Genomic DNA, 57,671 nt, shown 5'->3' on the forward strand with positions numbered 1-57,671 from the left:
ATACCAAGCTGATAATGTTCGCGACTTTGCGTGGGCGAGTTCAAGAAAATTCATCTGGGATGCGCAAGCTGTAAAACTTCCCACCAACACTGTAATGGCCATGTCTTTCTACCCGAAAGAAGGGCTTCCTGTATGGCCGGAAGAATCGACCAAGGCAGTAAAGAACGCCTTGGAAATCTATTCTAAATATTCATTCGACTATCCTTATCCCGTAGCAATTTCGGTAAACACATCAAACATAGGAATGGAATTTCCGATGATCAGCTTTAATGGCGGAAGACCGAGAGACGGGAAGATGAGTGAGGGTGCTAAGAAAGGAATGATCGGCACCATTGTTCACGAAGTAGGTCACAACTATTTTCCAATGATCGTAAGCTCAGATGAACGTCAGTGGTTCTGGATGGATGAAGGTCTGAACACTTTCCTTCAATCGATGACAGAAGAGCAACGCTATGGCTGGGACTTTACCACTAAAGACATTGTACCCTACATGAAGGGCGACAAGAACTTTTTGAAACCTGTAATGAGTACTGCAGATAATGTTGAGCTATTCCAGATAGGTAACAATGCTTACAATAAACCTGCTACTGCGCTTTATATTCTCCGCGAAACAGTAATGGGTCCTGAGTTGTTTGATAAAGCATTTAAAGAATACGCACAACGTTGGATGTATAAACACCCTAAGCCTGCTGACTTCTTCAGAACTATGGAAGATGCCTCAGCGGTAGACCTCGACTGGTTCTGGCGCGGATGGTTCTACTCAACAGATCGCGTAGACATTGCGGTAGATGAAGTAAAGTGGTTTAAGCTGAAAACGGAGAAAACAGATCTTGAAAACAAGAACAAGAATGTAAAAGCCGGTGACCTGAACGCGTCATCCGCAAACAAGAACACAAATGATTTTAGCAACGGGCCAGAAGAATTTACACTGATCAATACACCCGATCAATTCTATGGCGAGTTTAAGAGTCGCGTAGATGACAATGCGATCAGACAGAAATTAGAAGGCAAAAACATTTATCAGATCAAGTTTAAAAACGTTGGTGGTCTGGTAATGCCATTGGTTATTGAATGGACTTACAAAGATGGTTCTAAAGAAATAGAGAGAATCCCTGCAGAGATCTGGAGAATAAATGAAAACGAGATAACGAAAGTATTTGTAAAGGAGAAAGAGGTTGTTAACATTGTTCTCGACCCTAACTTCGAACTGGCAGATACAGAGATGAGCAACAATGTATTCCCGAAGAAGCCCGTAGAATCCAGATTCGATCAATTTAAAAAGCAGAATTAATCATTGCAGTCGTAAAACTAAAAAGGCCACCACATAATGTGGTGGCCTTTATTGTTTTAACACATCAAATATATGTTAATCCATAGCAGTCTCTATTGTTTCTTTGGAAACCTTCTCCACCTCTACCATCTGAAAGACAAAAAGGCTTCCATCACTAGTTTGTATCTTTAAATGTTGAGAGGGAATCATTTCGGTTATAAGTCCTTTAATTCTACTGCCATTTTTAAGATACACAACATCAACAATTAGCTCAATAGGTTTCTTGGGTACTGGAGTAGGGCAGTTGGTATAATCAACAGTGTATTTGAAATTTTTGTAATTCAGTTTTGTTACGCCAAACTCCGTATTATCCGGTTTCCATACGGCTCCCGTGGCTAAATCGACCACACCACCGACGGGTATGGGAAATGGTGCTCCGGTGCTTGGCGAAAAAGACCAAAACAACAGACTGCAAATAAAAGCTCCAGTTCTAAACTTACGTGATACAAAGGAATATGATTGCGTTGGGCAACCGTCTTGTTTAACTTCAAATACAAAATTGTTTGCCTCAACCCTTTTCACTTTAAACTTGGCAACGCCTGTTCCCTGGAATTGGTCATTATAATAAATCTTAGCTTTAGGGTGGTCGTCGACTTCAACAGATGCTATATATCGGGAGCCGCCTACAATCGTACCACAATTGGACAGAGAAAACATGATCGTAACGATCAGGAGGAATCTTTTAAAATACATGGGGGTGGTTTAAAGGTTTATATAAAGATAAACCTTTAAACTCATTGTATAAAAAGCTTTGTTACTTTTTCAAGATCAACATTTCCTCCGGAGAATATTACTCCTACCTTTTTACCAGCGAATTCTTCTTTCGACTTTAAAACTGCGGCGAGGGGAACCGCCCCTGATGGTTCTACAATAAGTTTCATGCGCTCCCATATCAAACGCATGGCTTCAATTATCTCCTGGTCTGATACGGTTATCACTGCTTTTACATTTTCCTTAATGATGGGAAAGTTTTTTTCGCCTAGCGCAGTAAGTAAACCATCTGCTATTGAATTAGCTTGTGATTTTTCAATTTTACCACTTTGCATAGCGCGATAAGCATCATCAGCACCTTCAGGCTCTGCGGCATACACTAAAGTAGAAGGCGAGAAATATTTCGTAGCCATTGCAGTACCACTGAGTAGTCCGCCCCCACCAACAGGTGCAATAATCACGTCAAGGTTATTTTGTTCTTCAAACAATTCTTTTGCAGTAGTAGCCTGGCCAGTGATAACATCATAGTTGTTAAACGGATGTATTTCATGCGCGCCAGTTTTCTTAATAACATCTGCCAATGTTGATTCTCTAGCCTCAAGTGTTGGTTCACATTCAAAAATTTCACCACCATAACCTTGTACACCTTTTTTCTTAATGGCAGGTGCCGTCCGTGGCATTACTATATATGATTTAACACCCAACACCTTACCCGCCCTTGCTATAGCCTGCGCATGGTTGCCACTGGAGTGCGTTGCAATTCCCTTTTTTCTTTCTTCTTCTGATAATGATAACGCGGCATTCATTGCTCCTCTGGCTTTAAATGCTCCGACCTTCTGAAGGTTTTCGCACTTGAAGAAGATTTTACATCCTGCAATATCATCTATACTTTGGGATGTAATTACGGGTGTGCGATGCACATAAGGTCTTATCCTTTCATGTGCATCAATAATGGATTGCCTTGTTATCATTAGAAATAAATGTTGGATATTAATCTTTAAACATTAATGCGCATCTAACCAATTATCCCCAACACCCACTTCAACTTCCATCGGCACTTCCAGCTGAACCGCACCGCACATAAGCTGTCTTACATTCTCCTTTACAATATCAACTTCATCTTTATGTAAATCGAAAACAAGTTCGTCATGCACCTGCATGGTCATCTTCGTTTTTAATTTCGATTTACGCAGCCATTCGTGAATATTTACCATGGCAATTTTAATGATGTCTGCAGCACTACCTTGTATAGGTGCATTTATAGCGTTACGCTCTGCAAAACCTCTTGTAGAAACATTCCTTGAGTTGATATCCCTCAAATATCTGCGACGTCCGAAAATAGTTTGTACGTATTCTGTTTCACGTGCACCGTTAATTGACTCATCCATGTAACGCTTTATAGCAGGAAACTCCTGGAAATACGCTTTGATAATCTCTGAAGCTTCGCTGCGCGAAATGCCAAGATTCTGAGCCAAACCAAAAGCTGTGCTACCATACAGAATTCCAAAGTTAACTTCTTTGGCTTTTCTACGCATGTCTGAAGTAACCTGGTCTAACGGCACATTAAAAACTTTCGCTGCAGTGGTTGTATGAATATCTCTACCCGTACGAAAAGCTTCAATCATGGTTTCATCCTTCGCGAAAGAAGCTGCAATTCTTAATTCTATCTGAGAATAATCTGCCGACATGAAAAGGTAATCTTCATTGCGGGCAACAAATGCTTTTCTTATCTGTTTGCCCTTATCCGTTCTGATGGGAATATTCTGAAGGTTCGGATTGTTTGAGCTTAGTCTGCCTGTAGCTGCCACGGCCTGCCTGTAGTCCGTATGAATTCTTCCATCATATTGGCTGATCATTTTAGGCAACGCTTCAACATAGGTAGAGCGAAGCTTGTCATAGACCCTGTAATCTAAAATCTTCTTTGCTATTTCATGTTCACTGGCAAGATTAAGTAAGATATCTTCACCGGTAGCATATTGTCCAGACTTGGTTTTCTTAGGCTTGTCACCAAGCTTCATTTTATCAAACAGAACTTCTCCAAGTTGTTTTGGTGATCCGATATTAAATTCAACACCAGCAATCTCATAGATGGCACGTTGTACGATTTCAGTTTCAGCACGAAGTTCCTCTGACATCTTATTTAACGCCTTAATGTCTACCTTCACGCCCTCAAACTCCATTGCTGCAAGTACTTTAACCAGGGGCATCTCAATTTCATTCATCAGCTTGATATGCCCGCGTTGCTCAATTTCCTTTTGCAATGGCTCACGTAACTGAAAGATCTTGTCGAGTCGTTCGCATACCTGATTCTTCTGTTTTGAATCCGGATCAGACAACAATTCATAATTTAAATACTGAGAAGCCAGTATTTGCAAATCGTGAGAAGCTTCTGGCTCAATCAGGTAATGCGCGAGCATTGTATCAAAAACGTTTCCGCATACTTCAATACCAAACTTCTTTAGTATTAGCAATGTGCTTTTTATGTTGTGGCCTACTTTTAGAATATTCTCATTGCTAAAAAAGCCACTAAACTCTGCTGCAATTTTTTCGGCCTCCTCTGCATTGGTAACAGGAATAAAATGCGCTTCATTGGCCTGATAACAAAATGCTAGGCCTTTCAGTTGATAATCAAAATTGGAGGCGTTATCTGTTATTGCTTCAACCGCAACCACTTGTTGCGCACAAATTTTATCCAGTAACTCCTTACGCAACTCTGGTAGATCAACAAGGAAGTAATTAGTGTTCTCAGGATTAAAATTTTCTTTTGCTATTGCAGCAGACTCTGATGATGTTCTTCCAAACATTGAGAGCTGTGCATTTTGCTTTGCCTTAGGTGCAGCTGCAGCAGATCCTCCTTCTTCATTAAATGCCCGCGATGCAATACTCTTAAATTCCAATTCATCGAAGATAGGTCTCAATATATCGGTGATAGGTCCTGTATATAAAAGCGCTTCTTCGTCAAATTCGATAGGAACATCCGTAATAATGGTAGCAAGTTTCTTGGAGAGGATGGCTTGCTCGCCAAACTTTTCCAATAGCTCTTTTTGTTTTCCTTTCAACTCATGGGCATGTGCTACAGCGTTCTCAACAGTACCATATTGCTTGATTAATGTTGCTGCTGTTTTCGGTCCGATGCCTGGAATACCAGGGATGTTGTCAGAAGTATCGCCTTGAAGTCCCAGGATATCTTTTACCTGCGCAACATCTTCAATATCCCACTTCTCACAAACTTCTTTAGGCCCAAGCACATCCACGGCATTGCCCATGTATGCTGGCTTATATAGAAACACACACTCATTTACTAACTGACCGAAGTCTTTATCGGGAGTCATCATGTAAACTTCAAAATCACGTTTACATGCTTCAGAAGCCAACGTACCAATGATGTCATCTGCTTCGTAACCATCCAGTTCGAGAATAGGAATATTAAAACCTCTTATGATTTCCTTAACCTTTGGAATTCCATAGCGTATATCTTCCGGTGTTTCTTGCCGTGTGGCTTTATATTCTGTAAATATTTCATCACGAAAAGTTTTTGCAGCTGTATCGAAAGCTATACCTATATGGGTAGGCTTTTGCTTTTGTATTACTTCAAGTAGTGTATTTGTAAAGCCAAAAGGCACCGAAGTATTAATTCCTTTTGAATTAATTCGTGGTGTTTTAGTAAAAGCAAAGTGAGCCCTGTAGATAAGGGCATATGCATCCAGTAGAAAAAGTTTCTTTTTAGGCGTACTCATATTCTCTGCAACTTATGAATTGAAACCCAAGTTTCTAATTCAGAGTTATAAATTTGAAATAATTTTTATTCGAGGAAGACATCAGTTTATGTTGTAATAAATCTCACAACCTTTCAAAAAATAAGACCTTTACGGATGACTCCTTAAAGGTCTGTTTACTTGATGCTATAACTTAAAAATAACCGATGCAGCTTAAACAACTATTTTAGTCTTCCCCGGAAAAAGGCGACGGTGTGCTTCCAGGCATCTGCGGCGGCTTCTTTATCATAAATCTCGTTACTTGGATTAGCAAATCCATGTTCAGCGTTGTAATTCTTAACAGTCACATTTTTACCTGCAGCTTTCATGCTCTCTTCAAACTTTTGCACCACGTTAGGTGAAATGTATTTATCTTTTGTTGCAAATATTCCAAGCACGTCTGTATTCAATGTCTTTAGCTTTGCCACGTCATCAACAGGCATGCCGTAATAAATAACACAGGCTACTGCCTGCTTTCCCGCATTTAATGTTGCAAGTATAGACTGACCTCCGCCGAAACACCAGCCTAACGTACCAACCTTCGCACGTTTACCAGCAAATTGAAGCGCACCTTTTACAATGGCATCACCTCTATCCTGCTTAAATTCCTGCATGTAACGTGCTGCTGTTTCTCTGTCGGATCCAACTTTGCCGTCATACATGTCTAAGGCCAATACATTTACGTTTCCCAATTCCTTATACAGTTCTTCTGATTGTCTCTTGATGTTGTCATTTAAACCCCACCACTCCTGAAATACAAGTATCCAATTGTCTGTTTTGTTTTTCGCTTTCAGGTAGTAGCCATTCGCCTCCTTCCCATCAGGCGTCTGAAATTTGATCATCTTTCCGCCTTCTTCAGAAACGTGGCGATAAACGCGAGGTATTTGATGTTCAGCATTAAAATCTTTATTGGAAGCAAACATGGCAAACTTCTCTGTTGGAGACGTGTGACATACGGTAATAGCATCACTCTGCGCCATTGCGATATTTCCGACTATTATCGCAATAGAAAGTATAATTACTTTTTTCATGTTTATAATTGCTTTGGTGTTCACTAAATGTCTAGTCTTTCAATTGTCCTGTTATAACTCTATCATAAGTTATAAAATCAGTGTTTATTGGATCATATCCTTTTTGGCGAAGCAGCATCGCTATCTGTGCTCTGTGATAAGATGAGTGATTGACAAGATGGATCATAATGTTTTCTACATTATTAGTATAGGGTTCTTTAACATAGTTGTTATAAGTAAGCTCCCAGTCAAAGTTCTCAGTGCTTTCTACAAACTCAAGCCATTGTTGACCCGCATTTTCGGCCATTGAAACAAGTTGATCCAAAGTATAATCCCCCCACAGTTTAACATCCGGGGCAGGTAGCCCTTTAATTCGGTGGAGCCAGAGGAATTGTGCAGCTACAACATGGCCGAGTAATGAAAGAATTTTCTCATCATGAACCTGTTGTTTCACCAGTGCTGATATTACTCGTTTGTTTGCCCAGGCATTATATCGGTAAAGTTTTAAAAAATATTTTTTCATACCGGAGCAATTTACGTTTGAATCGCTGGTAAGGAAACACTTTTGCATATAAAGTGTAAAGTGATTTAATCTTTATCCTGCTGCAGCCGATTAAAGATGCTTTAACGCGATATACTGATCTAATATCCAGCCGGTGATACTATACCTTTCACGCGTAGCGGGTAAAACTTCATGCTCTATCTGATCACTTCTAAAGCATACTAAACGGCCTCCCACAGGTAAAATATCAGCGGTTTTTTCAGGTAAATACATCCTCAGCTGGCCTCCATGTTCTTCCTTCCATCCTTCATTTAAGTAGCATATTACCGAGAGCTTACGATGATCGTCTTTCTTGAATTGATCTAAATGTCTTTTGTAAAAGGTACCAATAGGGTAAACGGTCATGTGTACCTCAAAATCTTTTAGGCTCAGAAAAAGGGCCTGGTTCAGATACTGAACAAGACTTTCTAGCCTGGAAACGTAAACCTGAAGGGGTGCCGGCGAAGCTTCTTTATCAACCCACTTGATGTAATCGCCCCGGATAGCTTCGTTAATCTGAAGTCCCTGCTGCTTACCAATACCCGCCTTTTTAAAATGATTGGCTGTATTTTTGAAGTCGTCTAGGGTAAGAATATTGTTCAGTTCATCCTGGCTTAAAAATTTGTCGGCAACGGCAAAGCCGTGTTCAGCAATATTATCGGCAATAGAATCGAATAGGGCATCCATATAGCAAATTTACAGGGTAATTAACTATACTTACAGCAGTATTATGAAATCGTTAGTAATTAAAGCAATTAGCGGCCGTTTTATCCTCCTGGTTTTTGTGTTTACGTTTTCGTTGTTAAGTTGCGAGCGTCCAAAAGAGGAAATTATATTAAGGCAGATAAAGGATGTAGTTGCCGATGCAAGTTCTGACCCTATGCTAAAAGCTGAAGCTGTCTTCTATAATCCTAACAATATTAGTGGAAGACTCAAAAACATAAATGTTGAGATTTTTGTGAATGGGAGAAAAGCAGGGGTTGTAGATAAAGACTACAAAGTAAAGATTCCGGCGAATGGAGAATTTTCGGTTCCCCTGGAAGTAAAGCTAAACATGAAGGAGCTTGGCGGTTTACAAACCCTTCTCGGGGTGATAGGCGGAAAGAAATTTGATATTCAGTACGTAGGAAAGATTAAGCTTTCGTACCGCGGTGTACCATTTAAAGTGCCGGTTGACTACAAGAGTAAAGTACGATTAGGATTATAAAAAAACAAAGTTGAGCCAGGGCCATTAACAATGAGATTAGCAAATTCGAACTAATTGCCCTAGCTTTCAGTTATTTACAAAAAATCAATTTACGATGGGAAGACCTCCAGTATTACCTAAAAAGAAAAAAGACGGATTTTGGCTTGAAGTAAGAAATAAAGGCGCTGACAGCGGCACCATTCTTATTCGTGATACACATGAAGCAATGATGCAGGCGGCAAGAATGTATCAGAATACAAAAGACGTATATATTCTTGGTGAACACAAAAATGGTAAACCTGTAGAGAAACCTAAGTCTGCTGAAAAGAAAGCTAAAGGTTAAGCGCCAGGGCGATAGCTTTCAATTACTTCTGATAAAGGCTTTGCGGAATTATAAAATTCCAGGAAGCGGAGCATGACCCTGTCCACAAGTGTATCAGGACAAGAAGCACCGCTAGTGAGGATTATTTTTACTTCTTCTTCAGGAAGGAAGTTATGTGTAATCCTCTTTTGCTTCTGATGGTAGTCGTAATGATGTATCTCTGTTTGTGACTTTATCTCCTGCTCTGAATTAATGAAGTAAGTCGGAAATTTCCTTTCACACAACTCTACAATGTGGGAGGTGTTTGAACTGTTGTATCCGCCAACAACAACTGCTAAGTCAGCGTCGGTTTCCAGAAGCTGATAAGTACTATCCTGATTGTCATTGGTGGCGTAGCATAAAGTGTCCCTTGTATCAGCATAATGTTCTTTAAGATTTAATATGCCATACTTGTCTATCATCAATTGCCTGAAGTAATCAGCGATAGCTTGTGTTTCAGTTGCGAGCATAGTTGTTTGATTGACCACACCTACCTGACTAAGATGTATTTCTGGGTTAAAACCTGATGAATAGCGCGATTCGAATTCCTGATAGAATTCATGTACGGGTTTCTCACCAGTAATGTAGGCACCTAATCGTTTTGCTTCCTCCATGTCACGTACTACAACAGATGGAGCACCCTGTGAGCTGTGAGAAAATGTTGCACGGGTCTCCTCATGTTTTGGCTTACCGTGAATAATTACAGTGTAGTTCTCTTTCCCTAGCTTATCAGCTCTGTTCCAAACCTTTTCTACAAAAGGGCATGTGGTATTATACTTTTGAACTTCAACGCCTTGGTCGAGCAGCAAATGCTCTATTTCTACTGTGGTGCCAAAAGCCGGAATAATAACAACATCGTCACGCCCAATTGCGTCCCAGGGAATAAATTGCTTTCCATCAGTATCCATTATAAATTGAATGCCTCTGCTTTGCAGGTCGTTATTCACTTCCTGATTATGAATCATCTGGCTGAGGAGAAATACTTTTCTTGATGGATTTTCTTCCAATGCACGATAGCTTATTTCGATAGCGTTTTCAACACCATAACAAAAGCCGAAATGGCGAGCTAAGTAGAATTTTACCGGGCCAAAATCAAGTAATGTTGGGGTAAAGTCTTGCTTGCGAAGATCTTTAAGTCTTCTGGCTTCCTTTATTTTTCCGGTAATAGAGGACCGGTAATAGGCGGGTATCTCGAACTTTTTGATAACAGTAGGATTTTAACAAGACATTTTTCATGTCTTTAACCCCAAAGTTATAAGGTTTGTTCAAACCCTGAAAGAAAAAGAGAGACGCATGAACAACACGCGTCTCTCTTCAATACTATGCTGCTTTGGAAAGCTTATCTTCTTCTATTGTATTTGTTCTGGGTTCTTTCTTTTCAAGGTCAAACCACATTACCTCTACTAAATTCTTTTTGATGTACTTTAAAACTTCAACTACTTTTCCATCAATTTTACTGCGAACTCGGTCGCCTTTCCTAAACAGTCTTCTCATATCTTTATTCACAATTTACATTCTCAAAGCATAGTTATATTCTCTTGGAAAGTCTTCATATGTTCCTGAGAGAATTACTAACTCACCTGGCTTCTTTTTCTTTAGTATCTCATTAAACTCTTTAACGGATTTGACCGGGGTATCGTTAACTTTTGTAATGATAAAGCCTTCACGCATTTCGGTATACTTTGCAAGCTTACCATTACCTACATCTTTCACCCGAACACCGCTATTAATATCGAGTTTTTTTAGAACTTTTGCATCAATATCTTCTAATTCTATGCCAAGTGTTGCAAAACCCTCACGTTCTTCCGGTTTTACAGCATCCGTTTTTCCTTCCTTATTTTTCAGCACAACAGGTATTGTCATTTCTTTACCTTTCCTGTTTACTGTAACGTTTACCTTATCACCTGGTCTTCGTCTTCCAATATACTCAATTAAAGCTGTATTTGAACGAATAGGTGTTTCATCAATTTTTATTACAACATCCCCTTCTTTCAAGCCGGCTTCTTTAGCAGAACTTTGATCAGCGAAAGCTGATATATAAGCTCCTTCATTAACACTTAAGTCATATTCTTTTACAAGGTCGCTGTTAACACTTGCTATAGAAACACCCAGCCATCCGCGTTGTACTGTACCGAATTTCAGAAGGTCTTCAACTACCTTGCTCACAATATCTGAAGGAACTGCAAAACCATAACCTGAGTAAGACCCTGTAGGACTTGCAATAGCAGTATTAATACCAACCAGACCACCTTGAAGATCGACTAGCGCACCGCCACTGTTGCCCGGGTTGATAGCAGCATCTGTTTGAATGAATGATTCTATTGCTGTACTACCCTGTCCGTTGTTGCTATTGCGACTTAGTATATTTATACTTCTTCCTTTAGCACTAATGATACCGGCTGTAACGGTACTGTTCAAATTGAAGGGATTACCAATTGCTAAAACCCACTCTCCAACTTTGGTCTTATCTGAATCCACGAAAGACAAATAAGGTAAACCCTTTTGATTAATTTTTATCAAAGCAATATCCGTGTCTGGGTCTGTACCTATCACTTCTGCTTTGAAAGTTCTATTGTCGGTCAACGATACCTCTACTACATCAGCCCCTTCAACTACGTGGTTATTCGTCACGATGTATCCGCTCTCATTAATGATTACGCCAGAGCCAGTACTTTGACTTGGGCCCTGCTGTTGAAAACGCGGTCCGAAGAAATCACGAAAAGGATCAAATTGATATTCCTCTCTACCATTGCTTTTCCGTGAAGTGCCTTCTTGCGTTGAACGAATATGAACTACGGCCGGCATTACTTTTTCAGCGGCTACTGTAAAATCCAAAGGCACTGCTTTGCCATCTTCATCTACTGTATAAGCAACTTTAGAGGTTGGTATATTGGCGATATGCTCAACCTTCACATTTTCCTTTTCACCTTCCAACCATTGATATGAAGCAACCGTACAAACACTTCCTAATACGGCTGCGAGAAAAAGAGATCCAAATTTTCTCATAGGACTTACTTTCTTAATTATTTTTTACTTTTAAATAAACAAAAACCAGGCAGAAAAATTAAAGCGAAATTTTGTCAGTTTTTTATTCGTGATATAAGTACGAAAATCTTCGGAGTTTAGTTTATTCGAGGGCAGGTATTTTTTTAACGGTGTTAGTAAATTACACCAGCTGTAATGTTAACCTCCCGGACAGGAGCTGCAAGCTGGTTGAAGGAGTTTTATATTACAATTAAGATAGCCCTCACCCCACTTTAGGTATTTCTTAAAAAATTACAACTTTTGATTAGCTGCTCACGTCATAGTGGGTAATAGAACAGGTTTTCATATCATCCAATGGAAGATTTTTACGGTACATGGCAAATGCACCTTGCAGAAGAAGAGAAGAACGCTGACAAACGTCTTTTGAGGAAGTTAAAAATCGCTCTTTTTATCTGGGCTATTGTATTTATTCTTACCGTTATTTGGTTCTCGCTCTCATTCTAATCTATTCTCAAACACGAGGTACATTCTTTTTCAATACTTTTGCCCTCCAACAAGTGAGGTATGATAATTCACGCAAAAGTTTTTCTTAAGAAAGGGAAAGAAATTTCGATACAAAGGCTTCACCCATGGATATTTTCCGGTGCTATTCAACGCATAGAAAGTAACGCAATAGAGGGTGGATGGGTAGAGGTGTTGGATTTTAAAGGTACTACCCTCGGTTTTGGTCACTATCAAAATGGAAGCATCGCTGTGCGAATTCTTTCTTTTGAAATTCAACCTCCGGAAGATGATTTTTATGTTAAAAGATTTTATGCTGCGCTTTTGCTGAGAAACGCCAGTGGTCTCCCTTCCGATGTTACCAATGCCTATCGTTTTATTCACGCTGAAGGTGATGGGTTGCCCGGGCTAATCATAGACTATTACGACGGTGTTGTTGTAATACAGGCTCACTCTGCAGGAATGCATAATGATAGAGAAAAGATTTCTGAAGCCCTTCAGAAAGTTTTTGGATTCCATCTTAAAGCGATCTATTACAAAAGTCATGGTACGTTGCCAGGCAAAATGCGTGACGACAATACCGAAGGATACCTTCATGGAATGGCTGTAGTACCGCACATTATCTTTGAAAATAATGTCAAGTTTTATATTGACTGGGAACAGGGACAGAAAACAGGATTCTTCCTTGACCAGCGGGAAAACAGAAAATTGCTCGGCGGTTTCTCGAAGAACAAAAAAGTTTTGAACACTTTCTGTTATACCGGTGGGTTTTCAATATATGCCCTCCATGCAGAGGCATCTTTGGTTCACTCCGTTGATGCATCACAGAAGGCTATTGAGCTAACAGAGAAGAATCTTGAACTTAATGGCTTTGATAAAAGCATTCACCAATGTTTTGCGCAAGACACCTTTGATTATCTAAAAGATAAGCAAGATGAATATGACGTCATTGTTTTAGATCCTCCCGCCTTTGCAAAACACCGAGATGCCCGGCATCAGGCTGTAAGAGGTTATCAGAGACTGAACACAGAGGCTATGAAAAAAATAAAGCAGGGAGGAATCTTATTTACATTTTCATGTTCACAGGTTGTGGATCGCCAGCTCTTTTATGATACCATTGTTTCTGCCGCCATTCATGCAGGCCGACAAATAAAAGTTTTGCATCACCTTTCACAACCTGCCGACCATCCGGTCTCTATTTTTCATCCGGAGGGTGAATATTTGAAAGGACTTGTTCTTTACGTGGAGTAAGGACAAATCGTGCTTTGCAACTTGTCAACGTCTGCAGGTGTCTAAGAATTGTAACTATTTACTATGAAACTTCTTACGTTACTTTCACTTCTGGTTGCTGTTTCGTTTTCAAACTGCTCAGAGAACGCTGAAGCATCGTGTAAAACAAAAGCTACAGTTAGAGATCTGACGGGGCTCGACGGATGTGGTTATGTATTTGAACTGGAAGATGGATCTCGACTGGTGCCTGTCTTAAGTGCAACACACACTGAAGGCAAAGATAAAGATGCGCTCTCCGGTTTTGAATTTAAAGAAGGCAAAGTTGTACTTATTGATTACAAACTTACAGCATCAGTAACTACCTGCATGAGCGGTGCAACCGTGGAAATCACATGCATAAGCACCCTGGATGCTAAAACCAAGAATTAGTTTCGGTTAGATTTTGATATTAACCTCCAGTTGCCGGTGGTTCAATTATCTTTTTTGTCTTTCGCAAGATCGCTAAACATACTGTTAAAGATCGACAGTATTAGGCTAAACAGTAAAGCCCACCAAAAACCATTAAAGTAAAACCCAGAAACAAGATAATCTACAAACAAGATAATAATTGCGTTAATAGCTAACAAAAACAGCCCAAGCGTTAGCACTGTAATAGGAATAGTGAAAACGATAAGGATCGGTTTTACGATCACATTTGCAATAGAAAGTATCACCGCAACAATAAGTGCGGTGCCGTAATCCTCTACATCAACGCCCGGGAGCAAATAAGCCGTAAGCACAATAGCTAAACCATTGAGCAGAAAGCGGATAATGAAATTCATTACAATTAGAAAAATTTGTATCAATATCCGCTTTTATGTGAAAAGCACAAATTTTAAATTGGCAGCATGTATGCTATTGTTGATATTGAGACGACAGGAGGATATGCCGAGAACCATCGCATTACAGAAATAGCGATATATCATCATGATGGCATCAACATTACAGATTCTTACCATACCCTGATTAATCCGGGTAGAAATATTCCATACTACATTACCGGTTTAACAGGAATTACAAGCGAAATGGTTCTGACTGCGCCTTCTTTCGAAGATGTAGCACAGGATATTTACAATCGTCTTGAGGGAAAAGTTTTCGTAGCACACAATGCGCACTTTGACTATTCGTTTCTTAAAAAAGAATTTGAACAGGTAGGAATCAATTGGCAGAGCAAAAAGCTTTGCACCGTACGGTTATGCCGAAAGATTATTCCTGGTCTTCGTTCTTACAGCCTTGGTAGTCTTTCTGAAAGTTTAGGAGTAGAAATTCTGAACAGGCATCGTGCTGGTGGAGATGCTGCTGCTACGGCTAAAATCTTTGATCAACTTCTCCAACGTGACAGAGACGGATATATCCTTAAAACATTAAAGAAAAATTCAGGCGAAACGATTCTGCCGCCCAATCTTCCTAAAGAAGCATTTGATAGGCTGCCAGCGCAATGTGGCGTTTACTACTTCCACGATGCAAGAGGTAATGTAATTTATGTTGGAAAGGCCGTAAATATCAAAAAACGAATTGCAGGTCACTTCACGGGGGATGCACGGGAATGGAGCCGGTCGAAAATCAGAAATGAAATTCATCACATAAGCTATGAATTAACAGGAAATGAACTGATCGCATTAATTCTTGAATCGCAGGAAATAAGAAGACTATGGCCTAAGTATAATCAGGCTCAAAAGTTTCGTGTTGAAGAATGGGGCATTTACGATTACGAAGATAGAAGCGGATATCAACGTTTTTCTGTTAACCAGGTAACAAGAGGCGCCAAGCCCTTAATAAAGTTCACTTCAAAAGGTGATGCTTGGAATTTTCTCTGGGCTAAAGTTCGGGAATTTGACTTATGCCCCAAACTTTGCGGATTACAGGTAGCAAAAGGATTATGCTTCGACTATCAGACAGGAGAATGCTGCGGTGCGTGTATGGGAATGGAAACCGCAAAGAAATACAATAAGAAAATTCAAAAAGCTATACAATCATTTGCAGGAACAGGTAATACCGTTGCCATTATTGGCAAAGGACGAAGCTTAGATGAACAATCATTAGTATTGATTGAACAAGGTAACTATTTTGGATTTGGATTTTTCGACAGGCAAGCCTCAATTTCTGATTTGGAAAGTGCCCGTAACTTTGTTAAAAAAGGCGTTGAGACCCCAACCGTTCAAAACCTTATTAACTCATACCTAATGAATCCACGTGGGTCTCAGGTAGTAGTATTCTAATACTAATCTAATTGCCGTTCGTAATTTCACTTTAGCTTGTTATCAGATGCGTAAATTGTTAAAATAGTATTGATAATTTTCTTCTCTTTGCAAAGAAGAATTGTTTAGACCCCATGCTCTATGAAGCACTTTCTCTTAGTCGTCATATTATCGCTGTGTGGTATTAAAACCTACAGCCAACAAAAGGTTGGGCTAGTACTGAGCGGAGGTGCTGCCAAAGGAATTGCGCATGTTGGCGTACTTAAAGCACTTGAAGAGCATGAGGTTCCAATAGATTATGTAGTAGGTACCTCAATGGGGGGTATTATCGCTGGATGTTATGCTGCAGGAATGAGTCCTGATCAGATCGAAAACATTGTCTTGTCAGAACAATTTCTTCGTTGGGTAAATGGGCTTCCTGAAACAGGATACAACTACTATTACCATGAAGGGGAAGTAAACCCTAATTTTTTAAAAGTTAATCTCTCTCTTGATTCCATTCTTAACTTTCAACTTAATACAAGCATAGCAAGCGATGTATCGCTGAATTTCGCATTGACAGAACAAGTGGCACAGGCATCGGCTATCTCAAAGAAGGATTTTGATAATTTATTTGTGCCATTAAGAGTAGTGGCCGCAGATATTTTTACGCAAAACCAAGTCATTCTTGAAAAAGGGCTCTTAAGTGACGCGCTAAGAGCAACGCAGACCGTGCCTTTCTTTTATAACCCAATACGGGTTGAAGGAAAATATTTATTTGATGGAGGTGTGTATAATAACTTTCCTGTTGATGTTGCCCAGGATGTTTTTAAGCCCGATGTTATCATTGGATGCAATGTTTCCTCTAAGATATATAATGATTACCCCTACGACCTTGATGAGAAACTAATTGCAAACTCACTTCTCTTTCTGCTATTGGATAAATCAGATCCGGCCAGTGTACCAAAAAATGGAGTTTATATTCAGCCTGATCTTAGAGGTTATACATCCTTTGATTTTGCGCGTGCAAAGAGTTTGGTAGATAGTGGTTATGTTCAAACCCTTCGGCAAATTGAAGAGATCAAATCAAAGATAACAACAACAAGATCATGTGAAGAGGTTACGTCGCGCAGGAATGAGTTCAATAATAAAAATGCACCACTTATATTCAATGAGATAAAATTTAAAGGTTTTAACTCGAAACAAAGAAAATATCTTCAGCATATCTTTCATTACAATCCTGCTAAACCAGAGCCTTTATCATTCAGTAAAATAAAGAGAAGTTACTTTAAATTGGTATCTGAGCAGTATTTCAACAATGTATATCCCAACATTCTATTTGATTCCCTAAACAGAAGTTTCCAATTTCAACTTACACGGCGCCCACAGAAAAATTTCCAGGTAGAATTTGGTGGTGTTATAGCCTCAAGAGATATAAGTAATATTTTTCTGGGTCTGAATGTATACAACTTTAATAATCAACTACTCCATATCTACGGAGGTTTCCAGACCGGAAACTTTTACAAGGCTGCGGAAATAAAAACAAGATTGGATTTTCCTTTTCAGATGTATGTAGAACCCATTATTGGCTACCATACCTGGGACTATCTTGAAAGCGATGACCTGATACAAAAGGTAAGTTCTCCCACCGTGTTAAGAAGAGTAAACAGATTATTTGGTGTTCATGTTGGATGGCCCATGGGAAGCTTTTTTAAGAACTCCATTGGCATCGTAGGAATTAATAACCGAGATGATTATAGCAATAGAAATGTGTTTGTAAGTAGTGATACTTTAGACGCGTTGAAGTTGACTGGCTTTAAAACAGAATTTATTTTTTCAGCCAACACATTAAATCGCAAACAATATGCTTCATCAGGCAAAAACTATTGCCTTACTGCCCAATATTTTAACATAAATGAAGAACTTGAGCCGGGGAACACATCGGTAGAAGAAGGTACTGTAGAAGCAAATCACCAATGGTTTAGAGTTAAGGCATCACTTGAACAATATTTTAATGCAGGGTGGTTCAGGCCAGGGGTCTATCTTGAGGGAGTTTTATCTAATCAACCTTTCTTTCAAAATTATAAGGGAACACTCATTAACGCCCCTGCATTTTATCCTTTACAGGATAGCAGAACCCTATTACTCGAAAACTTCCGATCGTTCAACTTTCTCGCCGCAGGCTCAAGAAATGTATTTCGCATTAAAAACCGTTTAGACTTTCGCTTAGAAGGTTATGCTTTTAAACCGATTGAATACCTTAAAGAAACTAATAACCAGGAGACTGTCGCAGTAAAAGATCTTAAATCAATATACTTCTCTGGCACTGCAGGGCTAGTACTGCATTCTCCAATTGGCCCAATTTCATTAAGTGTTAATTATTATGACGACAAAGAGAACAAACTAGGCGTTCTTCTTCACGCAGGGTTCCTTTTATACAATAAGCATTCATTGGAATAGAGAACAGAAAGCAAAGCATACTCAGTTGGAATTATTTTTTATATTAATAATTCCTGCTTCTGGCATTTATAATTTTTAAGTAAGTTTAACGGTAATTTGAAATTCCAACCCTTCATGAAGAGACTTTTATTCCCCCTCTTGTTTTCAGTAGTAATTTCTTTTTCATCATCAGCACAAACAGTTCAGTGGGCATCTGAAGTACTCGATTTTTCTTCTGAACTGACATCAGTGCAATACGCTGCACGACAAGCATTGGGAAAACCTGATGTGCTTCCTGCGGGAGGCCAAAGTCCCAATGCGTGGACACCAGATAAGCCTAAACGTAAAGAGTTTTTAAAACTTGGATTCGCTAATCCTATTTCAATAAAGCAAATCGCAATTGCAGAGTCTTTTAATCCCAGTGCCCTGTATCGTGTTCTTGTTTATGATGAATCAGGAAAGGAACATGTAATTAATACACTTAACCCAATGGCCATTCCTTTAAAAGGAAGGATGTTAAATATCTTTACAGATCAAACGCCATACAAAGTTGCTGCCGTAAAACTTGAATTTGATGGTGCTGCCTTGCCTGATTATTTTGGTATTGATGCAGTAGCTATTTCGGATTCGAACTATCCCATTATTGCGGACATTCCAAAGCTTAAACTTTTAGCTTCAGGAATTGTAATTGAAGCATTGGATAAGAACGTTAACAGTGAATATGATGAGCTGAACCCATTGTTGTCTCCGGATGGCAAGACCTTATACTTTAGCAGAAAAGGACATCCTGGCAATATCGGTGGCGTAAAAGACAAAGAAGACATTTGGTTCTCCGAGCTTGACTCTGCAGGCCAATGGCAACTTGCAAAAAATATGGGTCCAAAGTTTAACAATGAAGGACCTAACTTTTTAAATACCATACAATCTGTAACGCCAGATGGAAAATCTGCCATTATGGTATTAGGGAACAAATACATTGGAAATGGGAAGATGGTAGCTGGTGTTTCTATCAGTTCAAATATTAATGGCCAATGGTCATCTCCTGTTGCGTTAAATATTAAGAACGATTACAATTTTAACGAGAAGGCAAACTATTTTCTTTCAAATAGCAGGAAGACCTTAATTATGTCTGTTGAACGTGAAGATTCTTATGGTGATAGAGACTTGTACGTAAGCTTTATGGGTCGTGACAGCATCTGGACGGAGCCATTAAACATAGGTGATATAGTTAATTCTGCAAGTGAAGAATCCGCTCCCTTCCTCGCTGGTGACGAGAAGACTCTATATTTTTCCTCTAAAGGATTTAGTGGTTACGGAGGCAACGATATTTACGTAACAAGAAGATTGGATGACACATGGACCCGTTGGTCAGAACCAGAGAACCTTGGCCCTGAAATTAACTCTCCTTTGGAAGACCTCTTTTTTAATATTCCCGCATCAAGTGAGTATGCTTACTACTCGAGAGGGGTAAGTGAAAAGAATACTGACATTTTCAGGGTAAAACTTCCGATTGTAAAGAATCCAGAACCCTGGATAACAGTACGTGGTAAAGTTATTGATGCCACAACAGGCGAACCTGTTACAGGGAAAATCGTATATGAAAGACTACCTGACGGAAAGGAAATGGGAATAGCGCAGGCAAATCCGCAAACAGGCGAGTATGAGATCAAGTTGCCAGGTGGGCACATGTATGCGGTAAGAGCAGAATCTAAAGACAGAATTTCCGGAAGCCAGAACCTGGATTTAAGAAATATTACTGCAGATAAAGTTATTGACCAGAAGGATTTTAATCTTGACCCGATCAAGGTTGTAGCTGTAAAGGAAGACGCAACAATTGCATTAAATAACGTCTTCTTTGATTTTAATAAAGCAACTCTTAAACCAGAGTCTTTTCTTGAGCTTAACCATATTGCAGAACTGTTAAAAGAAAAAGCTGGCATGCAGGTTGAGATAGCAGGACATACTGATGCAATTGGTTCAGACGCTTTTAATTTAACGCTGTCAGAAAAAAGAGCAAAATCAGTTATTCAATATCTTGTTAGTAAAGGTGTACAAAAGAACCGATTAAAGGCTCAATTCTATGGAGAAGCAAAACCTCTTGATTCTAATGATACAGAAGAAGGGCGCCAAAAAAACAGACGTGTAGAGTTTAAGATATTGAAGATATAGGATAAGAAAACCTCTAACCCCACTATGACTAGACATTCACTTTATTCAACTTTAGTGCTTAGCCTGGTTAGCTTCTGTAGTATAGCACAAAACCCGGATAATGTAATCTATGCAGAAGGAAAAATAGTTAATGCACTAACCAAAGAACCAGTAAATGCAAGAATAACGTATCAATCACTACCTTATGGCAGCAGAATTGGCGTTATTAACAACAGCACTTACTCTTTTCCAATGTTTGATAATGAGAAGTATGCAATTGTAGTTGAAGCTACCGGCTTCTCAACTGTCAAATATCTGCTTGATCCAAGCAGTGCTGACTCCGCCAATAAAGTAATTAAAGATGTGGAGTTAAGCAGCGAAGGAGAATCCAAACATGCAATCGGGCAAGTAATGCGATTGGACAATCTTATTTTTGAGGTCGGCAAATCCAAAATAGATCCTGAATCTTACAGTGAGCTCGACGTACTCGTTGACATGATGGTTGAAAACCCAAAGATGGTAATACAACTTGAAGGCCATACCGATTACCTGGGTGAAGCAAAGGTAAATTATAAATTGTCACAATCGAGGGTTGAATCTGTAAGGGACTACATTGCAAATAAAGGGATAACAAGGTCGAGAATTAAAACAAAAGCCTTTGGTGGTACACAACCTCTCTCCAGGGAAAATACACCAGAGGCACATCGATTGAACAGAAGGGTAGAGGTACGGATCCTTCAGAATTAATCGGCTAAGAAGGATGAGCTTGCAATAGCAGGAATACGTTGCTTTCTTAACAATTGAATTTTCTTTACGTACTCTTCCTTGGTAGAGGCATCCAGTTCACTCTGCATTACAGAGAGCAGCACAATTTTAGAAAACTCTTCTATTCTTGGTGAATTGTATACAGCTATCGCCTTATCCAAATGGTTAATAGCACCTGTCAGTTCTTGTGCGTTATATGCTTCAATAGCCATGTTATAGTGTAGCAACCCTGCCATTTGCTTTAGTGATACTGTATTAAAAAGCTTAAACTGATATTGATATAAGGTTTTTTCGTTGTCCTTTTCTTTCTGTTCAATTCTATTTTCTTTATAAAAAGAAATTCGTCTCACCATTTCTCTTTCATCACTTACGTAGCCGTGAGCAGGATCAGTAGCCTCGAAAAGAACTGCTCCATCATTTGTTTTTACCAGTAGAAAAATATGGTAATTCGTTTCAATTATTTTGTGTTCGATGTTAAAATGATCGAGCAGTAACGCATAAAGAGCGGTACCTGTCAAACAATTATACGTTCCATTTTCAGCGAGCTCACCAAAGCTTGCGTATTCTGTATAATTTTTAAGGTAACGACGATGCGTTTTTGAAAAGAGATATTCGAGAAACTGCTTTTCTGATTTAGAATTTCTTTTTCGTGCTAGCTGCTGAACGAACTTTTTAAGGTCATCATCTAAAGAGCTTGATGTATTATCCGTTTCGGAAAAAAGGTTTACATAATAAGAAATGCCTCTATCAACCTGAGCAGAAGCATATGTGCCTCGAAGAAATAAAATTGGCACCAATAAAAACAACACCTTCACCCTCATGTTACGCCAATGTTAATATTACGTTACCAAATTTAACATAACCTTAATATTTTACAAGGTTTATTAACATAGAAGTAATATTTACATGCCAATTGCACTTTTAGAAGAGAAAGCTCTTACCCCCTTCCGGAAAATAAACAAGATGGCTTGGTATCCGGTAAAGTCTGTTAAGGGTATAGCTGGGAAATATTTGGAGCGTAATTTGAAGGTTTTGCAAGATTTCTTACAATCAAAAAAATAGCCGATTAAAAATACACTAGGGTGTTTACTAAATTTACACCCGATTTTTTCGTTGAAAAAAATAATTATGAAGAAAATATTCAAATGGGTTTTTATAGTACTGGGCGGCCTCCTTGTACTTATACTTGCAGCAGCATTCATTCTGCCTATCGTATTTAAAGACGAAATAAAGGCAGCTATTGAAAAAGAAATAGCGAAATCAGTAAACGCTGACGTATTCTTCGAGGATTTTAATGTTACATTATTCAGAAGCTTCCCTAATGTAACGGCCGAATTAAAACAAGTTGGGGTAATCAACAGGGCTCCTTTTGAAGGTCAGGTGCTTTTTGCAACTCAGGAATTTACTGTTGACGTTAACATCATGGATTTACTGGGAGATCAGCTTAGGGTAAAAGGCATTTCTTTAGTGAAACCTGTTATTAACATTAAAGTTCTACCCGACGGCCGTGCTAACTATGATATTGCTTATCCAAGCACTGATACCACAACGACATCAACAACAGATACTACAGAATTCTCGTTTGGTATAGATCATTGGGAAATAGTTGATGCTGATGTTACTTATAATGATCAATCGCTGCCTTATGTACTGGTAGTAAAAGGACTTAACCATAGCGGTAGTGGTGATTTTACCCAGGATGTTTTTGATTTAAAAACCCGCACTACTGCAGATACTGTTACAACTTCGTTTGACGGTGTTGAATATTTAACGAATAAGAAGGCTGAGATAGACGCAACACTAACCATCAGTGAAGGATATACAAAATATACCTTTAAAGACAATACAGCCAAAATAAACGACTTCGCAGTGCATTTTGATGGTTGGTTTAAGATGAATGAGAATGACTTTGGAATGGATTTGACTTTTAATTCACCAGAAAGCTCTTTTAAAAGTCTTTTATCGCTTGTTCCTGGAATTTATTCAAAGGATTTTAAAGATATTAAAACAGAGGGAGAATTATCCTTTAAAGGCGCCGTAAAGGGAACATACAGCGAAAAGCAGATGCCTGCGTTTAACCTGAACCTTTTGGTTAATAACGCTATGTTCAAATATCCTGATCTTCCTACTGCCATCAGCAACATCAATGTTGATCTCTTGGTAGATAACAAGGATGGTATTATTGACAATACAGTAATTAACCTGAAAAAACTTCACCTCGATTTTGGATCGAATCCTGTAGATGCAAGTGCATTAGTAACAAAAATGTATCCTACCAACGTAGATGCCAGCCTTGCAGCCAAACTTAATCTTAACGAATTAAGTAAAATGTTCCCTATGGATGGCTTAGAGATGAAGGGTAACTATTCGGTTAATTTGAAAGCAAAAGGTATTTACGATAGTTTGAAGAAAACCATTCCTGCCATTGACGCAAATATGGCCCTTGCAGGTGGGTATGTTAAGTCCAAAGACTTCCCTATGCCGTTAGAGAATATGCGGTTCACGTCTACCATAAAAAATGCAACTGGTAAAATGGCGGAAACTGTTATCAACGTACAGGACTTCTCTCTCCTACTTGATAAGGAGCAGTTTAACGCAAACCTCTTGCTCCAGAACCTTGATGATTACAACTGGGATTTAAAAGCCAAAGGTGGTATAGACCTTGAGAAAATAACAAAAATCTTCCCGATTGAAGGAATGACACTAGCTGGAAAAATCAATGCAGATCTCCAGACTAAAGGAAAGTATTCTGATGTTCAGGCCGAACGGTACGATAAACTTCCTACCAGTGGTTCAGCGTCATTAAAAGACTTTAAATACATTACGAAAGATCTTCCCGAAGTAACGCTTAGCCAGGCTTCAATGCAGTTTGATCCGAAGAAGATTGAGTTAAAGAACCTGGATGGTAAAATAGGAAAGAGTGACTTCGTGGTTACGGGAGCTATCTCTAACTACATTGCTTATGTGTTTGGAAATGAAACCATAAAAGGTAAGGTAAACTTTAGTTCGAATCTTCTGGATTTAAATGAGTTTATGACTGACACTGAAGTGCCTGCTACTGCAACTACTGATACTGCTTCTTATGGTGTAATTCCAATTCCAAACAATATTGACTTCATTCTTACTTCTAATGTTAAATCTGTTAAAATGATGGATTACAACATTACGAATGCAGTTGGTGATATTATTGTAAAAGATGGTGTAGCTAACCTCAGTAACCTGAAGTTTAACATGCTGGGTGGTTCTTTTGTGGTTAATGGAGCTTATAACACAAAAGATGTTAATCATCCTAAATACGACTTTGCATTAAAAATAGATAACCTTGCAATTCAGCAGGCAGCATCGTCATTCTCTGTAGTTCAAACCTATGCTCCTATTGCAGGACTTGTAAATGGTAAATTCAATACCGATTTTAAAATAGCAGGGGAATTGAAACAAGATATGATGCCAAACCTGGCAACAGTGAATGGGGGAGGTCTTATAAAAATTGCGCAGGCCTCATTAAAGCAGTCGAAACTCGTTGCAGGAGTTACGTCATTAACAAAACTTAATGATTCAGATGAAGTAAACCTTAAAGATGTATTAATGTCTGCTTCTATAGAAGGAGGAAAATTGAGTGTAAAGCCTTTCGACGTTAACTTCGGATCATATAAAACTACCGTGGCAGGTTCAACTGCCTTAGACGGAACTATTGATTATACGTTGAAAATGAACATTCCTGCAAATAAATTAACAAGTCAGCTTAACAGCTTTGTAGGAAAGTATACTAACACCAAGACAGACCCTAATGCGCCTATACCGGTTACAATAGGACTTGGAGGTACATTTGCCGATCCTAAAACGAGTCTTATTGGAGATGAACAAAAAGAACAAGCTAAGGAGGCGGTGACAAATGCTGCCAAAGAAGAGGGAGCAAAGGCATTGGAGAAAGCTGTAAAGGGAACAGAAGCTGAAAAGATAATTGGAGGTATTTTGGGCAAGAGCAATAAGAAAGATTCTACTGCTACAAAAACCGATACTGCAAAAGCTACCAACCCTGCACCTACTGTTCAGGATGTAAAAAAACAGGTAGAAGACGAAGCGAAGAAAAAGATTCAGGGATTGCTGAAAAAGAAAAACTAAAATCGTGCAATCTCGAGATACATAAAAGCCTTCCATTTGGAAGGCTTTTATATTTCTGGTAACTACATTTTATCGTTGTAATTCTACGCTCATCGCGCTATATGATCGTTATTCGAAGGTTGAGAAATACTGCTTTTATATCAGCGTATTAACGTTCACTTTTACCCAGTGGTTATGAGAAAAACAATTCTTTGGATACTGTTCATACTTATTCCTTTCATGTACACAGTATTTATGTGTATATGACATTAAGTAATTAAAGTAATTGCTTTAAGGTTATAAGAGTGGCTTTGCTTATTGCTCCGTATTCAGCATAAAAAAAGCCAGTTTAAAACTGGCTTTTAACTATTTAGCTGTATTTCTTCTCCTTCTTTATTAAGGAACTTAAATTCTATGATTGCCATTGAAGTGTCCTTTTCAAGCGTAATCCAGCGCTTGTACTTTAAATACCACTTCATACGCTGCGAGATGAAACCCTGTGTAAAATACGCATAGAGGTATGGATGCACAGCGAGAACAAGGTTCTTCTCGTTTTGTTTTGTAACGAGATGCTCAATATTCTTCTCGATAAGATCGGAAACAAGTATTGATGCAGAGATCTTACCGGTACCATTACAAGTTGGGCAAACTTCTTTCGTAGCGATATTCATTTCAGGACGAACACGCTCGCGAGTTATTTGCATCAACCCAAACTTTGAAAGCGGGAGGACGGTAGACTTAGCTTTGTCGTCCATCATTTCCTCCTTCATCACTTTATAAATAAGCTTTTTATTATCCTGGCTCTTCATGTCAATGAAGTCCACCACGATAATACCGCCCATGTCTCTTAAACGAAGTTGCCGAGCAATTTCCTTAGCGGCCTCTACATTTACAGACAAGGCTGTTGTTTCCTGGTTCTCTTCGCGGTTAGACTTATTTCCGCTGTTTACATCTATTACGTGAAGTGCTTCAGTATGCTCGATTATTAAATAACCTCCTCCTTTTAAACTTACGGTTTGTCCGAAAGCAGACTTAATCTGTTTTTCGATTCCGTAATGTTCAAAGATCTTGGCTTTTCCATTATAGAGCTTAACAATCTTCTCTTTGTCAGGAGCGATGGTCTTGATATATGATCTAACTTCATCATACATCTTTTTATCATCGATATGAACGTTATCGAAGGATTCGTTGAGAAGATCCCTTAATAAGGAGGATGTTTTATCCAGCTCGCCGATGATTTTTTCTCTTGCATTGCCTGTAGGGAGGCGTAACATGCCATCTTCCCAGGTCTTTACCAGATTTCTTAAGTCTTTATCGAGCTCAGCTACCTCTTTGTTTTCCGCTACTGTGCGGATGATCACGCCGAAGTTTTCCGGTTTTATAGATTGAATGAGACGGAGCAGACGCTTTCGCTCCTCGCTGCTGGTAATTTTTTTAGATACGCTTACTGCATTAGAGAAAGGCACCAATACCAGGTATCTTCCGGCTAATGACAACTCACAGGATAATCGTGGCCCTTTTGTTGAAATTGGCTCCTTAACAATCTGAACAGGTATTAACTGATTCTTAGAAAGTTGTTGTGTAATCTTTCCATGCTTATCAATATCCGGTTCTGACTGAAATTTGTCGAGTCTTGCACCATTAATTTTTTTAGCCCTGACCAGTTTGGTAAACTTTTGAAGTGAACTAAACTGAGGGCCAAGATCTAAATAATGAAGAAAAGCATCTTTATCATAACCTACATCAATAAAGGCGGCATTTAAACCTGGCACTACTTTCTTAACCATGCCAAGGTAAATGTCACCTACGGTAAATTTGCTTTCCTCTGATTCCTGGTGAAACTCTACCAGCGTCTTGTCTTTAAGAAGGGCTATACGACATCCGTCTTGAGTGCTGCTAATGATTAGTTCATTACTCAAAACACAAAATGGTTAAGTTTAAATATGATGTGTATAGGAGCTCACAGATTTCTCACATCCGGAAACCTGTAAGCATCTAAAGAAGAAGATTATTTCTTCTTATGTCTGTTTTTTCTTAGACGCTTCTTACGCTTGTGCGTTGCCATTTTGTGCTTTTTTCTTTTCTTTCCGCTAGGCATAGTAATGTTTTAATTTTTTTCTGCCAACATAGGCAGGTTGTTAACTATTATTTTAAATCCTTTAAATAAGAATCTACTGTGGCCTGAACAGCTGGATCCTTATCCATTTGTTTTACTTTCTCGAACTGCTCTCTGGCCTTCTGTTTGTCACCGATATTCATCCATGCAATACCGAGTAACAACTGGCCCTGTATGTGAGAAGGATTTACAGAGATTAATTCTGATAACCTTTCCACCGCTCTATCATATTGACCTGATTGAATGGATAGCATACCCATGTTAAACAGCGCCAACTGATTTTTTGGATCTTTAGCAAGTACTTCTCTAAGCATCGTAATTCCCTGCATAGGACTTTTTGAGCTTAGGTAGGTCATGGCCATTTTTGTTTTTACATCCAGGTTACCAGGTTCATCTTCCAGCACCTTTTTGTAAAACTCCTGCGCCTTCACAGCATAACTTTGTTGCTTTGAAGGGTCTAAGGCCAGTGTATAAGCCTGGTAATAATCGTCACCTGCTTTTACCTTGCTTTCCGTATTATTAAAGAACTTCGATGCCTCTTCAGCGAACCATGCAGCACTGTCAAAACGGCTTGCCTTTCGGTATAGCCCTGCTAAAGAGTCGGCAAAGATAGCATTTTTTTCATTCTGTGCATTCCCAGACCAAATCCTCCTCAATTCCTTTATACTCGCACTCACTTCCTTAGGTGCTTCTGCATGCTGTTGGATATGGGAGACAATGGAATCTGAAGTTGTGTCTGATCCAATAGCCCGTTCATTTTCAACTACCGCTTTTGGCAATTGAAATATGATAAATATAACTACAACAGAAGCTGCAATAAGTAGAACCCTTGTTTTAAGCATAAAAAGATGGTGTGCTATAAAAATTCAGGCTCATCCTTGCAAATTCTTTTCAGCCAACTGTTTTACTTTCTCGCTGTTTTTGATCTTATTAATGAAAATCTTGGCGGGTTTAAAACTTGGGATATAATGTTCATCAATTACAAGAGCCGTATTGCGTGAAATGTTACGGGCAATTTTTTTCTTTCTTTTTTTATTGATGAAACTGCCGAAACCTCTGATATAAATGTTATTTCCATTTGACATGGAACTCTTAACTACAGTGAAAAACGCTTCAACAGACGCTGTAACATCAGCCTTATCCACTCCTGTTTTTTCAGCTATCTCATTAATTATATCTGCTTTGGTCACGGTGCTATATTTAAGTCTTAAAAAATTTCGGGAGGGCAAATTTAGTGGCCCCTGTCAGATTAAAAAATGAATATTGAAAAAATTGATTATCAAGCGGATGGACAAACGCTATTTCTCGGATAAAATCGTTGAGTGGTACCAGGAAAACAGAAGAATGCTTCCCTGGCGGCAGACAAAAGATCCGTATAAAATATGGCTATCTGAAGTCATTCTGCAACAAACGCGGGTTAATCAGGGCTTGCCTTATTATTTAAGGTTTACAGAAACTTTTCCGACTGTAACTGCTCTTGCCAATGCCTCAGAACAAGAAGTGCTTAGGTTATGGCAGGGTTTAGGATATTACTCTCGTGCCCGCAATCTTCACAAATGCGCTAAAGTTGTAAGTAAAGATCATCATGGCACTTTCCCAAAAACTTTTGAAGAACTAAAAAAGCTACCAGGAATTGGTGAGTACACTGCTGCTGCTATTGCTTCCATTGCTCATTACGAAGCCGTAGCTGTAGTTGATGGGAATGTTTTCAGGGTTTTAAGCCGGATTTTTGGTATAGATACGCCAATTAACACAACGGAGGGCAAGAAAGTATTTGCAGAACTGGCAAACAAGCTGATTCCTGAAACCTCGCCAGACATTTATAATCAGGCGGTAATGGAGTTCGGTGCAATGTATTGCGTGCCTAAAAATCCTTTATGCGCTGAGTGTATTTTCAAAACACAGTGTACGGCTTACGAAAAAGGACTACAGAATTTACTTCCTGTAAAAATTAAAGGAAAGGAAAGTAGAAAGCGATACTTCTATTATGTAGTTATCCAAAAAGGTGAGAACTCATTATTGATGAAAAAGCGCGTTGAAAAAGATATTTGGTTTGGCTTGTATGATTTTCCTTTAATTGAATCCACTAAACCAATCCGTGCAGATAAAGTTATAGAAAAAACGACGGCATTATATCCAATATATAGAGTAAGTGAGTCAGTTACAGTTTCCGACCTCTACAAACATGTACTCACACACCAAACTATTTTTTGCAAATTCATTATCATAAAAACTTCTCGAAATATGCCGGCGCCTGAAAAATCGATGAAATTCTATTCATTATCTAAGGTGGGCGACCTACCGAAACCTGTTCTTATTTCTAAGTTTCTTAAAAAATCATATCTTTTGTAGTTGTCAGAACGATTGGTACTTTTGTTTTTACACGTTATTAAAAAGCAATTAATAAACAATTTATATGTCAGGAGTTAATAAAGTGATTTTAGTCGGCCGGTTAGGTAAGGACCCGGAAGTTCGTAACCTGGATAGTGGTGCTACTGTAGCCAATTTCACAATAGCTACATCAGAATCATATAAGGATAAAACTACGGGCGAAAAGAAAGAAATCACAGAGTGGCATAATGTTGTTCTCTGGAGAGGCTTAGCTGAAATTGCTCAACGATATTTGCACAAAGGTGACATGGTATATGTAGAAGGAAAGCTTCGCACCCGCTCGTGGGAAAAGGATGGTGTAACACGCTACACAACCGAAGTTATTGCCGACAACATGACTATGTTAAGTACGCGCGGAAGCGGTGGTGGATACAACAATTCCGCAGATATGGGATCTCGCAGTTCTGAACGTGCAACGGAAAGTTACAGCGCTCCCGCTGATAGCGGCACCGATGATCTGCCGTTCTGATGTTTCACTAACTCAATAACACCTTGGACGAACCTCCCAGTTATAGTAAATACCTGACTTTATTTTTCGGTGACAACCTACTGTATTTATTCATTACAGTATTGTTAGTTCTGATGGCGGGTATTGTATCGGCTACAGAGGCTTCTTTGTTTTCGCTAAAACAAGAAGACCTTGAAAAGCTAAAGAATCAGAAAAAGCAGAAAGTAGTAACTAATTTGTTAGACCGACCACGCCTTGTAGTTACAGTTCTTACAGCCTGGAAGTATGTGATGCTGATTAGCGCTGCAGTAATGTTTACCATTGCTACGAGAATTCCACATGAAGTGGGTATTATATCCTTCACATTGTTGCTCACAGTAGTATTTGCTTTTTTCAGTGTGATCATTCCAAAAATTTACGGTACATCAAACAGCTTGCGCATTGCAGGCTTGTTTGGTACCATAAGCAATAAACTCGTTACTATTACCGCGCCTTTTGTTAATCCTTTTTTAAGGATGTCTAATAAGATTGAGCGCAAGCTGGAATCTGTTGCAGCTGAAAACTCAATTAAAGAACTGACACAGGCACTGGAACTTGCTGCTGTAGATAAGCATGCAACGGATGACCAGAAAGAAATACTTGAAGGTATTGTAAACTTTGGAACGCTTACAGTAGAAGATGTTATGCGCCCGAAGAATGAAATTAACTCTATAGATATTTCATTGAACTTTCATGATCTTCTTATATATATAAAAAAGTCGGGCTACTCCCGAATACCTGTATACGAAGATAATGAAGACCGGGTGAGGGGCGTTCTTTACATAAAGGATTTGCTCCCATATCTTAATGAGAGCAAGAGTTTTGAATGGAGAAGCTTTTTGAGACCTCCTTACTTTGTACCACAAACAAAGAAAATCGATTTACTTCTTAAAGACTTCCAGGAAAAGAGAGTTCACATGGCTCTTGTAACGGATGCCACAAACGCAATTGTTGGCCTTATTACGCTTGAAGATCTCATAGAGGAAATTATTGGAGAGATTCATGATGAGTTTGATGAGGTAGGAGGTTACTATAAGAAAATAGAAGACAAAACTTTTATAGTAGATAGTAAAATACCTGTTTCAGAATTCTGCAGAATTATGGATGTTGATCAATCTGTTTTTGATAATGTAAAAAGTGAAACGGAAACACTTGGGTCGGTACTTCTTGATATACAAGACGACTTGCCTAGAAAGGGAGACCAGATTACAGTAGATCCTTTTACATTTATTATTGAAGCCGTAGATCACAAACGAATCAAAAAAATTAAGGTACTCATTCATGAAGAGAAGGAGAGACAATAGGCATTGGGCAGTGGGCATTAGGCATTGGGTATTGGGCATTGGGTATTGGGCAGTGGGCACTGGGCAGTGGGTAGTAGGCAATGGTCAATGGTCAATGGTCAATAGGCAATTGGTAGTAGGCAGCAGGCAGTGGGCAGTGGGCAGCAGGAGATGGGTGGTTGGTAGTGGCTTTTCGTTTTCTGCTTTTTGCTTTTTGCTTTTTGCTTTCAGCTTTCTTACAGCTTGTGAGCAGAATTATCTACCTAAACCTTTGGGTTATAACAGGCTTGAACTTCCTTCGCCGGAGTATCGGTCTTTGCCAGATACGCTTCCTTATACATTTGAGTATTCCAAACATGCAAGGCTACTTGATGACACTACTGCCATTAGTGAGCGATACTGGATTGAAATTTTTTATCCTCACATAAAATCCAATGTTCACATTACATACAAGAAGCTGAACAACAATGAAAAACTTTTACAGGAATTTATCAAGGATGCTTATACACTTACAGCTAAGCATCAAATAAAGGCATACGCTATAGACGAAGTAATAGCTACAACTCCTTCAGGAAAAACTGCAGTAATTGCCGAATTGCAAGGCGATGTACCCAGCCAGTTTCAGTTTACTATAACTGATTCGGTTGACAATTTTTTACGTGGTGCTTTATACTTTAACACACAGGTAAACAATGATTCACTGGCGCCTGCCATCGATTATATGAAGAAAGACCTTATGCATATGATCAACACACTGCAATGGAAGAGACCTGCTAAATAAATCCTCCGTTCTGTATTCCCTTTTCGTTATTTTTTAGTATATTAATTGACTCTTCCTGGCAGTCTATCCTGCAAATAGCCATTTTTATTTCCTGTTTCTTATCTGCTTTTGTAAACCACCAGTGGCAACCTGGGCAGGAGGCCGGCACTGTGCACGGAGTGTGGAGGATATAGCTGTAAAAAGCCGCAAGAAGCCGTGATATAGCCTGACAATAGGATTTGAGGAAGTACCTGATCTTAAAAAAAATAGATTGGAGGTAGCGATTGACAGTATTTGTCACAAGGGGTGGTTTATTTTGTGTCTAAAAACAAGATCTATGGCAATATTACGGACAGAATCTATCGTTCAGGGCTTTAGTGGCGCTGTTGGCAACCTCGTGCTGAGGCAAGTAGGTGGTAAGACCATTCTTTCCAAAGCGCCGGCCCGACCTGGAAAGCAAAGTGAACTGCAGAAGGAGAACAGGCAAAAGTTTAAGATGGCCTCTATTTATGCGAAGACTATCTTAAAAGATCCGAAGAAAAAAGCATACTATCAGCAAAAGGCTAGGAAACTAAAATTGCCCAATGCCTATACTGCGGCGATTACGGATTACATGCGAAAAGGCGAGATCAGGGATATAGATACCCGAAAATTTAAGGGCAAAACTGGCGATGTGGTTGCTATTAAAGTGCATAAGCAGGATTTTACTGTAAGCGAGGTTAGGGTGAAAATACTTAACGCCGCAGGCGATTTATTGGCTTCTGGCGTGGCTAAGCGAAAAGATACCGGCCAGTTTAGCTATAAGCTGACCACGAACATTGGTGATGTAGACAAGGTACGGATCAAGGTAGTGCTGGGTGGTTTTTTGCAAGATGAAATTTCGAAGGAAGTAACTGCATTTCTATCGCGGTAGCAAATAAGGGATGAAACCCCGGGTATTCATTAGGAACAGAAATGCATCCTGCCTTCGTACTTTAAAGTATCAGGTTTCTTAAACTGATCTTTATTCAACAGCTATATTCAAACGGGTTTCCTTTGTATACTTGTGTATGCTATCCTGTAAGTATTCTAAATTTTCTTTGCCTAAAAATATAACGTATCTCAACTGCTCCTATTTATCGCCGTTGATGAAGAGCGTTGAGAAGGCAGGTATCAGAGGTGTTCGCAGAAAGCGTAATCCAATGGATATTACGCCTGAATCATTTTTTACAGATGCAGAATTACTTCGCGAACAGTTTGCAAAACTTATCAATGCATCAGATCCTAAGCGAATTGCTATTATTCCTTCGGCATCGTATGGTATCTCTACTGTTGCAAAAAATGTTGATATAAGGAAGGACCAACATATCATTGTTGCAGCAGAGCAATTCCCCAGTAATTTTTATCCGTGGCAGGCCTTATGTGAAGAGCGAGGTGCAGAGATTAAAGCCATAGCCCCTGAACCCGGTTTGACTGGCAGGGGAAAGAAGTGGAATGAAAAAATACTGAATGCCATTAATGCACAAACGAAGTTGGTTGCTCTTGCCCATACACATTGGGCAGATGGAACAAAGTTTGATCTTGAAGCAATTAGGAAAAGAACAACTGAGGTTGGCGCTTTGCTGGTTATAGACGGAACACAATCTGTTGGTGCCTTACCCTTTGATGTAGAAAAAATAAAACCTGATGCATTGATATGTGCTGGTTATAAATGGTTGTTAGGGCCTTATGGAATCGGTCTTGCTTACTACGGGGAGAACTTTAATAACGGCAAGCCCCTTGAAGAAAACTGGATTAGCAGGTTGAACAGCGAAGACTTCTCCAAACTTATCTCTTACGAAAAAAATTATCAGCCAGGAGCTTTAAGATATGATGTTGGCGAAAGAAGTAATTTTATTCTTGTGCCTATGATGATAAAAGCGCTTTCGCAACTCAACAGATGGCATGTAGAAAACATACAGGAGTATTGTGCTTCAATAACAGCTAAGGCTATTGACAGATTAAAGGAAAAAGATTTTTGGGTAGAAGATGAACAATATAGAGGTGCACATCTTATCGGTGTTAGAATACCCAAAGAAATGGATATCGAGAAATTAAAACAGACCCTTCTTAAGAATAAAGTATATGTATCTTTCAGAGGTGACGCCATTCGCGTAGCACCCAACGTATACAATGATGAGAGTGACTTGAAAAAACTGGTGAAGGTGCTTACAGCACAAACTAAATGACGACAACTACAACCAGACAAAGCTCTTTTATAGGAGGAGTTTTAATTTGTTTACTCGGTGCTGTATGCTTTTCCACCAAAGCAATTCTGGTTAAGCTTGCTTACCGCGAGACATCAGTAGATGCAGTAACATTACTTGCACTGCGCATGCTTTTCTCATTACCATTCTTTATTATTTCTGCTATTGCCTCATCGCGTAAAGCAGATAATGTGAAATTTACAATATCACAGTGGGCATATGTTGCTTTGATTGGATGCCTTGGATACTACATCAGTAGTTTGCTTGACTTTCTGGGACTTCAGTATATCTCTGCGGGTATAGAAAGGCTTGTTCTTTTTATCTATCCTACCTTAGTATTGTTAATGTCAGCACTAATCTTCAAGGAAAAGATAAAGACAAAACAGTGGGTCGCGGTGCTGATTACTTACATTGGTCTTTCAATTGCTTTTCTTGGGGAGATAACTTTTCAAGGAACACATGATCGTGATTTCTATATCGGTTCCCTGCTCATCTTTGCCTGTGCTATTACCTATGCGATGTACATTGTAGGCAGTGGCAGAATTATACCGCAGGTAGGTGCTGCCAAGTTTAACAGCTATGCAATGAGCTTTGCCTGTGCTGGTGTGCTTATTCATTTCTTCATCACGAGTAAGGAGTCATTAATAGGGCTTGAAACAGATGCCTACTTATACGGATTTGTAATGGCGGTACTTTCTACTGTAATACCTTCTTATTTGGTAGCGGAAGGAATTAAACGAATTGGATCTGACAATGCTGCCATTGTTGGTAGTGTTGGTCCGGTATCGACCATTCTTCAGGCTTATATTTTTCTGCAGGAGCCTGTGTTTGCATTGCAGATAGCAGGAACGATACTGGTGCTTATTGGCGTGCTGCTTATTGGAAAGAAAAAGTGACGCAACCTTACTCCATTTATTCGTAACTTGATGTAGAAAACAAGTCCCTTACATTTACTGTATGATCAAAAGCTTTTATATACGAACTGCATTGGGCTGTATTTTTTTATTCAGCTCGCTCGTTGTGCTTGGGCAGAACAAGCATTACACGTGGGTGTTTCTCAATAAGAATCTGCAAGCTGATACGTTATCTAAAGAAGAGACCTCGAAACTAATGGAAGGCCACATGGCAAACATTAACAGACTTGCCAGTGAAGGGAAGCTTCTTGCTGCAGGACCGTTTGACGGTGGCGGCGGAATTTTTGTGCTTAACACAACAAGCACAGAAGAAGCGAAGACGTGGCTTAGTAGTGACCCGGGTATAAAAGCAAAGCGATGGCAGGTTGAGTTGTATGATTATCAGCCGCGGGTTGGTGCGATGTGTAAAGTAACAGAGCCGTATGAGATGGTTTCGTATAATTTTTACAGGTTCGATGCCATTATCAGTAAGTCGACAGCAAGTACATTTCCTCAGATTATACGAAAGCATAATGACTTTATTAAAGAATTGGTAAAGACCGGTAATGTGATAACGGAAGGGATATTTGGCGACAATGATGGAGGCATCTTAATTATGAAGGGCGATGTTGATCTGTTTGTATTGCAGTCAGACCCCGGTGTACAAGAAGGTTTGCTGGAATTAACAGCGAAGAAACTTTATATAGCAAAGGGAAGTTTTTGTGAGAAGTAGGGAGTATAAACTGACCAGATACATCAGGACCATTTTTGCAAATTGGATCAGCCTTCTCCTACACTTGTGGAAAAAAGAAAACTGAAAAGCATAAAAATTATTTATCTTTGGAATAGAGCACACAAGGCATTATTATGGATATCTCAGTAAAGAAAATAGAACTGATTGAATGGCTGGCAAGATTGCAAGATGAGTCGTTGATTGAAAAAATTGAAATGTTAAGGAAGGGTTCCATTAAAGATATTTATGAGCAAAGGATACCCAAAACAATTGAAGACCTGGAAGAAAAATTGGACCGATCGGAACAGAATATAAAAACAGGGAAGGTCTTTTCACAAGAAGACGCAGAATCATTCTTTAAAACGAAATTTGGGAAGTGAAAAAGGTTCGTGTTGTTTGGTCAACAGAGGCATTAGTTGATCTCGAATTTATTTATGATTTCTTAGTAGAACATTCTCAACCAGCCGCACGAAATATAGTTGAAAAATCCTGTCAAGAGTAAGACAAATAGAATCGTTCCCTGAATCAGGTCCGATACAACCAACATTAAAAAATAGAAATAAAGTATATCGTTATCTAGTTGAAGGAAATTACAAAATCATCTATAGCATTGTAGATCAGTTCGCCTATATCGAAACAGTTTTTGATACGTGATATGATCCAGATAAGTTAAAAGTATAATTTAACACTTCCTTGTCACCGGCATGAAATAAAGAACTTATCCTTTGATTTGCACTGGTTGGATTGCCTGAAAAGCTCTACCTAAAGGTGCAATCATTTACCCTTCAGTAGTGGCTAGTGAGCTTTGGTTATCGATGGTGTAGGACGACTCGAGGTTGAACTCTTTGAAAACTTGCCAGATTCTACCGGTGTGTTTAAGAAGCGCAAGACGATCGGCAATGAATTCTGCTTTGAAGTCTTTCTTCTCAAATTCCTCCCAAGCGTTTTTAAAATTAGGCTTCTTCAGGTCGCGAAAAGCCAACGTAAGATGAGGATGAAATGCCTGCTCCTTATAATTAGCATTGAAGATATTAAACTCCTTCTTACAAAAGCGTTGAATTGCTTTTTGAATTACCTCTAATGCTTCACTCTTAACAACTTCAATAAAAATCACTCGCGGAGGAAAGGCGGAAAAGTTATCGAGACAAACTTTTATTGGATCAAAACTCTTTGTAAACGTCTCTAACTTTTGAACCAGCTCGTTTTCCTTTGCCTCCTTCCAGCGAAAGGGCATGTGCAATGTAATATGCGGTGGTGAGTTTAATGAAGCTTTACTGTTATAGTGCTCCTTAAAATGGTTTTTATACTCCAGGGCCTGATCGTATATAGGCTTAGGAGGTATCAGAGCAATAAAATAAAGCTTTGTCTTCTCGTCACTTTTTACCTGCATAAATTCTCAAGTGCGGCTTTTACATCCTTAAATTCGAAAACAAAACCCGCTTCTAATAATCTTTTTGGAAAAACTTTACGGCTTTTCAATATTAATTCCGTTTCCGTTCCTATAAAAACTGCACCAACTTCTAACAACCATTTTGGTGCCCCTAATCCTACAGATATCTTCATCGATTTTCGAAGGGTATGCATAAATACGTTATTAATAACAGGGATGGGTGCTGCTATATTATAAGTACCTTTCAGGCTGGGATTATTAATCAGGAATTCTATAGCTCTGCAAAAGTCCCATTCATGCACCCAACTAAAATATTGTTCGCCGTCTCCTTGTTTACCACCCAAGCGAAGCTTAACTAACTTAATCAGCGGATTCAGAGCTCCTCCGGATTTACCAAGCACAATAGATGTTCTTATGATAATTTTTCTGGTTGACGGGAGAGTAAATTTGTTGAAGGATGCCTCCCATTGTTTACAAACATCCATGCTAAAGTTGTTACCAATCTCTTTGCTATCTTCAGTTCTGAATGACAAGTGTGAAGCTTCATAAATTGTAGTAGACGAGGAATTTATCCAAAGTTTTGGTGGTTGCTTGCAGCTTAGAATGGCTTCTCCTAAAATGTTGGTTGAGTTTAACCTTGAGTTATAGATAAGCTGTTTGTTTTCTTTTGTGTACCTGCAGTTTACGCTTTTACCAGCCAGGTTGATTAATACATCAGCATCTTCCAGCTCATTCTTCCAATCACCCAAAGTCTCACCGTCCCAATATTTCCAAAGTACATTTACCTTAGAAGGTAATCTGCTTCTTGATAACAAAACGATATTGCACTTATTCCTAAAATAATCTGTGAGTACAGTACCAAGAAAACCACTTGCTCCTGCTACTACAATTTTATGCATACATTAAGAGTTTAGGTATAGTTTCACTTTCAGCGATGGCTTTTATTAAAGCATTTCTCCTGGTAAGCAAACTCTTCATATATTTCCTGAGGATAACCCAATTGAAAAGCGCTCCTATAAAGCCAAAAGGGACTGTATAAACAAACTCATCGATCAGCAATGTTCTTCCGTTATCACTCTTAAGCTTATGAACATGTTCCATGGTTTTAAATGCGCCCTTTAGCATTACATCTTTAAAGTAAAATGGTCTTTCCATTTCTGTAATTGCTACGGTAAGGTGTTGTCTGATCATAAAGTGAGTCGCTTCCCATGTTACAAACTCTCCTTTTTCTATTAGTCCTGTTGTGCGGCCATCAATTGCTATTTCATTTGTTTGTTTTGTTGAGAGTTGATGAAGTTCAATACTTCTAGACAGGTCAAAACAAATTTCTATTGGAGCACGAATTTCTGTTTCGAGTGATATGACAGTCTCGTTCATAAGACTTAAAAGCTGATGTGAGGCAAAAACCGATTACTGTCTTTCTTAGCTATGAAAACACACCTCCACGAAACAACATAATAATATACAGCAAGAGCCCACGATGGCAAAAATAGAAGCACATTAGTTGGAGACACGATGTGTATGAAGCTTGTAACAACGTAAAGTAGGATAAGATATGTTATTGCTGCGATGAGATGCGTGCGCTTTCTCTTCCATTGATTTGTTCGAAAGCTTACTGAAATAATTGAACTCAGCATTTGCCATATTCCGATAAACAATTGTAAAAAAATCACGGCGCCAAAAGGCCAGTCGTTATCACCAATTGAAATTAACCCAATTCCAATACAGGCTAATAAGATGAGGGTTTGACCAACGACATCAATGTATTTCATAATACAATATATTTAGAAGTTTCAATAAATTGTGAAAGTATAGACCAAAAAAATATTACTTCATCAGTTTCAAAAGATTATTCCAAAACCAGCTTTCTTCCGCCTTGATAAACGTCTCTAACAAACCATCTGACTTCTCGGCAAAGTTTTTCAATTCCTTAACCACCTTTTTAAATTCCTTAGCCTCTTCTGTTCCGTCCGCCTGTACGTCATTTACCTCACGAAGTACTTTTAGAATGGGCTCCAGCTCACGCTTTCTTCTTTCTTTTGCAACCTGGCGAGCCAGAGCCCATATATCCTTTTCAGACTTAAAGTATTCCTTTCTCTCTCCTGCAATGGATATTCTTGATATTATGCCCCAATCGAGTAAGGCCCTAATGTTCATATTAGCATTACCCCGGGAAATAGAAAGCTCATCCATAATATCTTCAGTAGACAAAGGTTTAGGAGATATCATTAATAAAGCATGGATTTGTGCCATGGTTTTATTTAAACCCCAGCTATATCCGAGATTGCCCCATGCTTGTATTAATTCTTCTTTTGCCTCTGTGTACTTCATATACGCATCAAAGATAATAATGTTTCTAAACTTTCAATAGTTATTGAAAGTTTTTTTAGTCCTTAAAGGTTCGCCATCACATACTCGATCATTTTGGTATACAGGTGATGCCTTGTTTTACCACCTGGAATACTATGGTTTTTGTCAGGATAATAGAATGAATCGAACTGCTTTCCTGCATTGATCAACGCCTCCTGAAATACCACAGAATTCTGAAAATGCACATTGTCATCTGCTGTTCCATGAATCAATAAGAATTTACCTTGTAAGTCACCAGCAAAAGTTAAAGGTGAGTTTTGATCGTAACCATCGGCATTCAATTGCGGCGTCTGTAAATATCTTTCTGTATAGATGGAATCGTAAAATCTCCAGTTTGTAACCGGAGCCACGGCAATACCCATCTTAAATACACCGCCTCCTTTAGTCATTGCCAATGATGACATATAACCGCCATAACTCCATCCCCACACCCCCATTCTACTTTCATCGATATAAGATAAGGAGCCGAGATATTTAGCGGTTGTAATAATATCTTCAAGCTCATATTTGCCATTTTGCTTATAAGTAACTTTCTTGAAAGCCTCGCCTCTTGCCCCAGTACCACGTGAGTCTACTATTGCTACAATGTATCCCTTTTGCGTTAGCATTTGATGGAAGTAAAAATGACTTCCTCCCCAGCTATTGGTTACATTTTGTGAGTTAGGGCCACTGTATTGGTAAATAAGAACAGGATATTGTTTTGTGGAATCAAAGTTCGCAGGTTTAAGCATTAGTCCGTTTAAAACAGAGCCATCAGATGCTTTTACAGTATAAAAACTTTTAGGTGAAAGGCCATACTCTTTTATTGCCGAGGTCAGGCTCTCATTTTTCTCAAGAACCTTAACTAATGTGTTTCCTTTGCTTCGGTACAAAGTGGCAACTGAAGGCTGCGAAGCAGAAGTATGATGATCAATATAGAATTGGAAATCTTTACTCATATTAATAGCATGGCTTCCCTGGTTCTTGGTTAACCTCTGCTTCTTTTTGCCATCAAAAGAAATTGAATATAAATGTCTTTCCAGGGGAGAAACTTCTGTTGATGAGTAGTAAAACAATTTTGCTTTTTCATCATACCCTAGAAACTCATATACTTCAAACGCACCTTTGGTTACCTGCTTTACTAAACCACCTGCCATTGAATACAAATAGAGGTGCTTATATCCATCGCGTTCGCTTGAGTGAATGAAGTGTTTTCCATCCTTTAGATAAGTAAGATCATCAATAAATTCCAGGTCTACATATGCATCTTCCCTTTCAGTAAGCACGATTGATGACTTTCCTGTGTTTGCATTGGTGTGTATAAGATCGAGTTGATTCTGCAGCCGATTTAATTTTCTTATTGATAAAGTATTAGGGTCGTTAGTCCATTTGACCCGGGGAATATAGAAGTCCTTATCAGTTCCAAGATCAGCTTTAACTTTAGCGTTGGTTGTGATGTCGGTAATCCAGATTTCTACAGTTGAATTTGTCTCACCTGCCTTAGGATATTTGAATTTATAATCTTCTGGATACAACTGTCCCTTATTCCACCTTTGTAGATTATATTCCTTTACTGCAGACTCATCAAACCTGTAGTACGCCAGCTTCTTGCTGTCTGGCGACCAATAAAAACCGGTGACAAAACCAAATTCTTCCTCATAAACCCAGTCGGTACTTCCATTGATAATTGCATTAAATTTCCCGTCGTCAGTTACCTGGGATTCTTTCATGCTTGCCAAGTCAACATAGAAAAGGTTGTTATCACGAACGAATGCCACCTTGGCACCATCAGGAGAGAGGGTGGCATAAGATTGTCTTCCTGTTGAAGAAAGTTTTTTTACGGTCTTATTTGTAAGATCATAAACATAATATTCGCCTGTATAAGACCGTCTGTAAATCGGCTTTGAATCAGTAAGAATTACAATTTTTTTCTCGTCTGCGCTAAGGCTATAATCTTCTATTTCAATTTTTGGATTTAATGTAGTTCCGTCTACCAGCGTTTCTACTGCCTGACCAGAAGTAATATCATATTTTATTACTTTGTTATCTGCCAGTGCTGAGTAGAATTTGCCATCATTCATCCAGTTAATTCCGGTTACTGTTTTCTGATAGAATGTTGGTTTTGTGGTGAAGTCATCTACTGTAATTTGTTTTTGGGCCGATGCCGTTAAAACAAAAAACAGGGAAACCATTAAACTAGTTATTAATTTTTTCATGAAGATCAGGTTAATGAATTGGCGCAATTTTTACAATATTGGCGAATATTCAAAAGTAAATTAGTAGCAATGGCAGTATATGATTTGATAATAGTCGGCGGAGGACCAATTGGATTAGCCTGTGGTATTGAAGCGAACAAAGCCGGTTTAAACTATCTTATCATAGAAAAAGGATGCCTTGTTAATTCTCTATATAACTATCCATTAAATATGACCTTCTTTTCAACATCTGAAAGGTTGGAAATTGGAGGCGTTCCGTTTATTTCACACGGTCCTAAACCTAATCGCCTGGAATCCCTTGAGTATTATAGAAGGGTATGTGACACCTGGAAGCTTAATATAAACCTGTATGAAAAAGTTATAGGGGGAAGAACAAGAGATGGTGTCCATCAAGTAGAAACAACGAAAGGTATGTATTCCTGTAAGGCACTTGTGTTAGCGCTAGGCTTTTATGATTTGCCATTTCTGTTAAATGTGCCTGGGGAGGAGTTGCCCAAAGTAAGACATTATTATGACGAGCCGCATCCTTACTATAAACAAAAAATAGTAGTAGTTGGTGCTGCCAACTCAGCTGTAGACGTAGCGCTTGAAACATGGCGCAAAGGAGCCGAGGTCACAATGGTGATACGAGAACAAGGTATTCGGGACAGTGTTAAATATTGGGTAAGACCTGATATAGAAAACCGAATAAAAGAAGGGTCCATTAAAGCATATCTTAACTCAGTTATTACACGAATTACAGAGCATGCGGTTGAAATACAAACTCCTGATGGAATTGAAGAAATTCAAAATGACTTTGTTTTGGCGATGACAGGTTATCAACCACCCTTCGAATTTATGAGGTCCTTAGGAATGGAGTTTCAGAATGATAAGGATCATACTCCTGTGTATGATGAATTAACAATGGAAACTAATGTTCCAAACCTTTATCTCGCAGGTGTTGTATGTGGTGGACTAAAAACGAACAAATGGTTTATTGAAAATTCAAGAGTACACGCTGAGCTTATTGTGAATGATCTTCTTAAAAAAAGACAAGTGCATTAAACCGTTTCGGCTACTATCTTAGCATCAATCACTATCTTGAACTTAAAAGTTACAGGGGCTGACAATGTTCCTGTGAACAAAAGGTTGAACTTTTTATCAGCTTTTAATAGAGCAGATAGTTCCTTCAATTCACTCTCGTTTGCTGGTAGCGTAAATGAAACGGCATTCATAAAGGCGGACGTTATATTAAAATCTTTTACTTCTGCCAACAAGACTTTGGATGAACTCTTTATATAAAACAGGGCACCGGAGGTATTTACTTTTAAAGCTGAGGATTTAAATTCCGTTATCTCAAACGTAATTTTTCTTATTTCAAAGTCCTTAATTTTATTACTAAACCGGGCAACTTCAGGATTCTTTGCGGCTTCAATATCAATATTTTCCTCATAAGATATAACGCCTTTATCAGACCTTGATCCTTCAATAACACCTTCTTCGACAATTTCCCCATCAAAAGTAACATCGTCTACCTTATCAAAAAGATCGCATCCAGAAATTACAATAGAGGTAATTGCTATTAATAGCAAAGAAAAAAAGTGCCTTTTAAGCATCAACTGTGGGGTTAGGGCATCTTATAAATGTAAATGACAGAAAAAATTTAACATTTATACGAAATAATTAAGAATGGAAACCACCTGATTTAAATAACTTCTTCCGAAAAGGTTAACATGAACCAGTAGCGGATACAACTTATAAATTTCCAGCCTTTCCTTATAACCTGGTGGCAGAGGGTAAACGGTATTGTACTCGTTAACGTAGGACACGTCGAACCCGCCAAATAGCGTAGTCATGGCCAGATCTGCTTCACGGTTTGCGTAACAAACAGCAGGGTCGATAAGGCAAGGATTACCATTTTCATCAACCATGAGATTGCCGCTCCATAAGTCGCCATGTATTAGTGCCGGCCTTTCATCGGTAAGTAGCGATGGGAGTTTTAAAAATAGCTTTTCAAAGTTCTTAACAATTCCAGTGTCAACGAGATTATTATTTAATGCAAGGTTGAGCTGCACCTTTAGCCTCTTCTCTATAAAGAATTCTATTCCATTTAAAACTGGGTGGTTAACCTGCTCAAGCGATCCAATGTAATTATTATAGGCCAGACCGAAGTACGTATTAGAATGAAGATGGAGTTCAGCCAGCTTTCTTCCAAACTTCAACCAGAAGTACGGATTTTTCGGTTGACTATTCACGTAAGAAAGAAGGAGATATTGATACTCACCAATTGCGTTATGGCTTATTACTTCAGGAATTGTAAAGGTGTTTGTTCCGCTTAAAAGTTTTAGTCCCCGCGCCTCTGCTTCGAACATTCCTGGAAATGTAGTAGCGAGATTCCATTTTAAAAAAAGGTCTCTGTTAGAAGTCGTTAGCCTGCCTCCATTATTAATACATCCTCCTGCGGCAGGGGAAAAATCTATTACCGTGATTCCTTGACTATTTAATATACCGACGACCTCCGGAGGTATGACACTTCTCACGTTATTACTTTTCAAAAGAAAGATCAAATTTTACTCCGAGATAGAAGTTACGGGTGGCTGCGGCGTTGAAATATCGTCCGCCAAAAGCATTTAAGTCATTACCTAGACTATACTTTTCATCGAAAGCATTATCAATACCGGTGTATATATCAATGCCGTTCTTACCGATACTTGACCTGTATCCTATTCGCGCTGCACCTATTTTATAGGGTCTCGCAAAAATGGAATTGTCATCATTTAAAGGGATGTGATCTACATAATTGAAGGAAAAATTGCCATAAACTTTGTTACGAATTACAACATCAAGGCCAGCAAAAAACATGGTAGGAGGAACACCGGTGAGCTTGTTTCCTGTTAAATCGGAAGTATTGCTGACGTAGTCCTTAAATCGGTAGTGATTGTAAGAATAACTGCTTCTTAGTTTTAAATTTGAGATGAATGAAGTTTTACTTTGAAGCAACGTCCAATTAAGTGTTGTCTCTAAACCTCTTTGTTGCGTTCTACCTGCATTAACGAAGTATTCTGGTTCTCCAGGCAAAGAAGCATCTCTTCTTATTACAATCGTCTCATCCAATTTAAAGTTGTAAGCAGTAAATTCATAATATAACTTTTCATTGAACAAGTTTCCTTTAACTCCTGCCTCAATGTTCGTTCCTTCTTCAGGGTCAAGACTGCGGTCGAAAATTTGCCTGGAAGGAAAAAGCTCTGCTATGGTAGGAGGAGAAAATCCCCTACTCATGCTAGCATATAAGGATACACTCTCATTTACTTTACCAAGGACCGCAATACGAGGAGTAAACTCTGCTGAAAAATTTCTTGTATCGTTTACTACTACTGGAAGTAATGAATTATATTCAACGCCAACAAAATTAGCACTTGCCCCAAGTGTGAGATAAATTTTTTCTAGGTATGAAAACTCAGCCTGGCCAAATACCAGTCCAATACGCGACGATAAATCTGAGTCCGATGTTATATCTCCACGAACGCCGAAATTATTTTGATACACTTTTATTGGAGAGCTGGATAGTTGTAATTCTCCTCCGCCGGTAATGTTAAAATTAAAAGCACCAGTCTCAACTTTATACTTTGCTTCCGTACGCACGCCAAAGTTTTTCTCTTTTCGTGCCTCATAATTTCCAATTGCAAAGTTTCCAAAGTCTGTTATTAAAGTATACGCGCCGGTGTTCAATGAAAATCTTTCGTTAAATGTTGCAGCATGAGAAAGGCTGCCAAAAAAAGTTTTGTTATTAACAGAGGCATTTTGCTCAACTGCTCCTCGAGAAGGACCAGCTGCGGGCCTGGCCTGTTTTGGGTTAGCATTAAACTGTGCCAGCGTTAGCCCTCCTGGTGTCTCATAAAAGAGATCACTGTAAAGAATTGTAGCTGACAAAATGTTATTTTTATCGATTCGAAAACTCAAATCAGTATTAAAAGTATTTCTTCTTAAACCCGACTGTTCGCGATAACCATCTGACTGTTGATGGGTAAACTGCGCACGTCCTGAAATGCTTTCATTGCGAAACTGTCCCGAAACACTGTATCGCTGCAAACCATAGCTACCTGCTAATGCAGATACGCTGACCTGATCGTTCCTTATTATAGGTCTATTAAATAGAATGACGCCACCAGTACCTGCTCCATACAAGCTTCCTCCCGGACCTTTTATTATTTCAATGTTTCCAACTGAAGCCAAATCAATTAGGTTAAGATATGTATTCCCGCCGGCGTCAGTAAAGGGAAGACCATTCCAATAAACCTTAACATTACGAACTCCGAAAGGAGACCTGAGAGAACTTCCTCTAATTGAAAACCTGTAACTACCCGGGGATCTTTCCTCCATCCGTACACCAGCTACAGTATTAATTACAGGAACGATTGAGGTATTATTGAAGCGTTGTAAGTCTTGCATAGGAAGGTAGCCAACAGATGCTGCTACATCTTTCAATGGCCTTTCAGTTGCATAGGCTTGAATTACTACTTCCTGCAATGTAGTATCCTTTGAAATTTCCTGTGTATAGGCCGTTGTTGTAAAACAAATAAACAGAAGAAGGCCGTAAATGTTTCTCATGGTACAATACTATGTGAAAAAAATTTGGCCAATAAGGAGGTTTAAAGATTTTTATAATCTTATACTAAAAATGCCACTTGATACAGCAATCATAATTGCAACTGCTATACCTAAGATTAGTAAGATTTTACGTTTGCTAAACATTGAAGTCACTTCGATTGGTACGATATAGACTCGTAAAGCGAGCTTGTGGTTGCAAAGCATATGTTACAATTTGTTATTGCACAGGTCTTAAAAACAAAAAGCCACCTAACAAATGGTGGCTAGTTGTCCTCTCCAAAAATATATCTTTATTAATTCAACAGCTTGTCGAAAGTGTTTGTAGCAACAAAGTGATAGTTTGATCTTGCTTTTGAATAGATAACTTTCGCTTTTTGTTTGCCCTGCTCGGTTTTGATCAACTCATTATAAATGGGACCAAGGAATTTTCTTCTTCCGGTGTTGATAAGAAATGCTTCAATAACAGGATCCATTCTCTGATAATTGTTCCGGATAGCGATGACGCTCCATGCACTTATAATTTCAGCATTGCCGGACTGGGTAAATTTACCAAAATTATCTATTGATTGCATCTGTTGTTGTGATAAAGTATCAGGAAGATTTTTTAAAAAATGCAACCATTCCTGCGTAGTCCAATCACCTGCCTTACTCTTATCCAGGTTTTGTTCTGCATTCCATCCCGCTATGACTACATCAACCTTCTTGAAACGATCTGAACTTGGTCTTGGACAATTTTCCGGCACTCCTTCAGAAAAAATCCAGGACTGAAAGAGTTGATCATCGAATGCTATATTAAATTTCTTCTGATAATATTCTTTAATGTAAGTCATGAAACCTTCTGTATTCATTGACTTAAAACCGTTATCATAAAAATAGTCCTTTAAGAAGGTATCGAACTTGTCTTTACCGTATTTTTCTTCAATTGACCTAAGGAAAAAGTATCCCTTAACATAAGCTACTTCTGTCACGCCATCATCAGGATTTCTGTCGTCCAGATCAAGCTTAAGTTTAGTATCCGCATGCAGCCCTGCTTCATTCAAATCTTTTATTTCGTTATGGAGGTCCTGCAGATTAAGGGAGGCCAGCATTTCTGCATGGTCTTTTCCGTATAATTTCTCCATGATACGCGTTTCAAAATAAACAGTGAAACCTTCATTCAACCAGAAGTCGTTCCAGGTAGCGTTGGTAACAAGGTTCCCAGACCAGCTATGCGCAAGTTCATGTGCTATAAGTGATGTTAGCGATCTATCTCCTGCAATAACTGTAGGCGTAGCAAATGTTAATCGAGGATTTTCCATTCCACCAAATGGAAAACTGGGAGGAAGAACCAGAACATCGTATCTATCCCATTGATAAGGACCATACAATTCCTCAGCACCTGAGATCATCTTTTCAAGATCTGCAAACTCCCATACCGATTTCTGTAGCATGGATGGCTCCGCATAAATTCCGCTTCTGTTACTAATTGCCTGAAATTGGAGATCGCCAACAGAAAGTGCGAGAAGATACGAAGGAACAGGCTGTTTCATTTCAAAATGATAAACGCCTGTTTCGTTTTTCTGTTGAGGGTTAGAGGCACTCATTAAAGCGAGAAGATCTTTCGGCACTGTAACATCTGCCTCATACGTGAAACGTACGCTGGGTGAATCCTGGCATGGAACCCAACTTCTTGCCAAAATAGCCTGCGACTGTGTAAATAGAAATGGAAATTTTTTTCCAGCAGTTTGCTCTGGCGAGAGCCATTGCAATGCTTCTGCTCCGGGACTAGTAGTATAGCTAATGTTAATTGTTTTAGTATATGGCTTGATCATCACAGCCAAAGCTTCTCCTAGTATTGAATCTCGTTCAGCAATTTTAAACTCCGTAGGTTGATCATCATCCAGCGTTACCTTTGCTATTTTGATATCTTTAATGTCGAAAATGATAACATCGGCATCTTCAATTGACTCTATTGTCCACGAAGCAACAGCTGTTATAATTTTGGTAGAAAAATCTATTGTCGAGGTCCATTTTAAGTGCTTTACCCGTGCCTCTTGTGGTTGAGAAAATGAGTGTGGGTCTGTAGGCTTAAATGTTTTTTGCTCCATAGTTTTATTAGTAGAACAACCTGCAACCAAAAAAATAATGATGATGGCAAGGAATCTTAAATGCATATTCTAATATGTTATGAATAAGCTCTATACTTAATTATAAATAAATGTACCGTACTCTCCTTTAATTGTAACTTGTTTTTGAGAAGCAGCTTCAACTCTACCTATTACCTGAGCTTCAATACCGAATTGTTTTGCAATGTTGATAATATTACTTGCGTGCTTCTCCTCAGTATAAATTTCAAGACGATGACCCATGTTAAACACCTTATACATCTCTTTCCAATCCGTTCTGCTCTGCTCGTGAATTATCTTAAAAAGCGGCGGGACGGTGAAAAGATTATCTTTAATGATATGTAATTGGTCTATAAAATGGAGCACTTTGGTTTGAGCGCCTCCACTGCAATGCACCATACCATGAATGTGTGATCTATGTTGTTTAAAAACTTCAACCATTACAGGCGCATATGTTCTAGTAGGAGAAAGCACTAGTTTACCTATAGTAACACCAATCTCAGGGTTTACGTCTGTTAACTTATAATTTCCGCTATAAACCAGGTTAGAAGGTACTTGCTGATCGTAGGAGTCTGGATAAACGGTTGCGTAAGAATGATCAAAGACGTCATGACGTGCAGATGTGAGACCATTACTTCCCATCCCTCCGTTATATTCGTTTTCATAGGTAGCCTTTCCATAGGATGAGAAACCTATAATAACATCGTTGGCCTTAATGCGACTATTATCAATTACGTCAGTGCGTTTCATTCTGCTCACCACCGTACTATCAACAACAATAGTCCGCACTAAATCACCTAAGTCAGCCGTTTCACCTCCAGTGCTAATAATGTTTAATCCATGCTTTCTCAGCATTTCAAGGACTTCTTCTGTGCCGTTAATAATTGCCGCGATCACTTCACCCGGTATAAGGTTCTTATTTCGCCCAATTGTAGATGACAACAATATATTTTCAGTCGCCCCTACACAGAGAAGGTCATCGATATTCATGATAATCGCGTCCTGTGCTATTCCCCTCCATACGGAAAGATCACCGGTTTCTTTCCAATACATGTAGGCTAATGACGACTTTGTTCCAGCACCATCGGCATGCATTACGGTACAATATGTGGGGTCATTAGCCAGGTAATCAGGAACAATCTTACAAAATGCTTTTGGAAACAATCCCTTATCAAGCTTGCTGATGGCTTGATGAACATCTTCTTTAGAAGCGGATACGCCTCGTTGATTATAACGGTCAGACAATGTAGTGGTCGATTAGTCGATCTGCAAATGTGCAAAATTTTTTCCTTTTCAATGTATTTCTTGAGTCAATATGGTTAGATCAACGCTATTGACAATCTGGACTATAAGATTTAAGATGCTAATGGAGAGTTTTATTTTAAAAAGCTCAATTAACAAAACCACTTTCCCAGAAATAAAGTCTTAAAAACAGGTGGGATACTTGGAACATGCAACCAATTTAGCTTTTTTAGGTCTTCTTCAAGAAACAACTTTATGTTTAAGAATTACCTTCTCATTGCTGTCAGGAATCTTTCGAAGAACCTCGGTTATACCTCTATTAATGTAATAGGACTTGCAATAGGGCTTGCAAGCTGCCTACTCGTTACGCTTTATATCCGGTTCGAATTAAGTTATGAAAACTTCCATAACAACAAGGACAAGATCTATCGTTATATTCCCAGAGGTGAAAGAGATGGTCTAGTGCGGATGCAGACATTTGCACCTGCCGGATTTGGCCCGCTCGTTAAGGAAAACTTTAGAGAGGTTGAGTCCTTTACAAGGTTCAGTACAATGGATGAGCGACCATTGCTTAAGCATAATGAGAATGTAATTGATGCTAAAAGTTTGGTGCTTGCTGATCCTGAGTTCTTCAAAATTTTCAGCTTTAAATTAATTGAGGGTAAAGCAGAAAGTGCACTATCGAGACCATTTACTATTGTGATTTCTAAATCTATAGCCGAAAAACATTTTGCGGGCAGTGCCTTAGGAAAGATAATAAGGTATGATAATGCCTATGACTTGGAGGTAACCGGCGTATTTGAAGATGTCCCTGCAAACTCACACCTTAAGTTCTCGTACGTGGTACCCTTTGAAAGCGTTGCTAAAATTGTTGAGGATCGTTATAAAATTCCAGCGCATCAATTTCTAAGTAGCCTGGATGCGTGGAATTATTCAACTTACTTCTATATACCTAATGCAAAAGACATAAGCGATCTTGCGAAAAGAATTGATAAAAAATTTACAGAAGCAAGAAAAGAAGAATTTGATGCTGAAGCATTAGGCGACTGGCTTCAGCCATTAAATGAAATACATTTTACAAAAGGTATTAGAGGAGATAGCGCAAATGGAGACATGAACACCATTTTTATTTTTTCTGCAATTGCTATTATGATTTTGCTTATTGCATGCTTCAACTTTATGAATCTTTCAACTGCCCGAGCGATCAAACGTTCAAAAGAAGTAGGACTAAGAAAAGTGATGGGAGCAATTAGATATCAATTGATTAAACAGTTTCTAGGAGAAACGTTGGTTCTCGTTCTTATTTCCATGGTTTTATGTATTATTCTCCTTGAGTTTCTAGTTCCCCTTTTCAACTCTTTAATAGGTCAGCAACTAAATGTAGTCTATTTCGGAAAGAACAGCATCCTTTGGGTGATTGTTGCTGCTGGAACATTAACTGGTTTAATTGCTGGAAGTTACCCTGCTTTTTATTTAAGTTCCTTTACACCAGCTAAAGTTTTAAAAGGCCAGACAGGAGTTGCAGGAAATGCAGGACTCAGAAAAGTATTAACCGTAATGCAGTTTGGCGTAGCAACCTTTCTATTAATCGGGACCCTCGTGGTATCCCTGCAAATGCGCTTTATTCAAAATACAAATCTCGGCTTTAATAAAGAAAACATAATTTATATGAACCCACCCGCTGCGCTGTGGCCTAAGGTTGATGTATTTAAAGAAACTTTAATTTCCCATAATAATATTAAATCTGTATCGGTTTCAAATGGTACTCCAGGTATGGAAAATTCAACATGGCGATATGATTTTCCTGGGACAAATATTCCCGAGAGGCCAATGAATACCCTTATAATAGATTATGATTATTTAAATACTTATGGGTTAGAGCTGATAGAAGGAAGAAATTTATCTAAAGAATTTGCAACTGATTCACTGGAAGCTTATTTGGTTAACGAGGCTGCTGTCAGAGACCTGATGATAGAAAAACCAATCGGTCACCCAATCAGAGCGAAGGACGGTCATCCCGTTGGGAGAATAGTGGGAGTTGTTAAAGATTTCCATTATAGATCTCTACATAGAGCGATAGAGCCACTTGTATTGCGAATTGATCCTGGAAATACGTGGTGCATTTCGGTAAGAATGGGGACAGGAAATCTTAGCGACAATTTAAAAACTGTTGAAAGAGTATGGAGGCAATTTCAACCTGATTATCCTTTCACATATGAGTTTTTAGATGAAACAATTGAAAGGCAGTATAGAGCCGACCAAAATACCGGTATACTTTTAACTTCATTTACTATTCTGGCTATTCTTATTGCCTGTTTAGGACTTTTAGGTCTAACCTCCTTTATGACTGAACAACGAAAAAAAGAAATCGGAATAAGAAAGGTATTAGGAGCGAGCGTATCAAATATCGTTGTGTTACTTTCACGAGACTTTTCTAAGCTTGTGCTCATAGGGTTTTTAGTTGTTATACCACTAGCATGGTATGCGGTGCAGAAATGGTTGGAGAACTTTACCTATAAAACTGAGATAAATCCGTTAATATATTTGATTGCAGGAATGATCATAGGAATTATAGCGTGGCTTTCAATAGCCTATCAATCTATTAAAGCTGCGACTGTCAATCCAACCGAAACACTTAGAAATGAGTAATAGTTAAAGATGGCCTTGGGGAGATGTAAAGGCCATTCTTTATTTTTAAGATAAATTCATCTTAAATCCCTAAGTTTTTTAAAAAACTCCCATGTAACAATACCGAGGCATACTGATATGTTCAGAGAGTGCTTAGTGCCATATTGAGGAATTTCTAAAGCCATATCTCCTAAAGAGACCGCCTCATCACTCACTCCATGAACTTCGTTACCAAAAACCAGACAATACTTCTCATCAATATTAGCATTCAGGTTATTTAAAGAAATGCTGTGCGTTGTCTGTTCTATGATAACTATCTTATAATTATTCTTTCTGAGGTGTTCCAGCACAAAGGCTGTGCTTTCTGCATATTCCCAGTCAACCGATTGGGTTGCTCCTAATGCAGTTTTCTCTATTTCCCGATGAGGAGGCGTCCCTGTTATTCCTGTTAAATAAATCTTTTCTACCTTAAAAGCATCAGCTGTTCTAAAAGCCGAGCCTACATTATGAAGGCTTCTTACGTTATCAAGAACAATGGTAATTGGAAGTTTAACTGATTCCTTAAATTCATCAACGGTAATTCTCCCAAGTTCCTCAAGTTTTAGTTTTTTCATACCCGCAAATTAATTGTGACAACTCAATTGTGCTGTATTTCTTGCCTGATTTGTAATTTATACCTCGGCGCGAAAGTAAAATGGGCATATTGAAGGAATAAGAGGAGGTTAAAGAGCTTTCAAGAAAAAAAATCTTTGGGAAAAAACATCCCGCAGTAGTTTTCTATCTTTGTTTTTATGGCTGAGGCGAAAACCACTACTGAAACCCCGCTCATGAAGCAATACAATGCTATAAAGGCAAAGTATCCAGGGGCATTACTTCTTTTTAGGGTTGGCGATTTTTATGAGACTTTCGGGCAGGACGCTATTGCTGCCAGTAAAGTACTTGATATTGTACTTACAAAAAGGGGTGCGGGGTCTAGTTCAGAAACGGAACTTGCGGGCTTTCCACATCACTCTCTTGACACATACCTGCCAAAGCTGGTTAAGGCAGGCCATCGGGTAGCTATCTGCGATCAACTTGAAGATCCCCGTTTTGTAAAAGGTATTGTTAAAAGAGGAGTTACTGAGCTTGTTACGCCGGGCCTCTCTTATAATGACAATGTTCTCGACCGAAAGCAAAACAACTTCCTGGCTTCTGTTTTTTCAGGAAAAGAGATGCTTGGTGTGTCTTTTCTCGATGTATCTACTGGCGAGTTTTATGCTGCGCAAGGCAATGAAAGTTACGTGCTCAAGCTTATTCAGGGCTTTGCTCCTTCTGAAATTATTTTCAGCAAGCAGTCACGTGATAAACTTGAAAAACTTTTAGGCGATGAGTATAATACTTTTGCTCTTGAAGAGTGGGTATATGGGTTTGATTATGCTTATGAAAAACTTATCAATCAGTTCAAAACCGCTTCTCTAAAAGGTTTTGGTATTGACGAAATGGGAGAAGCTATTATTGCTGCCGGAGCTATTCTCCATTACCTGGAAGATACTGAACACAGGGATACTTCTCATATCGCATATATTTCTCGTATAGATGAGGACAAATACGTTTGGCTTGATAAGTTTACTATACGCAATCTTGAAATTGTTTACGCACAACACGAGGGTGGTGTACCGCTGATTGATATTCTTGATCAGACGGCTACACCCATGGGATCTCGTCAACTTCGAAAATGGATGATCCTCCCCCTAAAGGATAAGATTGCGATTGAAGAACGTCTTAAAGTTGTTGATGAGTTTCACAAAGACAACACGCTTTCGGAAAAGCTTCTTGAACAATTAAGGCAAATCGCCGACCTTGAACGATTAATTTCAAAAGTTGCTGTTAACCGCATCAACCCAAGAGAAATGCTTCAGCTTAAAAAATCTCTGAAGTGCATCGCTCCCATACGCCAACAACTTATTCAGCATTCATCCAACGAATTAAAGAAGTTAGCTGATCAACTCCATCTTTGTGAATTCCTGACAGAAAAAATTGAGAAAGAGTTAAGAGAAGATGTTTCCATTTTAAGCAACCAGGGTGGATTAATCAAAGAGGGCGTAGATGCAGAGTTAGATGAACTTCAAAAAATTGCCTTTTCAGGAAAAGATTATCTCCTGCAAATTCAGAAGCGGGAGGTTGAACGAACCGGAATTTCATCTTTAAAGATTTCGTATAACAAAGTTTTCGGTTACTACTTAGAAGTAAGTAATGCAAATAAGGACAAAGTACCTTCGGATTGGATCCGGAAACAGACGCTGGCAAATGCTGAACGTTTTATTACTGAAGAGCTGAAGGTGTATGAAGAAAAGATTCTTCATGCAGAGGAAAAACTTGTTGTGATAGAACAGCGTATTTTTAATGCGCTTGTTCATCATGCCGCAGAATTTGTTCCTCAAATACAGCAGAATGCACGTGTATTAGCACAAATAGATTGCCTGCTTTCTTTTTCTACTGTGGCTAAGAACAATCGGTATGTAAGGCCAGATATTAATGAGTCTTTAATTATAGACATTAAATCAGGTCGACACCCCGTTATTGAAAAGCAATTGCCTGTTGGTGAAACGTATGTTCCTAACGATATATTTCTTGATAGCGAGAAGCAACAAATATTAATAATTACCGGACCTAACATGGCGGGAAAGTCAGCATTGCTCAGGCAGACTGCCTTAATCGTACTTCTTGCTCAGATAGGATGTTTTGTTCCTGCCACAAGTGCTAGTATCGGTATAGTAGACAAGATTTTTACGAGAGTAGGAGCCTCCGATAATCTTTCACGGGGAGAATCAACTTTTATGGTTGAAATGACCGAGACAGCGAGCATCCTTAACAATCTCAGCAATCGAAGTCTTATTTTAATGGATGAGATCGGAAGAGGTACAAGTACTTATGATGGAGTTTCTATCGCCTGGGCTATAGTTGAATATCTTCATAACCACAGCCATAAAGATTGTAAACCAAAAACTTTATTTGCTACTCATTATCACGAGCTTAATCAACTCCAAGAAGATCTTGTAAGAGTTAAGAACTTTAATGTATCGGTAAAAGAAGTTGGCGATAAGATCATCTTCATGCGCAAACTTAAAGAAGGAGGCAGTGAACACAGCTTTGGCATTCACGTAGCACAGCTAGCAGGTATGCCGAATAAAGTAGTTTTCAGGGCTAACGAAATTCTTCATTTTCTAGAAAAAGACAGGCATAAGAACGAAAAGAAAAAAGTTCAGGATATACCCAAACCAATACCTCAAATGAGTTTGTTTGAGAGCGACCCCCGGTTAAGAGAGATGGAAGAGATGCTAGTGAAAATTGACATTAATACCATAAGCCCGGTAGAAGCACTTCTAAAATTGAACGAAGTATTAACCGTCTTAAAGAGAAAATAAAACAGCCTTTCTTTAGAATAATAAGTATTCTTGCGTAAGTACTTCAACTTATTTGATACTTGCCTAACAAGTGTTTCTCTGTGTTTTCAATATTTGAAGATATTTATTTAACCCGCGCAATGAATTTTAAACATTACACACGACCTTTGTAAAAAATTTTTTTGATTCGCATGCATTAATTTCAGCAGGTGCTTGCGAACCTTATTGTATCACTCTGCTGTTCGTTAGAGACCATGAGTCAAAGTTTAAGTCCTGAAGTAAGAAACAAGCCAATCCTGAAGCAAGAGATTGCGTTTGCTGTCGTTCACCTGATTCCTTTTGCAGCTATTTGGACAGGTGCAACAATGTTTGATTGGATCGTATGTGGGGTCCTGTATGTTTTCCGCATGTTTTGGGTAACAGGTGGTTATCACCGTTATTTTTCACACAAGTCGTATAAGACCTCACGCTGGTTTCAGTTTATCATTGCATTTATGGCTCAAACATCGGCACAGAAAGGTGCTTTATGGTGGGCTGCACATCATCGCCATCACCATCGCCATAGCGATACACCAGCCGATCCTCACTCTATGAAGATCTACGGCTTTTGGTACTCGCATATCGGGTGGATTGTTGGTCCTGATTTTAAGGAAACAGATTACAAGACAATAGGCGACTATGCTAAATACCCTGAGCTTGTTTGGTTAAATAAATTTCATGCTGTTCCGGCTATTGTCTTGGCTATAGCTGTTACAGCTCTTGGCGCTTATGTTAATGGTGGGAGCGTATCGCTGATGTTTACACATCATGGCTTGTCTACCTTATTTATTGGTTTCTTTTTGAGTACTGTTATCCTGTATCACGGAACATTCTCTATAAATTCAATCATGCATAAATTCGGCTTTCAGCGTTACGAATCGGATGATGAGTCGAAAAACAGCATCTGGCTTGCCTTGCTTACGCTGGGTGAAGGATGGCATAACAACCACCACTATTATGAAGTATCCTCACGCCAAGGATTTTTCTGGTGGGAGATTGATATCACCTATTATATTCTAAAAGGTTTAGCAGCTGTTGGGCTTATCTGGGATCTTAAAGGTGTTCCAAAGCACATTAAGTATTCTAAAAACAAGCAGCATGCACAGCAATTGAAGAAAGAAGCGCTGCAGCAACAGCCTTTGAAAGAGGTTGCTTAGAATTTGATAAAAGAATCTGCTATTAATTTTTTAAAAAAGTAGCAGATTCTTGCATTTTTAGAAACGCTCACTAAATTTGCAGTCCCTTTACAGATATAAGGAAAGGAAATAAGCGGGAGTAGCTCAGTTGGTAGAGCATCACCTTGCCAAGGTGAGGGTCGCGAGTTCGAGTCTCGTTTCCCGCTCAACAGCCCCTCTGACGGAGGGGATTGTTATTTTAAGAGGTTTTAATAAACCACGCCTTGGTGGTGGAATTGGTAGACACGCAGGACTTAAAATCCTGTGGCTAGTAATAGCTGTGCGGGTTCAAGTCCCGCCCGAGGTACTTTTATCCTGTTTATTATTCTGTATTCACTGCCTGAAATCCCTATCTACAGAGCGTTACTCTAACACTACGACCATCCTGAT

At 38.9% G+C, this 57,671-nt stretch carries 50 protein-coding genes and 2 tRNA genes; 26 read left to right on the top strand and 26 right to left on the bottom strand.

The window, feature by feature from the left end:
* On the top strand, window positions 1-1,291 hold a 1,291-nt coding region (locus tag KK060_RS07020), incomplete at its 5' end, for a M1 family aminopeptidase (RefSeq protein WP_302180023.1).
* Window positions 1,292-1,366: 75 nt separating this feature from the next.
* Here KK060_RS07020 and KK060_RS07025 read toward each other — a convergent pair.
* From KK060_RS07025 to KK060_RS07050, 6 genes are all read right to left on the bottom strand, one after another.
* A complete protein-coding gene (locus KK060_RS07025) occupies window positions 1,367-2,023 on the bottom strand; it encodes a hypothetical protein (RefSeq protein ID WP_254152996.1) in 657 nt (218 codons plus the stop codon).
* Between the two features lie 41 nt (window positions 2,024-2,064).
* Window positions 2,065-3,012, bottom strand: coding sequence for a threonine ammonia-lyase (locus tag KK060_RS07030; protein WP_254152997.1), 948 nt, complete (start codon window positions 3,010-3,012; stop codon window positions 2,065-2,067).
* A 33-nt stretch (window positions 3,013-3,045) separates the two neighbouring features.
* Entirely contained in the window at window positions 3,046-5,778 is a 2,733-nt protein-coding gene (gene polA / locus KK060_RS07035; protein ID WP_254152998.1) for a DNA polymerase I, read from the bottom strand.
* A 200-nt stretch (window positions 5,779-5,978) separates the two neighbouring features.
* Window positions 5,979-6,827 (bottom strand): dienelactone hydrolase family protein, encoded by an 849-nt coding sequence (locus KK060_RS07040; protein ID WP_254152999.1) that lies wholly within the window; start codon window positions 6,825-6,827, stop codon window positions 5,979-5,981.
* A gap of 31 nt (window positions 6,828-6,858) precedes the next feature.
* Complete coding sequence (locus KK060_RS07045) at window positions 6,859-7,329, bottom strand: DinB family protein (protein ID WP_254153000.1); 471 nt, start codon at window positions 7,327-7,329, stop codon at window positions 6,859-6,861.
* A gap of 90 nt (window positions 7,330-7,419) precedes the next feature.
* Complete coding sequence (locus tag KK060_RS07050; protein WP_254153001.1) at window positions 7,420-8,034, bottom strand: 2OG-Fe(II) oxygenase; 615 nt, start codon at window positions 8,032-8,034, stop codon at window positions 7,420-7,422.
* A 43-nt stretch (window positions 8,035-8,077) separates the two neighbouring features.
* Between KK060_RS07050 and KK060_RS07055 the strand changes: the two genes are divergently transcribed.
* Together KK060_RS07055 and KK060_RS07060 are read left to right on the top strand one after the other, a co-directional pair.
* Complete coding sequence (locus tag KK060_RS07055; protein WP_254153002.1) at window positions 8,078-8,554, top strand: LEA/WHy family protein; 477 nt, start codon at window positions 8,078-8,080, stop codon at window positions 8,552-8,554.
* A gap of 94 nt (window positions 8,555-8,648) precedes the next feature.
* Window positions 8,649-8,876 (top strand): hypothetical protein, encoded by a 228-nt coding sequence (locus KK060_RS07060; protein ID WP_254153003.1) that lies wholly within the window; start codon window positions 8,649-8,651, stop codon window positions 8,874-8,876.
* On the opposite strand, the gene KK060_RS07065 is transcribed toward KK060_RS07060, so the two are convergent.
* The 3 genes from KK060_RS07065 to KK060_RS07075 all read right to left on the bottom strand — a co-directional run bounded on the left by KK060_RS07065 (window position 8,873) and on the right by KK060_RS07075 (window position 11,900).
* Entirely contained in the window at window positions 8,873-10,099 is a 1,227-nt protein-coding gene (locus tag KK060_RS07065; RefSeq protein ID WP_254153086.1) for a 4-hydroxy-3-methylbut-2-enyl diphosphate reductase, read from the bottom strand. The two genes, KK060_RS07060 and KK060_RS07065, sit on opposite strands and share 4 nt — an antisense overlap.
* A 115-nt stretch (window positions 10,100-10,214) precedes the next feature.
* Window positions 10,215-10,388, bottom strand: a complete 174-nt coding sequence (locus KK060_RS07070; RefSeq protein WP_254153004.1) for a hypothetical protein — start codon at window positions 10,386-10,388, stop codon at window positions 10,215-10,217.
* Between the two features lie 15 nt (window positions 10,389-10,403).
* Complete coding sequence (locus tag KK060_RS07075) at window positions 10,404-11,900, bottom strand: Do family serine endopeptidase (protein WP_254153005.1); 1,497 nt, start codon at window positions 11,898-11,900, stop codon at window positions 10,404-10,406.
* A gap of 333 nt (window positions 11,901-12,233) precedes the next feature.
* On the opposite strand from KK060_RS07075, the gene KK060_RS07080 reads away from it, so the two are divergent.
* The 3 genes from KK060_RS07080 to KK060_RS07090 all read left to right on the top strand — a co-directional run bounded on the left by KK060_RS07080 (window position 12,234) and on the right by KK060_RS07090 (window position 14,039).
* Window positions 12,234-12,383, top strand: coding sequence for a hypothetical protein (locus KK060_RS07080; RefSeq protein ID WP_254153006.1), 150 nt, complete (start codon window positions 12,234-12,236; stop codon window positions 12,381-12,383).
* A gap of 60 nt (window positions 12,384-12,443) precedes the next feature.
* Entirely contained in the window at window positions 12,444-13,631 is a 1,188-nt protein-coding gene (locus tag KK060_RS07085) for a class I SAM-dependent rRNA methyltransferase (RefSeq protein ID WP_302180024.1), read from the top strand.
* A 63-nt stretch (window positions 13,632-13,694) separates the two neighbouring features.
* Window positions 13,695-14,039, top strand: a complete 345-nt coding sequence (locus tag KK060_RS07090) for a hypothetical protein (RefSeq protein WP_254153007.1) — start codon at window positions 13,695-13,697, stop codon at window positions 14,037-14,039.
* A gap of 41 nt (window positions 14,040-14,080) precedes the next feature.
* Here the strand turns inward: KK060_RS07090 and KK060_RS07095 are convergent, their stop codons facing one another.
* Entirely contained in the window at window positions 14,081-14,431 is a 351-nt protein-coding gene (locus KK060_RS07095; protein ID WP_254153008.1) for a phage holin family protein, read from the bottom strand.
* Between the two features lie 66 nt (window positions 14,432-14,497).
* On the opposite strand from KK060_RS07095, the gene KK060_RS07100 reads away from it, so the two are divergent.
* The 4 genes from KK060_RS07100 (at window position 14,498) to KK060_RS07115 (ending at window position 21,160) form a co-directional block, all read left to right on the top strand.
* Window positions 14,498-15,868 (top strand): exonuclease domain-containing protein, encoded by a 1,371-nt coding sequence (locus KK060_RS07100; protein WP_254153009.1) that lies wholly within the window; start codon window positions 14,498-14,500, stop codon window positions 15,866-15,868.
* 120 nt (window positions 15,869-15,988) lie between these two features.
* Window positions 15,989-18,286: a patatin-like phospholipase family protein gene (locus KK060_RS07105; RefSeq protein WP_254153010.1), complete on the top strand. Its 2,298-nt coding sequence runs from the start codon at window positions 15,989-15,991 to the stop codon at window positions 18,284-18,286.
* 114 nt (window positions 18,287-18,400) lie between these two features.
* The gene (locus KK060_RS07110) at window positions 18,401-20,434 is read left to right on the top strand and encodes an OmpA family protein (RefSeq protein ID WP_254153011.1); all 2,034 of its coding nucleotides are present in this window, start codon (window positions 18,401-18,403) and stop codon (window positions 20,432-20,434) included.
* 24 nt (window positions 20,435-20,458) lie between these two features.
* Window positions 20,459-21,160, top strand: a complete 702-nt coding sequence (locus KK060_RS07115; RefSeq protein ID WP_254153012.1) for an OmpA family protein — start codon at window positions 20,459-20,461, stop codon at window positions 21,158-21,160.
* Here the strand turns inward: KK060_RS07115 and KK060_RS07120 are convergent.
* The gene (locus KK060_RS07120; protein ID WP_254153013.1) at window positions 21,157-21,999 is read right to left on the bottom strand and encodes a hypothetical protein; all 843 of its coding nucleotides are present in this window, start codon (window positions 21,997-21,999) and stop codon (window positions 21,157-21,159) included. The two genes, KK060_RS07115 and KK060_RS07120, sit on opposite strands and share 4 nt — an antisense overlap.
* Window positions 22,000-22,306: 307 nt before the next feature.
* On the opposite strand from KK060_RS07120, the gene KK060_RS07125 reads away from it, so the two are divergent.
* Entirely contained in the window at window positions 22,307-25,300 is a 2,994-nt protein-coding gene (locus KK060_RS07125; protein ID WP_254153014.1) for an AsmA family protein, read from the top strand.
* A gap of 341 nt (window positions 25,301-25,641) precedes the next feature.
* On the opposite strand, the gene KK060_RS07130 is transcribed toward KK060_RS07125, so the two are convergent.
* The 3 genes from KK060_RS07130 to KK060_RS07140 form a co-directional block, all read right to left on the bottom strand.
* Window positions 25,642-27,198 carry an Rne/Rng family ribonuclease gene (locus KK060_RS07130; protein ID WP_254153015.1) on the bottom strand — a complete coding sequence of 519 codons (1,557 nt, stop codon included), beginning with the start codon at window positions 27,196-27,198 and terminating at the stop codon, window positions 25,642-25,644.
* Window positions 27,199-27,424: 226 nt separating this feature from the next.
* Window positions 27,425-28,237 (bottom strand): tetratricopeptide repeat protein, encoded by an 813-nt coding sequence (locus KK060_RS07135; RefSeq protein ID WP_254153016.1) that lies wholly within the window; start codon window positions 28,235-28,237, stop codon window positions 27,425-27,427.
* A 30-nt stretch (window positions 28,238-28,267) separates the two neighbouring features.
* A complete protein-coding gene (locus tag KK060_RS07140) occupies window positions 28,268-28,585 on the bottom strand; it encodes an HU family DNA-binding protein (RefSeq protein WP_254153017.1) in 318 nt (105 codons plus the stop codon).
* A 73-nt stretch (window positions 28,586-28,658) separates the two neighbouring features.
* On the opposite strand from KK060_RS07140, the gene mutY reads away from it, so the two are divergent.
* The 9 genes from mutY to KK060_RS07185 all read left to right on the top strand — a co-directional run bounded on the left by mutY (window position 28,659) and on the right by KK060_RS07185 (window position 36,547).
* Window positions 28,659-29,747, top strand: coding sequence for an A/G-specific adenine glycosylase (mutY, locus tag KK060_RS07145; RefSeq protein WP_367397469.1), 1,089 nt, complete (start codon window positions 28,659-28,661; stop codon window positions 29,745-29,747).
* Window positions 29,748-29,811: 64 nt separating this feature from the next.
* Complete coding sequence (locus KK060_RS07150) at window positions 29,812-30,255, top strand: single-stranded DNA-binding protein (protein WP_302180026.1); 444 nt, start codon at window positions 29,812-29,814, stop codon at window positions 30,253-30,255.
* A 23-nt stretch (window positions 30,256-30,278) separates the two neighbouring features.
* Window positions 30,279-31,577: a gliding motility-associated protein GldE gene (gene gldE, locus KK060_RS07155; protein ID WP_254153018.1), complete on the top strand. Its 1,299-nt coding sequence runs from the start codon at window positions 30,279-30,281 to the stop codon at window positions 31,575-31,577.
* Between the two features lie 193 nt (window positions 31,578-31,770).
* On the top strand, window positions 31,771-32,337 hold the full coding sequence (gene gldD, locus KK060_RS07160) for a gliding motility lipoprotein GldD (protein WP_302180028.1): 567 nt from the start codon (window positions 31,771-31,773) through the stop codon (window positions 32,335-32,337).
* 316 nt (window positions 32,338-32,653) lie between these two features.
* Window positions 32,654-33,229, top strand: a complete 576-nt coding sequence (locus KK060_RS07165; protein ID WP_254153019.1) for a hypothetical protein — start codon at window positions 32,654-32,656, stop codon at window positions 33,227-33,229.
* A 214-nt stretch (window positions 33,230-33,443) separates the two neighbouring features.
* Window positions 33,444-34,523, top strand: a complete 1,080-nt coding sequence (locus KK060_RS07170) for an aminotransferase class V-fold PLP-dependent enzyme (RefSeq protein WP_254153020.1) — start codon at window positions 33,444-33,446, stop codon at window positions 34,521-34,523.
* On the top strand, window positions 34,520-35,437 hold the full coding sequence (locus KK060_RS07175) for a DMT family transporter (protein WP_254153021.1): 918 nt from the start codon (window positions 34,520-34,522) through the stop codon (window positions 35,435-35,437). The genes KK060_RS07170 and KK060_RS07175 overlap by 4 nt, the downstream gene beginning before the upstream one ends.
* Before the next feature lie 61 nt (window positions 35,438-35,498).
* Entirely contained in the window at window positions 35,499-36,167 is a 669-nt protein-coding gene (locus tag KK060_RS07180; protein WP_254153022.1) for a YciI family protein, read from the top strand.
* A 134-nt stretch (window positions 36,168-36,301) separates the two neighbouring features.
* Complete coding sequence (locus KK060_RS07185) at window positions 36,302-36,547, top strand: hypothetical protein (RefSeq protein ID WP_254153023.1); 246 nt, start codon at window positions 36,302-36,304, stop codon at window positions 36,545-36,547.
* A gap of 398 nt (window positions 36,548-36,945) precedes the next feature.
* On the opposite strand, the gene KK060_RS07190 is transcribed toward KK060_RS07185, so the two are convergent.
* From KK060_RS07190 to KK060_RS07215, 6 genes are all read right to left on the bottom strand, one after another.
* Window positions 36,946-37,557: a 2'-5' RNA ligase family protein gene (locus KK060_RS07190; protein ID WP_254153024.1), complete on the bottom strand. Its 612-nt coding sequence runs from the start codon at window positions 37,555-37,557 to the stop codon at window positions 36,946-36,948.
* Window positions 37,548-38,456 (bottom strand): TIGR01777 family oxidoreductase, encoded by a 909-nt coding sequence (locus KK060_RS07195; protein WP_254153025.1) that lies wholly within the window; start codon window positions 38,454-38,456, stop codon window positions 37,548-37,550. Before KK060_RS07195 ends, KK060_RS07190 begins: the two co-directional genes overlap by 10 nt.
* Window positions 38,449-38,934, bottom strand: a complete 486-nt coding sequence (locus KK060_RS07200; RefSeq protein WP_254153026.1) for an SRPBCC family protein — start codon at window positions 38,932-38,934, stop codon at window positions 38,449-38,451. The genes KK060_RS07195 and KK060_RS07200 overlap by 8 nt, the downstream gene beginning before the upstream one ends.
* Window positions 38,935-38,939: 5 nt before the next feature.
* On the bottom strand, window positions 38,940-39,329 hold the full coding sequence (locus KK060_RS07205; RefSeq protein ID WP_254153027.1) for a hypothetical protein: 390 nt from the start codon (window positions 39,327-39,329) through the stop codon (window positions 38,940-38,942).
* Window positions 39,330-39,384: 55 nt separating this feature from the next.
* Window positions 39,385-39,888, bottom strand: coding sequence for a GbsR/MarR family transcriptional regulator (locus tag KK060_RS07210; RefSeq protein WP_254153028.1), 504 nt, complete (start codon window positions 39,886-39,888; stop codon window positions 39,385-39,387).
* Window positions 39,889-39,950: 62 nt separating this feature from the next.
* The gene (locus KK060_RS07215) at window positions 39,951-42,122 is read right to left on the bottom strand and encodes a S9 family peptidase (RefSeq protein WP_254153029.1); all 2,172 of its coding nucleotides are present in this window, start codon (window positions 42,120-42,122) and stop codon (window positions 39,951-39,953) included.
* A 69-nt stretch (window positions 42,123-42,191) separates the two neighbouring features.
* Here KK060_RS07215 and KK060_RS07220 point away from each other — a divergent pair, with 69 nt between their 5' ends.
* The gene (locus KK060_RS07220; RefSeq protein WP_254153030.1) at window positions 42,192-43,166 is read left to right on the top strand and encodes a YpdA family putative bacillithiol disulfide reductase; all 975 of its coding nucleotides are present in this window, start codon (window positions 42,192-42,194) and stop codon (window positions 43,164-43,166) included.
* On the opposite strand, the gene KK060_RS07225 is transcribed toward KK060_RS07220, so the two are convergent.
* The 5 genes from KK060_RS07225 to KK060_RS07245 form a co-directional block, all read right to left on the bottom strand.
* The gene (locus KK060_RS07225; protein ID WP_254153031.1) at window positions 43,163-43,717 is read right to left on the bottom strand and encodes a hypothetical protein; all 555 of its coding nucleotides are present in this window, start codon (window positions 43,715-43,717) and stop codon (window positions 43,163-43,165) included. The genes KK060_RS07220 and KK060_RS07225 overlap by 4 nt on opposite strands.
* Before the next feature lie 54 nt (window positions 43,718-43,771).
* Window positions 43,772-44,641 (bottom strand): fructosamine kinase family protein, encoded by an 870-nt coding sequence (locus KK060_RS07230; protein ID WP_254153032.1) that lies wholly within the window; start codon window positions 44,639-44,641, stop codon window positions 43,772-43,774.
* A 4-nt stretch (window positions 44,642-44,645) separates the two neighbouring features.
* Window positions 44,646-46,709 (bottom strand): TonB-dependent receptor, encoded by a 2,064-nt coding sequence (locus KK060_RS07235; RefSeq protein ID WP_254153033.1) that lies wholly within the window; start codon window positions 46,707-46,709, stop codon window positions 44,646-44,648.
* A 293-nt stretch (window positions 46,710-47,002) separates the two neighbouring features.
* Window positions 47,003-48,796, bottom strand: a complete 1,794-nt coding sequence (locus KK060_RS07240) for a M1 family metallopeptidase (RefSeq protein ID WP_254153034.1) — start codon at window positions 48,794-48,796, stop codon at window positions 47,003-47,005.
* Window positions 48,797-48,892: 96 nt separating this feature from the next.
* Window positions 48,893-50,059: an AIR synthase related protein gene (locus KK060_RS07245; RefSeq protein WP_254153035.1), complete on the bottom strand. Its 1,167-nt coding sequence runs from the start codon at window positions 50,057-50,059 to the stop codon at window positions 48,893-48,895.
* Between the two features lie 252 nt (window positions 50,060-50,311).
* Here KK060_RS07245 and KK060_RS07250 point away from each other — a divergent pair, with 252 nt between their 5' ends.
* The gene (locus tag KK060_RS07250) at window positions 50,312-52,705 is read left to right on the top strand and encodes an ABC transporter permease (RefSeq protein WP_254153036.1); all 2,394 of its coding nucleotides are present in this window, start codon (window positions 50,312-50,314) and stop codon (window positions 52,703-52,705) included.
* A 56-nt stretch (window positions 52,706-52,761) separates the two neighbouring features.
* Here the strand turns inward: KK060_RS07250 and KK060_RS07255 are convergent, their stop codons facing one another.
* Entirely contained in the window at window positions 52,762-53,298 is a 537-nt protein-coding gene (locus KK060_RS07255) for an RNA methyltransferase (protein WP_254153037.1), read from the bottom strand.
* A 177-nt stretch (window positions 53,299-53,475) separates the two neighbouring features.
* On the opposite strand from KK060_RS07255, the gene mutS reads away from it, so the two are divergent.
* From mutS to KK060_RS07275, 4 genes are all read left to right on the top strand, one after another.
* The gene (mutS, locus tag KK060_RS07260) at window positions 53,476-56,088 is read left to right on the top strand and encodes a DNA mismatch repair protein MutS (RefSeq protein WP_254153038.1); all 2,613 of its coding nucleotides are present in this window, start codon (window positions 53,476-53,478) and stop codon (window positions 56,086-56,088) included.
* A 233-nt stretch (window positions 56,089-56,321) separates the two neighbouring features.
* The gene (locus tag KK060_RS07265) at window positions 56,322-57,263 is read left to right on the top strand and encodes an acyl-CoA desaturase (RefSeq protein WP_254153039.1); all 942 of its coding nucleotides are present in this window, start codon (window positions 56,322-56,324) and stop codon (window positions 57,261-57,263) included.
* A gap of 112 nt (window positions 57,264-57,375) precedes the next feature.
* A tRNA-Gly gene (locus KK060_RS07270) sits at window positions 57,376-57,448 on the top strand.
* A gap of 54 nt (window positions 57,449-57,502) precedes the next feature.
* A tRNA-Leu gene (locus KK060_RS07275) sits at window positions 57,503-57,588 on the top strand.
* Window positions 57,589-57,671: the final 83 nt, after the last annotated feature.

The organism is Chryseosolibacter indicum, assembly GCF_018598585.1.
In the GTDB taxonomy this organism is placed as follows: Bacteria; Bacteroidota; Bacteroidia; order Cytophagales; family Cyclobacteriaceae; genus Chryseosolibacter; species Chryseosolibacter indicus.

Bases quoted from the DNA above. Each gene is read 5' to 3' on its own strand.
- KK060_RS07025 (WP_254152996.1), bottom strand. From the start codon at position 2,023: ATGTATTTTAAAAGATTCCTCCTGATCGTTACGATCATGTTTTCTCTG.
- KK060_RS07030 (WP_254152997.1), bottom strand. From the start codon at position 3,012: ATGATAACAAGGCAATCCATTATTGATGCACATGAAAGGATAAGACCT.
- polA (WP_254152998.1), bottom strand. From the start codon at position 5,778: ATGAGTACGCCTAAAAAGAAACTTTTTCTACTGGATGCATATGCCCTT.
- KK060_RS07040 (WP_254152999.1), bottom strand. From the start codon at position 6,827: ATGAAAAAAGTAATTATACTTTCTATTGCGATAATAGTCGGAAATATC.
- KK060_RS07045 (WP_254153000.1), bottom strand. From the start codon at position 7,329: ATGAAAAAATATTTTTTAAAACTTTACCGATATAATGCCTGGGCAAAC.
- KK060_RS07050 (WP_254153001.1), bottom strand. From the start codon at position 8,034: ATGGATGCCCTATTCGATTCTATTGCCGATAATATTGCTGAACACGGC.
- KK060_RS07055 (WP_254153002.1), top strand. From the start codon at position 8,078: ATGAAATCGTTAGTAATTAAAGCAATTAGCGGCCGTTTTATCCTCCTG.
- KK060_RS07060 (WP_254153003.1), top strand. From the start codon at position 8,649: ATGGGAAGACCTCCAGTATTACCTAAAAAGAAAAAAGACGGATTTTGG.
- KK060_RS07070 (WP_254153004.1), bottom strand. From the start codon at position 10,388: ATGAGAAGACTGTTTAGGAAAGGCGACCGAGTTCGCAGTAAAATTGAT.
- KK060_RS07075 (WP_254153005.1), bottom strand. From the start codon at position 11,900: ATGAGAAAATTTGGATCTCTTTTTCTCGCAGCCGTATTAGGAAGTGTT.
- KK060_RS07080 (WP_254153006.1), top strand. From the start codon at position 12,234: ATGGAAGATTTTTACGGTACATGGCAAATGCACCTTGCAGAAGAAGAG.
- KK060_RS07085 (WP_302180024.1), top strand. From the start codon at position 12,444: ATGATAATTCACGCAAAAGTTTTTCTTAAGAAAGGGAAAGAAATTTCG.
- KK060_RS07090 (WP_254153007.1), top strand. From the start codon at position 13,695: ATGAAACTTCTTACGTTACTTTCACTTCTGGTTGCTGTTTCGTTTTCA.
- KK060_RS07095 (WP_254153008.1), bottom strand. From the start codon at position 14,431: ATGAATTTCATTATCCGCTTTCTGCTCAATGGTTTAGCTATTGTGCTT.
- KK060_RS07100 (WP_254153009.1), top strand. From the start codon at position 14,498: ATGTATGCTATTGTTGATATTGAGACGACAGGAGGATATGCCGAGAAC.
- KK060_RS07105 (WP_254153010.1), top strand. From the start codon at position 15,989: ATGAAGCACTTTCTCTTAGTCGTCATATTATCGCTGTGTGGTATTAAA.
- KK060_RS07110 (WP_254153011.1), top strand. From the start codon at position 18,401: ATGAAGAGACTTTTATTCCCCCTCTTGTTTTCAGTAGTAATTTCTTTT.
- KK060_RS07115 (WP_254153012.1), top strand. From the start codon at position 20,459: ATGACTAGACATTCACTTTATTCAACTTTAGTGCTTAGCCTGGTTAGC.
- KK060_RS07120 (WP_254153013.1), bottom strand. From the start codon at position 21,999: ATGAGGGTGAAGGTGTTGTTTTTATTGGTGCCAATTTTATTTCTTCGA.
- KK060_RS07125 (WP_254153014.1), top strand. From the start codon at position 22,307: ATGAAGAAAATATTCAAATGGGTTTTTATAGTACTGGGCGGCCTCCTT.
- KK060_RS07135 (WP_254153016.1), bottom strand. From the start codon at position 28,237: ATGCTTAAAACAAGGGTTCTACTTATTGCAGCTTCTGTTGTAGTTATA.
- KK060_RS07150 (WP_302180026.1), top strand. From the start codon at position 29,812: ATGTCAGGAGTTAATAAAGTGATTTTAGTCGGCCGGTTAGGTAAGGAC.
- KK060_RS07165 (WP_254153019.1), top strand. From the start codon at position 32,654: ATGGCAATATTACGGACAGAATCTATCGTTCAGGGCTTTAGTGGCGCT.
- KK060_RS07170 (WP_254153020.1), top strand. From the start codon at position 33,444: ATGAAGAGCGTTGAGAAGGCAGGTATCAGAGGTGTTCGCAGAAAGCGT.
- KK060_RS07175 (WP_254153021.1), top strand. From the start codon at position 34,520: ATGACGACAACTACAACCAGACAAAGCTCTTTTATAGGAGGAGTTTTA.
- KK060_RS07180 (WP_254153022.1), top strand. From the start codon at position 35,499: ATGATCAAAAGCTTTTATATACGAACTGCATTGGGCTGTATTTTTTTA.
- KK060_RS07185 (WP_254153023.1), top strand. From the start codon at position 36,302: ATGGATATCTCAGTAAAGAAAATAGAACTGATTGAATGGCTGGCAAGA.
- KK060_RS07190 (WP_254153024.1), bottom strand. From the start codon at position 37,557: ATGCAGGTAAAAAGTGACGAGAAGACAAAGCTTTATTTTATTGCTCTG.
- KK060_RS07195 (WP_254153025.1), bottom strand. From the start codon at position 38,456: ATGCATAAAATTGTAGTAGCAGGAGCAAGTGGTTTTCTTGGTACTGTA.
- KK060_RS07200 (WP_254153026.1), bottom strand. From the start codon at position 38,934: ATGAACGAGACTGTCATATCACTCGAAACAGAAATTCGTGCTCCAATA.
- KK060_RS07205 (WP_254153027.1), bottom strand. From the start codon at position 39,329: ATGAAATACATTGATGTCGTTGGTCAAACCCTCATCTTATTAGCCTGT.
- KK060_RS07210 (WP_254153028.1), bottom strand. From the start codon at position 39,888: ATGAAGTACACAGAGGCAAAAGAAGAATTAATACAAGCATGGGGCAAT.
- KK060_RS07215 (WP_254153029.1), bottom strand. From the start codon at position 42,122: ATGAAAAAATTAATAACTAGTTTAATGGTTTCCCTGTTTTTTGTTTTA.
- KK060_RS07220 (WP_254153030.1), top strand. From the start codon at position 42,192: ATGGCAGTATATGATTTGATAATAGTCGGCGGAGGACCAATTGGATTA.
- KK060_RS07225 (WP_254153031.1), bottom strand. From the start codon at position 43,717: ATGCTTAAAAGGCACTTTTTTTCTTTGCTATTAATAGCAATTACCTCT.
- KK060_RS07235 (WP_254153033.1), bottom strand. From the start codon at position 46,709: ATGAGAAACATTTACGGCCTTCTTCTGTTTATTTGTTTTACAACAACG.
- KK060_RS07240 (WP_254153034.1), bottom strand. From the start codon at position 48,796: ATGGAGCAAAAAACATTTAAGCCTACAGACCCACACTCATTTTCTCAA.
- KK060_RS07250 (WP_254153036.1), top strand. From the start codon at position 50,312: ATGTTTAAGAATTACCTTCTCATTGCTGTCAGGAATCTTTCGAAGAAC.
- KK060_RS07255 (WP_254153037.1), bottom strand. From the start codon at position 53,298: ATGAAAAAACTAAAACTTGAGGAACTTGGGAGAATTACCGTTGATGAA.
- mutS (WP_254153038.1), top strand. From the start codon at position 53,476: ATGGCTGAGGCGAAAACCACTACTGAAACCCCGCTCATGAAGCAATAC.
- KK060_RS07265 (WP_254153039.1), top strand. From the start codon at position 56,322: ATGAGTCAAAGTTTAAGTCCTGAAGTAAGAAACAAGCCAATCCTGAAG.